General features: G+C 65.0%; 45 protein-coding genes and 1 riboswitch (2 of these 46 running past the window's edge). Of the genes, 18 read left to right on the top strand and 27 right to left on the bottom strand.

Annotated features, from left to right (window positions below; all coding sequences use genetic code 11):
• Together odhB and HW932_RS15645 are read right to left on the bottom strand one after the other, a co-directional pair.
• Nucleotides 1–849: the 5' portion of a 2-oxoglutarate dehydrogenase complex dihydrolipoyllysine-residue succinyltransferase gene (gene odhB / locus HW932_RS15650; RefSeq protein WP_176977425.1), read on the bottom strand. Its footprint begins 417 nt before the window's first position; 849 of the gene's 1,266 nt are visible here — the first part of the coding sequence; the start codon lies at nucleotides 847–849; the stop codon falls past the left edge of the window.
• A complete protein-coding gene (locus HW932_RS15645) occupies nucleotides 846–3,719 on the bottom strand; it encodes a 2-oxoglutarate dehydrogenase E1 component (protein ID WP_176977424.1) in 2,874 nt (957 codons plus the stop codon). The genes odhB and HW932_RS15645 overlap by 4 nt, the downstream gene beginning before the upstream one ends.
• 247 nt (nucleotides 3,720–3,966) lie before the next feature.
• Here HW932_RS15645 and HW932_RS15640 point away from each other — a divergent pair, with 247 nt between their 5' ends.
• The 4 genes from HW932_RS15640 (at nucleotide 3,967) to HW932_RS15625 (ending at nucleotide 7,977) form a co-directional block, all read left to right on the top strand.
• Nucleotides 3,967–4,233 carry a hypothetical protein gene (locus HW932_RS15640; RefSeq protein WP_176977423.1) on the top strand — a complete coding sequence of 89 codons (267 nt, stop codon included), beginning with the start codon at nucleotides 3,967–3,969 and terminating at the stop codon, nucleotides 4,231–4,233.
• A gap of 166 nt (nucleotides 4,234–4,399) precedes the next feature.
• A complete protein-coding gene (gene hemC, locus HW932_RS15635; protein ID WP_176977422.1) occupies nucleotides 4,400–5,326 on the top strand; it encodes a hydroxymethylbilane synthase in 927 nt (308 codons plus the stop codon).
• A 3-nt stretch (nucleotides 5,327–5,329) separates the two neighbouring features.
• The gene (locus HW932_RS15630; protein ID WP_176977421.1) at nucleotides 5,330–6,085 is read left to right on the top strand and encodes a uroporphyrinogen-III synthase; all 756 of its coding nucleotides are present in this window, start codon (nucleotides 5,330–5,332) and stop codon (nucleotides 6,083–6,085) included.
• A gap of 53 nt (nucleotides 6,086–6,138) precedes the next feature.
• Nucleotides 6,139–7,977, top strand: a complete 1,839-nt coding sequence (locus tag HW932_RS15625) for an AAA family ATPase (protein WP_176977420.1) — start codon at nucleotides 6,139–6,141, stop codon at nucleotides 7,975–7,977.
• Here HW932_RS15625 and HW932_RS15620 read toward each other — a convergent pair.
• Nucleotides 7,913–8,536: a hypothetical protein gene (locus HW932_RS15620; protein WP_176977419.1), complete on the bottom strand. Its 624-nt coding sequence runs from the start codon at nucleotides 8,534–8,536 to the stop codon at nucleotides 7,913–7,915. The genes HW932_RS15625 and HW932_RS15620 overlap by 65 nt on opposite strands.
• 180 nt (nucleotides 8,537–8,716) lie before the next feature.
• Nucleotides 8,717–9,004: a 2Fe-2S iron-sulfur cluster-binding protein gene (locus HW932_RS15615; protein WP_176977418.1), complete on the bottom strand. Its 288-nt coding sequence runs from the start codon at nucleotides 9,002–9,004 to the stop codon at nucleotides 8,717–8,719.
• Between the two features lie 15 nt (nucleotides 9,005–9,019).
• Between HW932_RS15615 and HW932_RS15610 the strand changes: the two genes are divergently transcribed.
• Both HW932_RS15610 and HW932_RS15605 read left to right on the top strand, forming a co-directional pair.
• Nucleotides 9,020–9,886 carry an SDR family oxidoreductase gene (locus HW932_RS15610; protein WP_176977417.1) on the top strand — a complete coding sequence of 289 codons (867 nt, stop codon included), beginning with the start codon at nucleotides 9,020–9,022 and terminating at the stop codon, nucleotides 9,884–9,886.
• Nucleotides 9,887–10,107: 221 nt separating this feature from the next.
• On the top strand, nucleotides 10,108–10,386 hold the full coding sequence (locus HW932_RS15605) for an RNA recognition motif domain-containing protein (protein ID WP_176977416.1): 279 nt from the start codon (nucleotides 10,108–10,110) through the stop codon (nucleotides 10,384–10,386).
• A gap of 16 nt (nucleotides 10,387–10,402) precedes the next feature.
• On the opposite strand, the gene ubiD is transcribed toward HW932_RS15605, so the two are convergent.
• From ubiD to HW932_RS15590, 3 genes are all read right to left on the bottom strand, one after another.
• A complete protein-coding gene (gene ubiD, locus HW932_RS15600; protein ID WP_176977415.1) occupies nucleotides 10,403–11,887 on the bottom strand; it encodes a 4-hydroxy-3-polyprenylbenzoate decarboxylase in 1,485 nt (494 codons plus the stop codon).
• A gap of 18 nt (nucleotides 11,888–11,905) precedes the next feature.
• Nucleotides 11,906–13,948, bottom strand: a complete 2,043-nt coding sequence (gene prlC, locus HW932_RS15595; protein WP_176977414.1) for an oligopeptidase A — start codon at nucleotides 13,946–13,948, stop codon at nucleotides 11,906–11,908.
• A 150-nt stretch (nucleotides 13,949–14,098) separates the two neighbouring features.
• A complete protein-coding gene (locus tag HW932_RS15590) occupies nucleotides 14,099–14,668 on the bottom strand; it encodes a CNP1-like family protein (RefSeq protein ID WP_246296860.1) in 570 nt (189 codons plus the stop codon).
• A gap of 204 nt (nucleotides 14,669–14,872) precedes the next feature.
• On the opposite strand from HW932_RS15590, the gene HW932_RS15585 reads away from it, so the two are divergent.
• Nucleotides 14,873–16,636, top strand: coding sequence for an AAA family ATPase (locus HW932_RS15585; protein WP_176977413.1), 1,764 nt, complete (start codon nucleotides 14,873–14,875; stop codon nucleotides 16,634–16,636).
• 17 nt (nucleotides 16,637–16,653) lie between these two features.
• On the opposite strand, the gene HW932_RS15580 is transcribed toward HW932_RS15585, so the two are convergent.
• Nucleotides 16,654–20,049 (bottom strand): transglutaminase family protein, encoded by a 3,396-nt coding sequence (locus tag HW932_RS15580; RefSeq protein ID WP_176977412.1) that lies wholly within the window; start codon nucleotides 20,047–20,049, stop codon nucleotides 16,654–16,656.
• 108 nt (nucleotides 20,050–20,157) lie between these two features.
• Here HW932_RS15580 and HW932_RS15575 point away from each other — a divergent pair, with 108 nt between their 5' ends.
• The gene (locus tag HW932_RS15575) at nucleotides 20,158–21,459 is read left to right on the top strand and encodes a sensor domain-containing diguanylate cyclase (protein WP_176977411.1); all 1,302 of its coding nucleotides are present in this window, start codon (nucleotides 20,158–20,160) and stop codon (nucleotides 21,457–21,459) included.
• 38 nt (nucleotides 21,460–21,497) lie between these two features.
• On the opposite strand, the gene HW932_RS15570 is transcribed toward HW932_RS15575, so the two are convergent.
• The 10 genes from HW932_RS15570 to HW932_RS15525 all read right to left on the bottom strand — a co-directional run bounded on the left by HW932_RS15570 (nucleotide 21,498) and on the right by HW932_RS15525 (nucleotide 35,626).
• Nucleotides 21,498–24,728 (bottom strand): EAL domain-containing protein, encoded by a 3,231-nt coding sequence (locus HW932_RS15570; RefSeq protein ID WP_176977410.1) that lies wholly within the window; start codon nucleotides 24,726–24,728, stop codon nucleotides 21,498–21,500.
• Nucleotides 24,729–24,732: 4 nt separating this feature from the next.
• Nucleotides 24,733–25,164 (bottom strand): response regulator, encoded by a 432-nt coding sequence (locus tag HW932_RS15565; protein WP_176977409.1) that lies wholly within the window; start codon nucleotides 25,162–25,164, stop codon nucleotides 24,733–24,735.
• A complete protein-coding gene (locus HW932_RS15560) occupies nucleotides 25,158–27,167 on the bottom strand; it encodes an ATP-binding protein (protein ID WP_246296859.1) in 2,010 nt (669 codons plus the stop codon). Before HW932_RS15560 ends, HW932_RS15565 begins: the two co-directional genes overlap by 7 nt.
• Nucleotides 27,168–27,268: 101 nt before the next feature.
• The gene (gene fba / locus HW932_RS15555) at nucleotides 27,269–28,333 is read right to left on the bottom strand and encodes a class II fructose-bisphosphate aldolase (RefSeq protein ID WP_176977408.1); all 1,065 of its coding nucleotides are present in this window, start codon (nucleotides 28,331–28,333) and stop codon (nucleotides 27,269–27,271) included.
• 70 nt (nucleotides 28,334–28,403) lie between these two features.
• A complete protein-coding gene (locus HW932_RS15550) occupies nucleotides 28,404–28,841 on the bottom strand; it encodes a bacteriohemerythrin (protein WP_176977407.1) in 438 nt (145 codons plus the stop codon).
• Nucleotides 28,842–28,846: 5 nt separating this feature from the next.
• Nucleotides 28,847–30,289, bottom strand: a complete 1,443-nt coding sequence (pyk, locus tag HW932_RS15545) for a pyruvate kinase (protein ID WP_176977406.1) — start codon at nucleotides 30,287–30,289, stop codon at nucleotides 28,847–28,849.
• A gap of 106 nt (nucleotides 30,290–30,395) precedes the next feature.
• A complete protein-coding gene (locus HW932_RS15540; protein WP_176977405.1) occupies nucleotides 30,396–31,577 on the bottom strand; it encodes a phosphoglycerate kinase in 1,182 nt (393 codons plus the stop codon).
• 122 nt (nucleotides 31,578–31,699) lie between these two features.
• A complete protein-coding gene (gene gap, locus HW932_RS15535; RefSeq protein WP_176977404.1) occupies nucleotides 31,700–32,701 on the bottom strand; it encodes a type I glyceraldehyde-3-phosphate dehydrogenase in 1,002 nt (333 codons plus the stop codon).
• Between the two features lie 87 nt (nucleotides 32,702–32,788).
• Nucleotides 32,789–34,792 carry a transketolase gene (gene tkt, locus HW932_RS15530; RefSeq protein WP_176977403.1) on the bottom strand — a complete coding sequence of 668 codons (2,004 nt, stop codon included), beginning with the start codon at nucleotides 34,790–34,792 and terminating at the stop codon, nucleotides 32,789–32,791.
• A gap of 276 nt (nucleotides 34,793–35,068) precedes the next feature.
• Nucleotides 35,069–35,626, bottom strand: coding sequence for a thioredoxin family protein (locus HW932_RS15525; RefSeq protein ID WP_176977402.1), 558 nt, complete (start codon nucleotides 35,624–35,626; stop codon nucleotides 35,069–35,071).
• A 211-nt stretch (nucleotides 35,627–35,837) separates the two neighbouring features.
• Here HW932_RS15525 and metK point away from each other — a divergent pair, with 211 nt between their 5' ends.
• The 8 genes from metK to HW932_RS15485 all read left to right on the top strand — a co-directional run bounded on the left by metK (nucleotide 35,838) and on the right by HW932_RS15485 (nucleotide 45,023).
• Nucleotides 35,838–37,028 carry a methionine adenosyltransferase gene (gene metK / locus HW932_RS15520; RefSeq protein WP_176977401.1) on the top strand — a complete coding sequence of 397 codons (1,191 nt, stop codon included), beginning with the start codon at nucleotides 35,838–35,840 and terminating at the stop codon, nucleotides 37,026–37,028.
• A gap of 133 nt (nucleotides 37,029–37,161) precedes the next feature.
• The gene (locus HW932_RS15515) at nucleotides 37,162–38,544 is read left to right on the top strand and encodes a YcjF family protein (protein ID WP_246296858.1); all 1,383 of its coding nucleotides are present in this window, start codon (nucleotides 37,162–37,164) and stop codon (nucleotides 38,542–38,544) included.
• A gap of 11 nt (nucleotides 38,545–38,555) precedes the next feature.
• A complete protein-coding gene (locus HW932_RS15510) occupies nucleotides 38,556–40,094 on the top strand; it encodes a GTPase family protein (RefSeq protein ID WP_176977400.1) in 1,539 nt (512 codons plus the stop codon).
• A 174-nt stretch (nucleotides 40,095–40,268) separates the two neighbouring features.
• Nucleotides 40,269–40,361, top strand: a riboswitch (S-adenosyl-L-homocysteine riboswitch).
• A gap of 21 nt (nucleotides 40,362–40,382) precedes the next feature.
• Entirely contained in the window at nucleotides 40,383–41,789 is a 1,407-nt protein-coding gene (ahcY, locus tag HW932_RS15505) for an adenosylhomocysteinase (RefSeq protein ID WP_176977399.1), read from the top strand.
• Nucleotides 41,790–41,868: 79 nt separating this feature from the next.
• Entirely contained in the window at nucleotides 41,869–42,726 is an 858-nt protein-coding gene (metF, locus tag HW932_RS15500; protein WP_176977398.1) for a methylenetetrahydrofolate reductase [NAD(P)H], read from the top strand.
• Nucleotides 42,727–42,936: 210 nt separating this feature from the next.
• Nucleotides 42,937–44,253: an MFS transporter gene (locus HW932_RS15495; protein ID WP_176977397.1), complete on the top strand. Its 1,317-nt coding sequence runs from the start codon at nucleotides 42,937–42,939 to the stop codon at nucleotides 44,251–44,253.
• Nucleotides 44,254–44,346: 93 nt separating this feature from the next.
• Complete coding sequence (locus HW932_RS15490) at nucleotides 44,347–44,595, top strand: FitA-like ribbon-helix-helix domain-containing protein (RefSeq protein ID WP_176977396.1); 249 nt, start codon at nucleotides 44,347–44,349, stop codon at nucleotides 44,593–44,595.
• Entirely contained in the window at nucleotides 44,592–45,023 is a 432-nt protein-coding gene (locus tag HW932_RS15485; RefSeq protein WP_176977395.1) for a type II toxin-antitoxin system VapC family toxin, read from the top strand. Before HW932_RS15490 ends, HW932_RS15485 begins: the two co-directional genes overlap by 4 nt.
• 33 nt (nucleotides 45,024–45,056) lie before the next feature.
• Here the strand turns inward: HW932_RS15485 and HW932_RS15480 are convergent, their stop codons facing one another.
• Nucleotides 45,057–47,093 carry a sodium-translocating pyrophosphatase gene (locus tag HW932_RS15480; RefSeq protein ID WP_176977394.1) on the bottom strand — a complete coding sequence of 679 codons (2,037 nt, stop codon included), beginning with the start codon at nucleotides 47,091–47,093 and terminating at the stop codon, nucleotides 45,057–45,059.
• 302 nt (nucleotides 47,094–47,395) lie between these two features.
• Between HW932_RS15480 and HW932_RS15475 the strand changes: the two genes are divergently transcribed.
• Entirely contained in the window at nucleotides 47,396–49,252 is a 1,857-nt protein-coding gene (locus tag HW932_RS15475; protein ID WP_176977393.1) for a V-type ATP synthase subunit I, read from the top strand.
• A 60-nt stretch (nucleotides 49,253–49,312) separates the two neighbouring features.
• Here the strand turns inward: HW932_RS15475 and HW932_RS15470 are convergent, their stop codons facing one another.
• From HW932_RS15470 to rsxA, 8 genes are all read right to left on the bottom strand, one after another.
• A complete protein-coding gene (locus tag HW932_RS15470) occupies nucleotides 49,313–50,419 on the bottom strand; it encodes an FAD:protein FMN transferase (protein ID WP_246296857.1) in 1,107 nt (368 codons plus the stop codon).
• Nucleotides 50,420–50,505: 86 nt separating this feature from the next.
• Entirely contained in the window at nucleotides 50,506–50,787 is a 282-nt protein-coding gene (locus HW932_RS15465) for an RnfH family protein (protein ID WP_176977392.1), read from the bottom strand.
• Between the two features lie 15 nt (nucleotides 50,788–50,802).
• Nucleotides 50,803–51,519 (bottom strand): electron transport complex subunit E, encoded by a 717-nt coding sequence (locus HW932_RS15460; protein ID WP_176977391.1) that lies wholly within the window; start codon nucleotides 51,517–51,519, stop codon nucleotides 50,803–50,805.
• Nucleotides 51,516–52,178 (bottom strand): electron transport complex subunit RsxG, encoded by a 663-nt coding sequence (rsxG, locus tag HW932_RS15455; protein ID WP_176977390.1) that lies wholly within the window; start codon nucleotides 52,176–52,178, stop codon nucleotides 51,516–51,518. The genes HW932_RS15460 and rsxG overlap by 4 nt, the downstream gene beginning before the upstream one ends.
• On the bottom strand, nucleotides 52,175–53,266 hold the full coding sequence (locus HW932_RS15450; protein ID WP_176977389.1) for an RnfABCDGE type electron transport complex subunit D: 1,092 nt from the start codon (nucleotides 53,264–53,266) through the stop codon (nucleotides 52,175–52,177). The genes rsxG and HW932_RS15450 overlap by 4 nt, the downstream gene beginning before the upstream one ends.
• Nucleotides 53,267–53,268: 2 nt before the next feature.
• Nucleotides 53,269–54,798, bottom strand: coding sequence for an electron transport complex subunit RsxC (rsxC, locus tag HW932_RS15445; protein WP_176977388.1), 1,530 nt, complete (start codon nucleotides 54,796–54,798; stop codon nucleotides 53,269–53,271).
• Nucleotides 54,795–55,331 carry an RnfABCDGE type electron transport complex subunit B gene (locus tag HW932_RS15440; protein WP_176977387.1) on the bottom strand — a complete coding sequence of 179 codons (537 nt, stop codon included), beginning with the start codon at nucleotides 55,329–55,331 and terminating at the stop codon, nucleotides 54,795–54,797. The genes rsxC and HW932_RS15440 overlap by 4 nt, the downstream gene beginning before the upstream one ends.
• Before the next feature lie 13 nt (nucleotides 55,332–55,344).
• Nucleotides 55,345–55,920 carry an electron transport complex subunit RsxA gene (gene rsxA / locus HW932_RS15435; RefSeq protein WP_176977386.1) on the bottom strand — a complete coding sequence of 192 codons (576 nt, stop codon included), beginning with the start codon at nucleotides 55,918–55,920 and terminating at the stop codon, nucleotides 55,345–55,347.
• A 360-nt stretch (nucleotides 55,921–56,280) separates the two neighbouring features.
• Between rsxA and nifL the strand changes: the two genes are divergently transcribed.
• On the top strand, nucleotides 56,281–57,671 hold the 5' portion of the coding sequence (gene nifL, locus HW932_RS15430; protein WP_176977385.1) for a nitrogen fixation negative regulator NifL. 256 nt of this gene lie beyond the right edge of the window; only the first 1,391 of its 1,647 coding nucleotides appear in the window; it begins with the start codon at nucleotides 56,281–56,283; its stop codon lies off the right edge, out of view.

The raw sequence follows: 57,671 nt of genomic DNA, 5'->3' as shown, positions 1-57,671 counted from the left end.
GTAATAGCCGTGATAGAGGACGTCCTCGCCGTCGATCGAGGCGTTGAGCACCGGGAAGCGTTGCAGGGCTTCAACCGCCGCCTTGACGAAGAACGACATCAGCCCCAGCCGCACACCGTGCCGCTGTTCGAAGGTCTCCTTGTAGCGCGCACGCAGGGCGTTGACGGCGCTCAGATTGACCTCGTTGAAGGTGGTCAGCAGCGCGGCGTTCTGTTGCGCCTGGAGCAGACGCTCGGCGATGCGCGCACGCAGCCGGGTCATGGGCACGCGCTGTTCGGGGCGGCCGGCCTCGCCACTGAGTGCCGGCGTTGGGGCGAGCGCGGGTTCGACCGGCGTCTGGGTGGCTGGTGCGGCGGCGAGATCGGGATGACGCTCCGGCGCCTGACCTTCGCGCGCATCCAGATAGGCCAGCACATCGGCCTTCTGGATGCGTCCATCGCGGCTGGGGATCTGGCTCGGCTCCAGGTGCAGTTCCTTGACCAGCTGACGCGCCGAGGGCGTGACATGGGGTGGTGCGTTCGGCTGGGGCGCTGCGGCGGGCGGCGTGGGCGTTGCGGTCGGAGCGGTGCTTGGCGTGCTCGCCGGCTTGGGGGCGGGCGCGACGCTCACCGCCCCCTCGCTGATCAGCGCCAGGACGTCATCGGTATGGACCATGGCGCCCTCTGCGGCCAGGATCTCGCTGAGCACGCCGGAGCGCGGCGCCGGTACTTCCAGCACCACCTTGTCGGTCTCCAGCTCGACCAGATTCTCGCCCTCTCTGACCGCCTCGCCCGGCCGTTTGCTCCAGGTCAACACCCGTGCATCGGCGACGGATTCGGGTAGGGCGGGTACGCGGACTTCGAGACTCATTGCGGCGGGATCCTTTTGTTCATGGTCGGGTTGTACTGGCCGTTCAGGGCCTCGTCGATCAGACGCTCATGCTGTTCGACATGGGCGGCGCGATGACCGACGGCCGGAGCGGCGGAAGCGGGGCGGCCGACATAATAAGGCCGCTTGCCCTCCTGGATGAGGTTGTGGAAACGATGCTTGATCTGGTCCCAGGCGCCCTGGTTCTGCGGCTCTTCCTGACACCAGACGATCTCCTCGACGTGCGCATAGGGTTCGAGCGCGCTCGCGAACGCCTCCTTGGGGAAGGGATAGAGCTGCTCGATACGCAGCAGCGCGACATTGGTCTGACCGCGCGCGCGCCGCGCCTCCAGCAGATCGTAATAGACCTTGCCGCTACAGAAGACGACGCGCTCGACCTCGGCCGGATCGATGGGATCGGTCTCGGGGATGAGCACCTGATACTGGCCGTGGGTCAGCTCGTCGAGCGAGGAGACGGCGAGCCGATGGCGCAGCAGGCTCTTGGGCGTCATCACGATCAGCGGCGTGCGATAGGGCCGCACCATCTGACGGCGCAGCAGATGGAACATCTGGGCCGGCGTGGTCGGCACGCAGACCTGGATGTTGTGCCCGGCACAGAGTTGCAGGAAGCGCTCGGGACGCGCCGACGAGTGCTCGGCGCCCTGGCCCTCCATGCCGTGCGGCAGCAGCATCACCAGACCGCAGTACAGCCCCCACTTGGTGCCGGCCGAACTGATGAACTGGTCGATGACCACCTGCGCGCCGTTGGCGAAGTCGCCGAACTGGGCCTCCCAGAGCGTGAGCGCGTGCGGTTCGGCGGTGGCGAAGCCATATTCGTAACCGAGCACCGCCTCTTCCGACAGGATCGAATCGATGGCGATGAAGGCGCCCTGATGCGGCCCCAGATGCTGGAGCGGAGTGTAGGACTCGCCCGTCACCTGATCGTGGATTTTGGCATGGCGATGGACGAAGGTGCCGCGTCCGACGTCCTGACCCGACAGTCGCACCGGGATGCCGGCATCGAGCAGTGACGCATAGGCCAGATTCTCGGCATAGCCCCAGTTGAGCAGCTGATCGCCCAGGGCCATCTTGCGCCGCTCCTCCCACAGCTTCTCGACGCGCGGATGCAGCTCGAAGCCCTCAGGCAAGCGCAGCATGGCCTCGCTGAGCGTGCGCAACGTCTCCAGCGGCACGCCGGTGTCGATGTCCTGGTTCCAGTGCTTGCCGCGACAGAAGCTCCAGTCGACCCGCGAGATGTTGTCCAGCCCGCAGAGCACCGGACGCGCAATGAGCACGCCCTGTTCGATCGAGTCGCGATAGGACGTGACCATCGCCTGCTCTTCGTCGTGCGTGAGCAGCCCCTGGGCGATCAGCCGCTCGGCATAGACCGCGCGCGGCGTCGGATGCTGGCGGATCTTCTGATACATCATCGGCTGCGTGACCGCCGGCTCATCGGCCTCGTTGTGACCGAGCCGGCGATAGCAGATCAGATCGACGATGACGTCCTTGTGGAACTGGTTGCGGAAGTCGAGCGCCAGCCGGGTGACGAAGATCACCGCCTCGGGATCGTCGCCGTTCACATGGAACACAGGCGCCTGCACCATCTTGGCGACATCCGTGCAATAAGGCGTGGAGCGCGCGTCGAGCGGATGGCTGGTGGTGAAACCGATCTGGTTGTTGATGACGATGTGCACCGTGCCGCCGGTGCCATAGCTGCGCGTCTGCGACAGTTGCAGCGTCTCCATCACCACGCCCTGACCGGCGAAAGCGGCATCGCCGTGGATCAGCACCGGCAGCACCTGATCGCCGGTCCGATCGCCCCGGCGGCGCTGGCGCGCGCGCACCGAGCCTTCGATCACCGGGTTGATGATCTCCAGATGCGAGGGATTGAAACCGAGCACCAGATGCACCAGACCGCCGGGCGTCTCGACGTCGGTGGCAAAGCCCATGTGATACTTGACGTCGCCGACCATCTGGCGCCAGTCCATCTGGACCCGGCCCTCGAACTCGTCAAAGATGTCGGCCGGCGGCTTGCCGAAAATGTTGGTGAGCACGTTGAGCCGGCCGCGATGCGCCATGCCGATCACGATCTCCTGCATCCCCTGGCGTCCGGCGCGCTGGATCAGCTCGTCGAGCATCGGGATGAGCGCATCGCCCCCTTCGAGCGAGAAGCGCTTTTGACCCACATAGCGCTGATGCAGATACTTTTCGATGCCCTCGGCGGCGGTCAGGAGTGTGAGCAGCCAGCGCCGCCCCGCCGCGTCCAGCTCGGGCTTGGCGCGATAGCCTTCCAGACGCTTCTGGATCCAGCGCTTCTCCTGGGTGCTGGTGATGTGCATGTACTCCGAACCGACCGTGCCGCAGTAGGTCTCCTGGACCATGCTGACGATCTCGCGCAGCGGCAGGCGATCCGGGGCATAGAGCGAGCCGGTGTTGAAGACCTGGTCCATGTCCTCCGGCCCCAGATTGTGATAATCCAGGTCCAGGTCGGCGATGCGCGGCGCCTCACGCAATCGGATCGGATCGATGTCGGCGACCTGATGGCCGCGGTAGCGATAGCCGTTGATGAGACTGAGCACGGCCGCCTGCTTCTCGGCGGCGGCCGGGTCCAGACAGTCGGCCGTGCGGCTGGAGGCGTGTGCGCGCGGCTCCTGGGCGAGACGCCGGAAGTTGTCGCGGATCGGGCCATGAGGCGTTTCAGCGGTGGCCGGCTCGTTGGCCGCCTCCTGGCGCAAGCCGTCGAAGCGCGCGCGCCAGGCGACATCGATGCTCTCCGGATCGACCAGATAACGCTCGTAGAGATCCTCGATGAAGGCGGCGTTGCCGCCGTAGAGTGCACTGGAGCCTCGGAACAAATCTAAGAGTGTGCTCATGCGGAGTGTTCGATTGCCTTTGGTGGTCTGTGTTCTTTTTAGTTGGATCGCTTGGCGCGACGCGACTGGACGCAGCCCAGCGTCCGGCTTTATAGCATACCCGACGCCGTGCCCGACACGTCGTCATGCATGGCGTCGCGCTTGCTCTAAATGCAATTGAAACGATAATGATATTAAATGGTTGAGCACATGCCTGTGCATCGAGTCACATCGATGGCGGTCGATGCCGGATGAACCCGAGACACCCATGCCAAACGATCTGGATTCCGCCGAGCGTCTCGTGATCCCCGAGTTCCTGGAGGATCGTCAGAGCGAAGCCCAGGTGCGCCGCGAGGCACGCATCCACCTAGCCAGGCTCGAGGCCGACATCGCCTATTTCCAGGCCCGTCTCGAACTGATCGGCGAGCCTATTAGCAGCAACCGTGCCGCGCAACGCAAGCTGTTCACGCTGTTGCACAAGGCCATCGCCAATCAGATCCTCGACACCCGACGCCGCCATGCCGACCTGCGCTGAGGTCGTTTCCGCGCACCGATCCGAGACCTGCCGCGCCATCCTGTGACACAATCGCCCCCCGAGCCGCGTCCGTGCGGTCGATCAATCTTGTTTTCAATCTTGAACCGCGTCGGCGACGACGTCTGCGCCCGTTTCGGTCGAACGCGGTTTGACTCCAGGATCCAACATGTCCAACAGCATTCGTATCGCCACCCGCAAGTCCCCCCTGGCCATGTGGCAGGCCGAGCACGTCACCGCCCGTCTCAAGGCGCTCCATCCCGGTCTCACCGTCGAGATCATCGGCATGACCACCAAGGGCGACCAGTTGCTCGACTCGCCCCTGTCGAAGGTCGGCGGCAAGGGTCTGTTCGTCAAGGAGCTGGAGCAGGGGATGCTGGCCGGTGAGGCGGACATCGCCGTGCACTCGATGAAGGACGTGCCGGTCGAGTTCCCCGAGGGGCTGCATCTGGCGGTGATCATGGAGCGCGAGAATCCCTATGACGCCTTCGTCTCCAACACCTATGCCAATCTCGCCGAGTTGCCCGAGGGCGCCTGTGTCGGCACCTCCAGTCTGCGTCGTCAGTGCCAGCTCGCCGACCGCCGTCCCGATCTGCGCATCGAGCCGCTGCGCGGCAACGTCAACACCCGTCTGGCCAAGCTCGATGCCGGCGAGTACGACGCCATCATCCTCGCCGCCGCCGGACTGATCCGGCTCGGCTTCGAGTCGCGCATCCGTGACTGCATCGATCCGGTCGACTCGCTGCCGGCCATCGGTCAGGGCGCCATCGGCATCGAGTGCCGGGTCGACGACGCGCGCGTGCATCAGCTCATCGCACCCCTGGCCGACCGCGACACCACCGACCGCGTGCTCGCCGAGCGTGCGATGAATGCGCGGCTCAACGGCGGCTGTCAGGTGCCGATCGGCGGTCATGCCGTACTCGACGGCGATCAGTTGATCCTCAAGGGTCTGGTGGGAACCACTGATGGAACGCGCATCCTGCGCGCCGAGGCGTCCGGTCCGCGTGCCGAGGCCGAGGCCATCGGCGTGCGCGTGGCCGAGGATCTGCTCGGGCAGGGCGCCGATGCCATCCTGAGCGCGCTCCTGGGGCACTGAGCGATGAGCACGCCTGCCGATCTCGCCGGTCGCGGCGTGCTGGTGACCCGTCCCGCCGGTCAGGCCGAGCTGCTGTGCCGCCTGATCGAGTCGGCGGGCGGGCGTGCCATCCGCTTTCCGACCATCGCCATCGAGCCGACCCACGATCCTGAGGCGACCGCGCTTTTGGGCGAGTCCTGGGATCTGATGTATTTCGTCAGTCCCAACGCGGTCGAACAGGCGCTGGCGCTGGTCGCCGATGCTGGCTGGCCGCGTGTGGAGCGGGTGGCGGCGGTCGGACGCGGCACGGCGCGCGCGCTGACGGCGGCCGGACGCGCGCCCGATCTGGTGCCGAACGATCGTTACGAGAGCGAAGCGTTGCTGGAGATGCCGGAACTGGCCGACATGCGCGGTCGGCGGGTACTGATCGTGCGCGGCGAGGGTGGGCGGGCGCTCTTCGCCCAGACCATGACCGAGCGCGGGGCCGAGGTACGTTTCGCCGAGGTCTACCGGCGCGTGCGGCCTTCGGTCGATGTCGCGCCGCTACTGGCACGCTGGTGCGAGGAAGTCGACTTCGTGATGGCGACCAGTGACGAGGTGCTGCTCAATCTGGCCGAACTACTGGGTCAGGAGGGGCGGGCGCCTCTGCTGGCCACGCCGCTGGTGGTCATCGCCGAGCGCACGGCTCAGACCGCGCGTGATCTGGGCTTCCAGACCATCCGGGTCGCCGAGCGCGCCGACGACGAGTCCATCGTTCGCGCACTGATCGCGTTATCCTGACCCTGTAGTGCGCAAAAAAACCTGTCCTTCAAGCTGGGGAGGCTGTGCAATCCATGCAATTTCCCTATGGCCTGAGTGATTTCGGCACCCTGATCGAGCATGGATACTGGTATCAGGATCGCACCGATCGCCTCGCGGCACTGGAAGACAGTGGACGGCAACTGATCTTCCTGCGCCCGCGCCGCTTCGGCAAGAGCCTGCTGCTGTCGATGCTGGAGCACTACTACGATCTCAATCGCGCCGACCGGTTCGAGGCGCTGTTCGGCTCGCTGGCCGTGGGGCGCAATCCCACGCCGCTGCGCAATCAGTATTTCGTCCTCAAATGGGACTTCTCGCTGATCCCCGCCTATGGCGAGATCGCCGACATCGAAGCGGCCCTGCATCGCTATCTCAACGGTTGTCTCACTCGGTTCGTCGCCGACTATCAGGATCACTGGACGCGCGAGATCCAGCTTCATCCCGGTGATGCGCTGGCCTCCTTCCAGTCCGTGCTGGGTGCCGTGCGCGCGACCCCGCACCGGCTCTATCTGCTGATCGACGAGTACGACAACTTCGCCAACGAAGTGATGATGGCGGATCGTCCCGGCAGTCAGGATCGCTACCAGACCCTATTGCAGGGTGAAGGGCTGTTCAAGAGCGTGTTCAAGGCGGTCAAGGCGGGGGCCGGTGGACTGGGCGTGGATCGAGTGTTCATCACCGGCGTCTCGCCGATCGTGCTCAGCGACATGACGAGCGGCTACAACGTCGGCGAAGACATCTATCTGTTGCCCCAGTTCAATGATCTGTGCGGCTTCACTGAGTCCGAGGTCTCGGCCGTGCTGCGGCAACTGGCAGGGGAGGGCGGCGACTGGTCGGCGGATGATGCGCTGGCGACCATGCGCACCTTCTACAACGGCTATCGGTTCAGCGAGGACGCCACGGAGAGCCTCTACAATCCGACCCTGAGCCTGTATTTTCTCAAGGCGCTGGCGCATCAGGGGCGGTATCCGCGTCGGATGCTGGATGAGAATCTGGCGATGGACCGCAACAAGCTGATCTATATCGCGCAGTTGTCCGGCGGCGAGGAACTGCTGGTCGAGGCGCTGAGCGGCGAGGATCAGGTACTGGTGCCGGAACTGGTGCAGCGCTTCGGGGTGGCCGATGTGCTGGCGGCGGTGAAGGATGAGCCGTTCATGGCCTCGCTGCTCTATTTCTTCGGCATCCTGACGCTGGCGGGGTTGACGTCCTTCGATGAGTGTCGATTGCGCATCCCCAATCTGGTGGCGCGCGGACTCTATGTCGAGCGACTACGCGAACGCTGGCTGCCGTTGACCGAGAGTGCGCGTGAGCTGCCCGAGGCGACGCGCGCTCTGGGGCAACGGGGCGATCTGGTTCCGCTGGCCGAGCTGATCGAACAGCGTTACTTCCGGGTGCTCTCCAATCGCGACTATCGCTGGACCAATGAGCTGTTGGTCAAATTCGCCTTTCTGACCCTGCTGTTCGACGATCGGCTCTACATGGCCGTCTCCGAGCTGGAGACCGGGCGCGGATATGTCGACCTGGCGTTGATCGTGCGCCCGGACAAGCGTCGCTTCCAGGTGCTGGATCTGCTGCTGGAGTTCAAATATCTGAGCCTGAAGGAGCTGGGTCTGACCGGCGAGCAGGTGCGTGAACGGTCACGCGAGGCGCTGGCCGAGCTGGCGCCCGTGGCGAGGAAGCTCGACGAGGCCGAGGCTCAGGCGCACGCCTATGGCGCCACCTTGAAAGAGCGCCATGGCCTCACGGAACTGCACGCTTTTGCCGTGGTTGCACTTGGCCTTGAGCGTGTTGTGTGGCGGATGTTGCCGCTCAACGGCTTGGCAAAAAACCATCCCGCTGCATCTGAGCGACGATCTCCTCGATCACCTGACTGATGGTGGTGCGCTCCGAGCTTGGATCGAGCGGCTGTGAGCGACCGGACCAGACCAGCCGCTCCTGCTTGGCGTCGTAGAGATTGGTTTCGAGCCGCAGTGATTCGAGATCGCTGTAATAGCCCGGCGCGCAGACTTCCTCGTAGACCTGGCTGAAATAGCCGACCAGATGGCGGTAGTGATCGGGAACCGAGCCGATCCGCGCCGCCGGCCGGGCGCCGGGCGTTTCATCGGCCACCAGATGGGTGATGAGGACGCCATCGGCCTTGACCTTCGCATAGCCCTCGGTCAGCCGCGTCAGTCGACCGAGATTGCGATCCGAGACCAGCTCATGTCCGGCCGTGGCCGTGACGCCAAGCGTCTGGAGCTGCTTGACGAAGTTGTCCTCATAGGCGCGCCGCACCTTGGGATTGTTGGTCACGCCGAAGACCACCAGCCGTTCATAGTGTCTGGGCGCTTGGTTCGGCGGCGTCCAGACCGAAGAAACCGGGCCGGTGGTGGCGCAGGCCGTCATGAGCACGGCGAGCAGGGCAGCGAGCAGGGCACGCACGAAGGGGTACATCAGTCGATCGGCTCCAATATTGGCGCGGTATCCCACAGGGTGAGCGGAGGCAGCGCGCTGAGGCAGGGTGTCGCGAGGCATGACCGGTTGGTGAATGCGCCAGGATTGCGCGGTCCGTCGCGACACCGCCGCGCGCCGGGACTCAGTATGCCGAAGTCGCCGGTCTTCTGGCTAGCGCGCTCAGAGCGTCCGTGTCGGCGGCGGCGCCAGCTCGATGGTCAAGTCCGAGTGCGCCACCGCCTGACAGGTCAGGCAGGTACCGGCCGGTCGCCCATGCAGCGCCTCGATCTGCCCGCTGGGATAGTGAATGAAGCCGCTCTTGAGCGTGATCGCGCAGGCGCCGCAATGGCCGCCGCGACAGCCGTTGGGCAGCTCGACGTCCTGACGCAGTGCGGCCCGGAGCAGGGTCTCGCCGGGATTGGCCTCGAAGCTCGGGCCATCGGGTAAAATCTCGATCTTGAAACTCATAACGGAAGCGAACTCATGCGGGATATCCTGATTGCAGGCTGTGGATATGTAGGCGAACGCTTGGCGCGCCAATACCTCGATGAAGGCGAATCCGTCATCGGTCTGGTGCGGAGTCGGGACGGGCTGGAGCGTCTGGCCGCCGCCGGCATCCCGGCCATGCGCCATGATCTGGCCGGGACCGATCCCATGCCCTGTTCGCTCGCCGGCGTGCGTCTGTTCCATCTGGCGCCGCCGCCGGCGCACGGAACCGACGATCTCCACACGCGCCGCCTGATCGCCTCCTTCGACCAGGCTGGTCATCCACGACGCCTAGTCTACATCAGTACCACGGGCGTCTATGGCGACTGTGACGGCGCCTGGGTCGACGAGGACTGGCCGACGCGCCCGACCCTCGACCGCTCGCTCCGTCGCCTGGATGCCGAGGAGCAGCTACGCCGCTGGAGTCGCGACCACGGCGGTGAGCTGATCGTGCTGCGGGTCGCCGGCATCTACGGGCCTGGACGCCTGCCGCTGGAGCGTCTGCGGCGCGGTCTGCCTCTGGTGCGCCCCGAGGAGGCGCCCTACAGCAACCGTATCCATGTCGATGATCTGGTCGCGATCTGTGTCGCGGCCATGGAACACGGGCGCGATGGCGACATCTTCAATGTCAGCGACGGTCATCCGAGCACCATGACCGAGTATTTCATGCAGCTCGCCGAAGCCGCCGGTCTAGCGCCGCCGCCGCTCGTATCCATGGCCGAGGCGTCCGCCCATCTGTCCGAGGGCATGATGGGCTATATGAGTGAGTCGCGCCGCCTGTCCAATCGCCGTCTGCGCGAGGAACTGGGTGTCGAGCTGCGCTACCCGACCCTGGCCGAAGGGCTGGCACAGGCACTCGGTTGAGCGATTGGCCTTGCGAAAAATGCGGTTTTTTAGCGTGCCATGGTTGACGCAAGGACGCGCATCCACTAGCTTCCGCCGAAACGGCGATTGGCGGCTAAGTCCAGGGTTCCAATGCTGTCAGCTGAGTCGGCGTGTTTCCATGGCTGTCGCGGCGGCTTGTGTGTCGGCCCGCGGCGGTATCGATCGATCGACACACATGATGAGCGCGAGAGACAGCAGCGATGAGGATCTACGTAGGCAATCTGCCCTATAGCGTGAACGACGACGAGTTGCGGAACATCTTCGGTCAGTTCGGTGAACTGGCTTCCGCCGAGGTGATCAAGGACAAGTTCTCGGGTCAGTCGAAGGGATTCGGCTTCGTCGACATGCCCAACAACTCCGAGGCCGACGCGGCCATCAAGGCCCTGAACGAAACCGAGATGAAGGGCCGCAAACTGACCGTCAACGAAGCCAGACCGCGCGCCGAGCGTCCCCGTGGGGGCGGCGGCGGCCGCTACTGATCGACCTCGAACCGCGTCAGTGTTGGCGCGGTTCGAGCTTTATCCCCAAGTCTCCCCAGATCCGGTCGACCCGTTCGCGGACGCCTTCGTCCATGCGGATCGGCTGTCCCCATTCGCGTGTCGTCTCCCCAGGCCACTTGTTGGTGGCGTCGAAGCCGATCTTCGAGCCTAGCCCGGACACGGGCGAGGCGAAGTCCAGATAGTCGATCGGCGTGTTCTCGATCATCAGCGTATCGCGTGCCGGGTCCATGCGCGTGGTCATGGCCCAGATGACATCGGTCCAGTCGCGCGTGTTCACGTCCTCGTCGACCACGATCACGAACTTGGTGTACATGAACTGGCGCAGGAACGACCACACACCCATCATCACCCGCTTGGCATGTCCAGGATACTGCTTGCGGATGCTGACCACCGCAAGCCGGTAGGAACAGCCCTCGGGCGGCAGATAGAAATCCTGGATCTCGGGGAACTGCTTGCGCAGGATCGGCACGAACACCTCGTTCAGCGCCACGCCCAGCACCGCTGGTTCGTCGGGCGGACGGCCGGTGTAGGTGCTGTGATAGATGGGGTTGCGCCGATGGGTCATCCGCTCGATGGTGAAGACCGGGAAGGAATCGACCTCGTTGTAATAGCCGGTGTGGTCGCCGAACGGTCCCTCTGGGGCCATGTCGTCCGGGTAGATGTGACCTTCGAGCACGATCTCGGCGTTGGCCGGAACCTGGAGATCGGATTCCAGACAGGACGCCAGCTCGGTGCGGCTGCCGCGCAGCAGACCGGCGAAGGCGTATTCCGACAGCGTGTCCGGCACCGGCGTCACAGCGCCGAGGATGGTCGCCGGATCGGCCCCCAGCGCCACGGCGACCGGGAAGGGCTGACCGGGATTGGCGCGTTGCCAGTCGCGATAGTCGAGCGCCCCGCCGCGATGCGACAGCCAGCGCATGATGACGCGGTTGGGTCCGAGCACCTGCATCCGGTAGATGCCCAGGTTCTGGCGCGACTTCTCCGGCCCGCGCGTGATGACCAGCCCCCAGGTGATGAGCTTCGCGGCATCCCCCGGCCAGCAGTGCTGGATCGGCAGCCGGCCGAGATCGATCTCCGCACCGCTCAGCGAGACCTCCTGACAGGCCGGATTGCGCCGCACCTTGGGCGCCATGTCGAGCACCTTCTTGAAGATCGGCAGCGTCTCCCAGGCCTGTTTCATGCCCTTGGGCGGATCGGGCTCCTTGAGGAAGGCGAGTAGCCGCCCGACCTCGCGCAGCGCCTCGACCGATTCCTCACCCATGCCGAGCGCCACCCGCTTGGGCGTGCCGAACAGATTGCCGAGCAGCGGAATCCGCGATCCCTTGGGCCGCTCGAACAGCAGTGCCGGACCGCCCGCGCGCAGAGTGCGGTCACAGATCTCGGTGATTTCAAGATAGGGATCGACCTCGACGCTGACGCGGTGCAGCTCGCCGCGCTGTTCGAGCTGGTCGATGAAGTCGCGCAGATCGCGGTATTGCATCCTGGTTCGAGGCTCCTGTTAAGCCGCTTCAGCGACGATGCCCGAATGACGCAGCAGCGCATCGGTCGTCGGCTCGCGTCCACGGAATTTGACGAACAGCGCCATGGCGTCTTCCGATCCGCCCTTCTCCAGAATGTTCTCCAGGAAGGAACGCCCGGTGTCGGCATCGAAGACGCCGTGCTCCTCGAACAGCGAGAAGGCATCCGCCGAGAGCACTTCGGCCCATTTGTAGCTGTAATACCCAGCCGCATAGCCGCCGGCGAAGATGTGCGAAAACCCATGCGCGAAGCGGTGGAAGGCCGGCGGCCGGATCACGGCGACCTGATCGCGCACGGCTTCGAGGATCTCGTAGATGCGCCCGCCGCGTTCGGGATCGTATTCACGATGCATCCGGAAGTCGAACAGCGCGAACTCCAGTTGACGCACCATCTGCATCGCCGACTGGAAGTTCCTGGCTGCGATCATGCGCGTATAGAGTTCCTCGGGCAGGGGTGCGCCGGTCTCCCAGTGCGCGGCGAACAGATCCAGCGACTCGCGCTCCCAGCACCAGTTCTCCATGAACTGGCTCGGCAGCTCGACCGCATCCCAGGGCACCCCATTGATGCCGGCCACGCCCGGATAGTCGACGCGCGTGAGCATGTGATGCAGCCCGTGCCCGAACTCGTGGAACAGGGTCTCCACCTCGTTGTGTGTCAACAGCGACGGTTGATCCCCGACCGGCGGCGTGAAGTTGCAGACCAGATAGGCGACCGGGATCTGATCACAACGGCTGGTGTGCATCCGGTTGGTGCAGACGTCCATCCAGGCGCCGCCGCGCTTGTTCGGACGCGCGAAGGGATCGAGATAGAACTGCGCGCGCAGCTCGCCGGTGAGCAGATCGCGGATCTCGAAGAAGCGCACGTCCGGGTGATAGGTCTCGAAGGCCGGCGCTTCCTGGATGTGGATGCCGAACAGTCGCTCGACCACGCCGAACAGCCCGAGCAGGACGCGCGTGATCGGGAAGTAGGGGCGCAGTTCCTCCTGGCTGATCTGGTAGCGATGGACGCGCAGCTTCTCGGAGTAATAGGTGATGTCCCAGGGCTCCAACTGCTCGACGCCGTGCTGTTCGCGTGCGAACGCCTCCAGTTCGGCCAGCTCGCGCCGTGCCTGTCCGACCGAGCGCGCGGCCAGATCGTCGAGAAAGCCCAGCACCGCGTCAGGCGAGCGCGCCATCTTGGTCGCCAGCGAGCGCTCGGCATAGTTGGCGAATCCGAGCAGCCCGGCCAGCTCGTGACGCAGGGCCAGGATGCGTTCCATCAGTTCGGTGTTGTCCCATTGTCCGGCGTGCGGTCCCTGATCCGAAGCGCGCGTGCCGAAGGCTTGGTAGAACTCGAAACGCAGCGCGCGGTCGTCGGCATAGGTCATGACCGGCAGGTAATAGGGCATGTCGAGCGTGAACAGCCAGCCGTCCAGTTCCTGACGTTCGGCGTTCTGACGCGCCAGCGCCAGCGCCGATTCGGGCAGGCCGGTGAGCCGCGTCTGGTCCGTGATGTGTTTGCTCCAGGCGTTGGTCGCGTCCAGCACGTTCTCGGAATACTTGCTGGTCAGTTGCGACAGCTCCTGGCTGATCGCCTTGTAGCGCGCTTTCTTCTCGGCTGGCAGATCCACGCCCGAGAGATGGAAGTCGCGCAGGGCGTTCTCCAGCAGCTTGCGTTGCGCCGCGTCCAGATGTTCCTGGGCTGCGACGGCGCGATAGGCCTGGAACAGCGCCTCGTTCTGACCGACCTCGGTGCCGTACTCGCTGAGTTTGGGCAGACAGGCGTTGTAGGCCGCGCGCAGGGCCTCGCTGTTGAGCACGCCGTTGAGGTGTCCGACCGGCGACCAGGTGCGGTTCAGGCGATCGTCGACCTCGTCGAGCGGCTCGACGAAGTTCTCCCAGGTCGGCACCGCGACCTCGCGCGTCAGCCGTTCGATCGCTTCACGACACTCGGCCAGCCGGGCGTCGACGGCCGGCTCGACGTGCTCGGCACGGATCAGATTGAAGGCCGGCAGACCGGCTTGATCGATGAGTGGATTGGACATGGATGGCGTGATCCGTGGTCGGTTGACGAGTGTTCGGTGGACGACCGCCGCGCGCGTGGTCGGCGGACGGTCATCATAAAGCCTTGGGGTTCGACCCACAAAAGATCGCGGCTACAAGCCGCCATTCAAGGCGGCTCAGAGTGATTGAATTCAGTCCGGCAGGAAGCCGCTGTTCTGGCGCGGTGCGATGTGCCCCTGGAGCGAGCGTTTCATGTCCTTGACGGGGCGGGGCTTGAAGGCGCGCGGAATGCAGAAGTGATGACGCTGGAGTTCGACCCGATAGCGCTCGGTGGCCGGACCGATCTCCCGCCAGTCCTCGTTCACGGGCGTGAATCCGCTGCCAGTGCCATAGGCGAAGACCCGGTACTGGCCCTGAGGCGTGCAGCGGATGCCCTCGAAGGACAGATTGCGCGCGCCCGTGTCGGAGCGCGCAACCAGGGTATAGCGCACCACCTCATCGGGACCGACGCTCAGATGCTTACCATCGATGAAATAGCGAAACGAATCCTGGGAGCCGTCGAGTCTGAATTCGATCAGATCCGCGTCGGCCGGCAGCGGGGGCAACCGGGTCAGCGCCTCGGTCCAGGGCGTTCCGGGCTTGACGCTCGACGGGGTGAAGGGTTCCGGCTCGTGGATGAAGGGGCTGTCCTCGGCCAGGACCGAGGTGTCCCAAAGCATGGCGAACAGGACATAGAGTCGTGTGAATCGGGTCTGTCTCATTGGGTGCCGTGGGTCATGCATCGAGAGGAGGCCGACCATGATGCGACAGGATTCGTCTGGGGTCGAGTGGATCCTGTGAACGTCTGTCCTCAAAAGATCAGGCGTTGGTGCGATGCGCAAAATGTTTAAGCTCTAGCTGCCTGGACCGCCTCAGGGCTGTAGTACCATCGACGCTAGATCTCAAGCTTTCAGGAGCAAACCTCGATGAAGTTTCCCTATGCCCTGAGCGATTTCGGCACCCTGATTCGGGAAGGCTACTTCTATCAGGATCGCACCGACCGCATTCCGCGCCTGGAAGCCGTCGGGCGCCAACTGATCTTCATCCGCCCGCGCCGCTTCGGCAAAAGCCTGCTGCTCTCGATGCTGGAGCACTATTACGATGTCAAGCGCGCCGACCAGTTCGACGCCCTGTTCGGGAACCTAGCGATCGGACGCAATCCAACACCCCTGCACAATCAATACTTCATCCTGAAATGGGATTTCTCGCTGGTGAAGTCCCAGGGGGAGATGAAAGACATCGAAATGGCCTTGCATCGCCATGTGAACGCCGCCATCCAGGACTGCGCGGCGCACTATGGCTGGGACGATATCGAGATCGTTCCGGACGATGCGGTGATTTCACTGTCGTCGCTGCTGCGTCGAGTGCGTCGGGAAGATCACTTCCTGTACCTGCTGATCGACGAATACGACAACTTCGCCAACGAAGTGCTGATGAGCGGCCGCCGGCAGGAATTCTACGAGGGCCTGCTGTATGGCGAAGGCCTCCTGAAAACCCTGTTCAAAGGCGTCAAGGCCGCCATGGGGCAGGGTATCGATCGAGTCTTCATCACGGGTGTCTCGCCCGTGGTGCTCAGCGACATGACCAGCGGCTACAACGTCGGCGAGGACATTTATCTCGAAGCCGCCTTCAACGACCTGTGCGGTTTCACCGAGTCTGAAGTTGCCGCCGTGCTGGAGCGCCTGGCCGCCGAGGGGGGCGCCTGGTCGCCGACGGAAGCCCTGGAGCTGATGCGCACCTTTTATAACGGCTATTGTTTCAGCGAAGAAGGCGGTGAGCGGCTCTACAACCCGACCCTGAGTCTGTATTTCCTCAAGGCTCTGCACACCAAGGGCCGCTATCCGCTGCGGATGCTGGATGAAAACCTGGCGATGGATCGCGGCAAGCTGCGCTATATCGCCGACCTGCCGCATGGCGAGGAGGTGCTGGTGCAGGCCCTCGACGGTGAGGGCGGTCTGAGGATTCCGCAACTGACCAAACGCTTCGGGGTCGCCGATGTGCTCGCGTCGGTCAAGGATCGACCGTTCATGGCCTCGCTGCTCTATTACTTCGGCGTCCTCACCCACACTGGGCTGAGCGACTTTCTGGAGCCGATCCTCAATATCCCCAATCTGGTCGCCCGGTCGCTGTATGTGGAGCGCTTGCAGGATCTGTGGCTGGAGACCTACGAGGACAAGACCCGCGTTCCCGAGCTGCGCAAGGAGGTGTTTCGGACCGGCGACCTGACCCCGCTGGTCTCTTTCGTCGAAGCGCGGTATTTCCCGATCCTGTCCAATCGCGATTATCGCTGGACGAACGAACTGATGGTCAAGCTGGCTTTCCTGACCCTGTTGTTCGATGACCGGCTCTACATGCTGGTCTCGGAAACCGAGATGGACCACGGCTATGTCGATCTGAGCCTGATCCGGCGCTTGGACCGGCGGGCGGTCAAGGCGCTCGATCTGCTGTTTGAGTTCAAATATGTGAGCTTGGCCCAGCTCAAGCTTGACGGCGAGCAGGTGCGGGCCGCCTCAGCAGACGAACTGGCCGCACAGTCGGCGGTGCGTCAGGCGTTGCAGACAGCCGCCGAGCAGGCGCGCCGCTATGGCGCGGCGCTGACCGAACGCTACGGCCTGACCGATCTGCGCCTGTATGCCGTGGTTGGGGTCGGGCTGGAGCGGGTCGTCTGGCAGACCGTCGCCGACGTCTGACGCTCCAAACGCGGTTCTCAACAACCCGGTCGATAGCGTAGATCCAGGGTATAGGGATGCTCGCCCGCCGGTTCCTCGGGCGGCGGATCGATCTCGCCTGGGGTGTGGCCCATGACGCGGAAGCGCGCAATACGCCGGCTCTCGGCCTCGTAGCTGTTGACCGGGAGGCTCGACTCACTGCGTCCGCCCGGATGGGCGACGTAATAGGTGCAGCCGCCGAGACTGCGCCGGTTCCAGAGATCGACGATCTCGAATACCAGCGGGTTGTGCGCCGGGATGGTCGGATGCAGACCGGACGGCGGACTCCAGGCCTTGAAGCGGATGCCGGCGACGAATTCGGCACGGCGTCCGGTCGGGCGCAGCGGGACACGCCGGCCGTTGCAGACCAGGACGTGCCGTGCGTCGACCATCCCGTTCACCTTGACCTGCATCCGCTCCACCGAGCTGTCGACGAAGCGCGCCGTGCCCTGAGCCGTGACCTCCTCACCGAGGACGTGCCAGGGTTCGATGGCCGCGCGCAGTTCCATGTCGATGCCGTTGTCGGTGATCAGATCGCCATAGTGCGGAAACCGGAACTCGAAGAACGGCTCGAACCAGTCCAGCTCGATCGGATACCCGGCGCGGCGCAGGTCACAGACGACGTCGGCGAAGTCCTGACGCACGAAATGCGGCAGCAGGAAACGATCGTGCAGCTCGGTGCCCCAGCGGATGGGCTTGCGTCGATAGGGTTCCTTCCAGAAGCGCGCGACCAGGGTGCGCAGCAAGAGCATCTGCGCCAGACTCATCCGATGATGCGGCGGCATCTCGAAGCCCCGGAATTCCAGCAATCCCTGACGCCCCGCCGCGCTGTCGGGCGAATAGAGCTTGTCGATACAAAACTCGGTGCGATGGGTGTTGCCCGTCACATCGGTCAGCAGGTTGCGCAATACGCGGTCGACGATCCAGGGCTGGGGCACCTCGCCGGGCGGCATCTGCTGGAAAGCGATGTCGAGTTCGTAGAGCCGGTCGTCGCGCGCCTCGTCGACCCGTGGGGCCTGACTGGTCGGGCCGATGAACAGCCCCGAGAACAGATAGGACAGGCTCGGATGATGCTGCCAATAGGTGATGAGGCTCTGCACCAGATCCGGCTTGCGCAGGAGCGGACTGTCGGCCGGGGTCGGGCCGCCGAGCGTGACATGGTTGCCGCCGCCGGTGCCGGTGTGACGGCCGTCGAGCATGAACTTCTCGGTGCCGAGCCGCGCCAGCCGTGCTTCTTCGTAGAGGATCTGCGTATCCGAGACCAGTTGGTCCCAGCTCTCGGCCGGATGGATGTTGACCTCGATGACGCCGGGGTCCGGGGTGACGGCGAGCTTTTGCAGACGCGGATCGCGCGGCGGTTCGTAGCCCTCGATGATGATCGGCAGGCGGAGTTCGGCGGCCGTATCCTCGATGCACATGACCAGATCCAGCCAGTGTTCCAGATGCGTCACGGGCGGCATGAAGCAGTAGAGGCGGCCCGAGCGCGGTTCGATGCAGAGCGCGGTGCGGATCAGGTCCGGGTGTGGGGTGTCGCTGGGTGCTGTCTGCGGACGCACGTCCTGATGGGCCTCGTCGCGCGGAGCGAGACGGCCGTAACGCGCCGCCAGATCGCGCGGCTGGACACCCTGTTCACGGATACTCTGCGGCGTCTGCGCCGGTTCGACCAGACGGCTGTAGCGTCGCGCTACTTCATCATAAGGTGAACGCAGAGGCGCGACCGGCTCGAACGGATTGCGCTCCAGCAAGGGTTCCTGATCGCTCTCCGGCACATAGGGCAGGGCGTCGAGCGGCAGCCGCAGTCCCATCGGCGAGTCGCCCGGGATCAGGAACAGCCGCCCGTCGCGGAAGGTCCAGCATCCGCTCTTCCAGCCCCCATCGATCCCGAGTCCCCACCAGCGCAACGGCAGCACGAAGCCGGCCACGCGGTTCAAGCCCTGATCGAACAGCCGGGCGATGCGTTGGCGTTCATTGGGGTCTTTGAGCTTGTTGTCGAGCGGATCGACGTTGACCGGCAGCCGCGCCTCGCGCCACAGGTAATACCAGGCATCCTCGTGGGCCGGCGCGGCATGGTCCGGGTCGACGCCCAGATGCCGGGCAAGGGTGCGGATGAAACGCTCGGCCTCGGCCGGGCCGTGACCATAGTCGCCGTCCTCGTGCCCGAACAGCGCCGGATCGCGCCACATGGGTTCGCCGTCCTTGCGCCAGAAGCAGGACAGCGCCCAGCGCGGCAGTTGCTCGCCCGGATACCACTTGCCCTGACCGAGATGCAGCAGTCCGCCGGGCGCAAAGCGCGCCTGGAGCCGACGCAGCAGATCCTCGGCGAGTATCTTCTTGGTCGGCCCCAGCGCATCGATGTTCCACTCCGCGCCGTCCATGTCGTCGATCGAGACGAAGGTCGGCTCGCCGCCCATGGTCAAGCGCACGTCGTTGATCCGCAGTTCGGCGTCGACCTGATGGCCGAGCGCCTCGATCGCCGTCCATTGTTCCTCGGTATAGGGTTTGGTGACGCGCGGGTCTTCGTGGATGCGTTCGATCTGGTTGTGGAAATAGAACTCGACTTCACACTTGTCGGTCGCGCCCTCGATCGGCGCGGCCCCGCGCGGCGCGGGCGAGCAGGCGAGCGGGATGTGCCCCTCGCCGGCGAACAGCCCGGAGGTCGGGTCGAGTCCGATCCAGCCCGCGCCCGGTACATAGACCTCGGCCCAGGCATGCAGGTCGGTGAAATCCTGCTCCGGCCCCGATGGTCCGTCGAGCGCCTTGACGTCCGCCGTCAACTGCACCAGATAGCCCGAGACGAAACGCGCCGCCAGCCCCAGATGACGCAGGATCTGCACCAGCAGCCAGCCGGTGTCGCGGCAGGAACCGAGCCGTTTTTTGAGCGTCTCCTCACAACTCTGCACGCCCGGTTCCATCCGGATCACATAGCCGATGTCCTGTTGCAGCCTCTGGTTGAGATCGACCAGGAAATAGACCGTCTCGCGCTTGGCGCGGTCGACGCCCGCCAGCCACTCGCGCAACAGCGGGCCGTCGTCGGTGATCTCCAGATAGGGCGCCAGCTCCTTGCGCAGATCCGGCGCATAGGCGAACGGATAGTGATAGGCCGACTCTTCCAGGAAGAAATCGAAGGGGTTGATGGTGATCATCTCGGCGATCACATCGACCTCGATCGACAGCCGCCGCGTCTTCTCGGGGAAGACCAACCGGGCCAGATAGTTGCCGAAGGCGTCCTGCTGCCAGTTGATGAAATGCCCTTCGGGTTCGACCTTGAGCGAATAAGCTCGGATCGGGGTGCGGCAATGGGGAGCTGGACGCAGCCGCACCACATGCGGCGAGAGTCCGACGGAGCGGTCGAAGCGGTATTCGGTCTTGTGGTTCAGGGCGACCAGGATGGACATGGGGCGTGTTTCCCATAAAGCGTGGCTTTTGCGCTTACGATCCCACAAAATGCCCTGCATGTCTCGTCTCGGCGCCTCCGCGAACCTTTCAAGACCCAGAGCCGGCTCATGGACACCAAAGACACCTTCATGCCCTACGAGGCCATCGACGCCGGCGCCCTGCTGGCCTCGCTGCACGCCGGCGTCGTCGTGCATGGTCAGGGGACCGAGATCCTCTATGCCAACCCGCGCGCCCTGGAACTGCTGCGTCTGACCGCCAATCAGGCCCTGGGCAAGGCGGCGCTGGATCCCGAGTGGCGCTTCCTCGACGAACACAAGCGCCTGTTGCCGGTGGATCAGTATCCGGTCAATCGTGTCCTGGCCGGCGGCGAGGCGGTGATCAATCAGATCCTCGGGATCGTCGATAGTCGCTCCGAGGACGTGACCTGGGTGCTGGCCAATGCCTATCCCGAACGCGACCCGGGCGGAACCATCGCCAAGGTCGTGGTCAGCTTCATCGACATCACCAGTGAGAAGCAGGACATCCCCTTCGAGCAGATCGTCGCCTATGCCAGCGATCCGGTGGTCGTGACCGAGGCCGATCCCGTGGTCGGGAAGGGGCCGCGCATCCTCTATGTCAACGATGCCTTCACTGATCTGACCGGCTACACGCCCGAGGAGGTCATCGGACAGTCGCCGCGCATCCTGCAGGGCGAACACACCGACCCCGAGGCCCGTGAGCGCATCCGTCAGGCGCTCATCGATCGCGCCCCGATCCGCGAGCAGATCGTCAATTACACCAAGGGCGGCCAGGAATACTGGGTCGAACTCAAGATCGTGCCCCTGCGCAATGCCAGGGGCGAGGTGACTCATTTCGCCGCCATCGAGCGCGACATCACCGCGCAGAAGGCCGAGGTGTCCGTCCTGCGCGAGCTGGCGACCACCGACCCCTTGACCGGCGTGCTCAACCGGCGCGGTTTCTCGGAGCACGCCCAGGGGCGTCTGGCCAGTGCGCTACGTGATGGGCAGGAGCTCTCGCTGGCCATGATCGACATCGATTTCTTCAAGCGTATCAACGATACCCATGGCCATGAGGTCGGCGATCAGGCGCTCATCCATCTGGCCGGGCTACTGCGCACCTCCTTTCGCGAGAGCGACGTCATCGGGCGGCTGGGCGGCGAGGAGTTCGCCGTCCTGCTTCCGGGCGCGACGCTGGACCAGAGCCGCGTGCTCATGGACAGGTTCAGGACGCGACTCGCGACCACGCCGCTGAGGCTGCACGATGGGCGGTGGCTGGGGTTCACGGCCAGCATCGGGGTCGCCGAGCTGGATCCGGAGAAGGCCAGTCTCGCGACACTCACCAAGGCCGCCGACAGCGCGCTCTATGCGGCCAAGCACAGTGGACGTAATCGGGTGTATCTGGCGCCCTGATGGTGGGCGACCGGCTTTCAGCCTCCGGCGTCCGGCATTCAGGGATCAGTGGCCGGGGCTCCGCGTTCCGGTGTCCAGGGCGTGCCTATCGTCTGCGCGAACGCCTCGGTCGGCAATGGACGTCCGAACAGATACCCCTGACCGGCGGTGCAGCCCTGACGGATCAGGAAGTCGCATTGCTCCGGGGTCTCGACGCCCTCGGCGATGACGTTGAGTCTCAGGTTACGGGCCATGGCGATGATGGTGGCCGCGATCTCCATGTCGCTCGAATCATCGGGGATGTCGCGCACGAAGTCGCGGTCGATCTTGAGTTCGTCGATCGGCAGCCGCTTGAGGTAGGCCAGCGAGGAATAGCCGGTGCCGAAGTCGTCGATCGACAGCCGCACGCCGAGCGCCTTGAGTCCGTGCAGGCGCTCCAGCGCCTGTTCGCGCTGATCCATGATCATGCTCTCGGTCAGCTCCAGCTTGAGCCGCTCGGCCGGCAGGCCGGTCTCGCGCAGTACACGGGTGACGCGCTCGACCAGATCCGGACTGCGCAACTGACGGCCCGAGAGGTTGACGGCGATCGTCAGATCCGCCAGTCCGTTCGTGCGCCAGGACTGACAGTCGGTACAGGCCTGGCGCAGCACCCATTCGCCCAGCGGCACGATCAGGCCGGTCTCCTCGGCCAGCGGGATGAAGCGGTCGGGCGCGACCAGTCCTTCGGTAGCCGAGTGCCAGCGCACCAGCGCCTCGCAACCGATGAGACGCCCGTCGCGCATGTCGACCTGAGCCTGATAGTGCAGCACGAACTCCTCGCCGGCGAGCGCCCGATGCAGACGCGCCTCCAGCCCCAGACGCTCGCGGGCAGTCTGGGTGAGGGTCGGGGTGTAGAAGCGATAGGTGTTGCGGCCCTCTTCCTTGGCCTGATACATGGCGACATCGGCATGCTGGATGAGATCCGTCACCGTGCGCCCGTCGTCCGGGTAGAGACTGATGCCGATGCTGGCGCCGACAAAGAGTTCCTGGCCGTTGGGCAGATGGAAGGGGCGTTGCAGCAAGCTCAGGAGCGATTCGGCGACCCCGGCGGCATCCTCCGGTCGCTGGAGGTTCTCAAGCAGCACCAGGAACTCGTCGCCGCCGAGCCGGGCGAGGGTGTCGTCCTCGCGCACCCGCTCGCTCAGACGCCGCGCGAGCAGTTCCAGCAGCGCATCGCCGCTCGGATGCCCCAGGCTGTCGTTGACGGTCTTGAAGCGATCCAGGTCGACGAAAAGTACCGCCACCCGTCCGTTCTGGCGATCGGCGCGATCCAGGGCATGTTCCAGCCGCGATTGCACCAGACGCCGGTTGGGCAGGTTGGTCAGGGGGTCGTAATGGACCAGGTGTTCGAGTCGCGCCTCGGACTGCTTGAGCTGGCTGATGTCGGTCATGACGCCGACGTAGTGGCTCGGGCGGCCCTGGCTGTCGGCGACCGTATTGATGGTGAGGATCTGCGGATAGAGCTCGCCGCTCTTGCGCCGGTTCCAGATCTCGCCCTGCCAGTGTCCGGCCGTCTTAAGGCTTTGCCACATCGCCTGATAGAAGGCGCGGTCCTGGCGGTCGGAGCGCAGGAGGTTGGGGTTGCGGCCCAGCACCTCGGATTCGCTGTAGCCGCTGATCTCGGTGAAGGCGCGGTTGACGTCGAGGATGCAGCCATCGAGGTCGGTGATGATGACCCCTTCGCGGGTGCTCTCGAACACGGTCGCGGCTTGGCGCAGCCGGGTGTCGGCCCGCACCCGCGTGACCGCCAGGCCCGCGATGCAGGCGCACTCCTCGATGAGTTCGCGCTCGATCGGCGTCGGGGCGCGCGGCTCGACATAGTGCACACACAGACGGCCGAGCATCTGTCCGGCGCCGTCCTTGAAGGGCGCGACCCAGTCAGCCGGGCGTTCGGGCGCCGTCTTGCCGGCGGGCAGGCAGGGCCCATCGCTGCCGATCTGGAGCCGGACCTGCATGTCCGGTTCCATGCGCTCCAGGCGTGCGGCGATCTCACCGAGGATGTCGGCGAGCGAGTGCTTGTCGATCAGGGCGTCGAGCACCGCCAGGCGCGTCTCGCGCCTCTGCTCGCCTGCCTTGGTCGCCGTGATGTCGTGCCAGGCGCCCGTGGCCTCGTGGGTCGCGCCGCCGTCGGTCTCCAGGAGCGTGACCTCGTCCTGGATCCAGCGCACCCGGCCCTGGGCATCGATGAGGCGATAGGCATGCACCATCGCGCCGCCCCGGTCCAGTTCGCTCAGCCAGTCGAGCGCCGCTTCCCGATCCTCCGGATGCAGCCGCGAGTCCCACCAGCCGGGCTGGAGCGCTGACATCGGACCATAGCCGAGCAGACGCGCGATGTTCTCACTGACCCAGGTCAGCGGACGCTCGTCCGGGCCGAGCCGGCGGCTGTAGAGGATCACCGGGCTGGTGGCCAGCGCCAGTCCCAGCCGTTCGGAAGCCGCGCGCAGATTGGCGCGCTCGCGTCCCAGCTCCGCCAGACTCCAGGCCTTCTCCAGCGTGGCCGGGAGCTGGTGCAGATAGCCCGGATGCTTGGAGAGATAGTCGTTGACGCCCAGATGCATGGCGCGCGCGGCCACCTCCTCGCTGCCCTGACCCGAGACCATGACGATCGGGATGTCCAGTCCGCGCTCGGCGCGCAGCACCTTGACGACCTCCAGGGCATCGAGCCCAGGCATCCGATAGTCCAGCAGCAACAGATCGAACGCGGCAGGGGTGTGCGGATCGACCGGCAGGCGCGCCAGGATCTGGCCGGCGTCCTCGACCACCGTCAGTCGGATGTGGGGCGCGTAGCGTGCCAGATGGCGCCGGGTCAGATCGATGTCGGCGGGCGTGTGCTCGGCATAGAGCACGCGCAGCGGTCGGGCCTGACGGGTCTGGGCCAGACGGAAGCGGCGCCAGGCGTCGCGCAGGGTCGTCGGCAGACGCTCGAAGGCGTGTTCGCCCTTGGTCAGATAGTCGTCGGCCCCGGCCTGGAGCGCGGCGATGGCGGCGTCCTGATCGCCCGAGCCGGTGAGCACCACCACGGCCAGCGGCAGACGCCGCTCGCGGATCCAGGCCAGCAGATCCAGCCCGGAGCCGTCGGGCAGACGCAGATCCAGCAGCGCCAGGTCATAGCCTCCAAGGGCGGACAGGCGCTCCAGCGCTTCGGACCGGCTGCCGACCTGATCCAGTTCGATGTCGGGCGCCTGACGTGCCAGCCGCCGCCGGGTGAGATCGACGTCGACCGGATTGTCTTCGACATGCAGGACGCGCATTCAGTCACCTCGGCGGATGATTGAGCAGGCACCAGTAGAGTTCGATCTGCGCCGCCACCTCCATGAACGTATCGAAATTGACTGGCTTGACGATGTAGGAATTGGCGTGCAGCCGATAGGCGGTCTCGATGTCCCGGTCCTCGCTGGAGGAGGTCAGCACCACCACCGGCAGATCCCGACTGATCGGATGCTCACGCAATTGACGCAGTACCTCCAGCCCGCTCACGCGCGGCAGTTTCAGGTCGAGCAGGACCACCAGCGGCAGGGGCTCGCCGGCCTCCCAGCGCGGGATCCAGTCCAGCGCCTCCTGACCGTCGCGCGCCACCTCGATGGGATTGGCCAGCCGGCGGCGGGCGAAGGCGCGCCGGGTCAGATCCAGGTCCATCGGGTTGTCCTCGACCAGCAGGATGGGGCGCAGGGCGGCCTCGTTCAGCATCGCGGCAGCTCCAGATGGAAGGCGGCGCCCGCGCCGGGCGCACTCTCGGCCCAGACCCGTCCGCCCATGCGCTGCATCGCCTTGCGCACCATCGCCAGACCGACGCCGGTGCCGGGATAATCCTCGGCGCGTTGCAGACGCTGGAAGATCTCGAAGATACGGTCGTGAAACTGCATATCGAAGCCGATACCGTGATCGCGGATGGTCAGGATGATGGATTGTTCCATGACCTCTGCGTCGATGTCGATCTCCGACGGCTGATCGGGACGGCTGAATTTGAGCGCATTGTCCAGCAGATTGCGCAGCACGATCGCCAGGCCATCCGGGTCGGCCTGGACGCTGAGTCCCTCGTCCAGCGCCAGTCTGACGACCCCGTGCCTGGCCTTGAGCGCCTCGTCATGCTCGGCCAGTGCCTGCCGCACCTGCTGTGCCAGATCGAGCGTCGCGCCGTACATTCCGCGCCGCTCGATGCGCGAATAGGCCAGCAGATCCTCGATCAGCTCGTTCATCTGGGCCACGCCCTGGCGGACATTGTTGAGAAAGAGCCGGCCTTCCTCGTCCAGTCGATCCTGATGATCCTCCAGCAGCAGCCGGCTGTAGCCGTCGATCCCGCGCAGCGGCGCCTTGAGGTCGTGCGAGACCGAATAGCTGAAGGTCTCCAGCTCCTTGTTGATGGCGGCGAGTTCGGCGGTACGCGCCGCGACCCGCTCTTCCAGCTCGGCGTTGAGCCGCTGGGCCTCGATCTCGGCCAGCTTGCGGCTGGTGATGTCCTGATGCGCACCCTCGATCCGGATTACGCGCCCACCCTCGCAGACGGGGATGCCGATGGTGTGCAGCCATTTGCGCGCGCCCCTGGCCGTGGTCATCTCCAGTTCCAGATCATAGGGGCGCGCTTCTTCCAGCGCCTCCCGCAGTGCCTGTTCGAGGGTGGCGCGCATGTCCCCCTCGAAGGCGCTGAGTCCGGCGTCGAGGTCGATGCCGGTCTCGCCCTGGCCGGGTTCCAGGTCGAAGATGCGCGCCAACTCGCTGGACCAGGACACCTTCAGCGTCGCGGCGTCGACCTCCCAGCCGGCGACCTTCGCCAGCCGGCTGGTGCGGTCGAGGGTTTGGTTCTGGCGGTGCAGGGCCTCGTTGCCGCGCACCAGCAGCGCGACCATCAGTCCAGCCGCCAGCGCGGCCAGCAGACCGATCAGACGGATCGCCCACAGGGTGGCCGTTGGCCGGCCCCAGCCGGACTTCGGGATGGCCGCCACTTGCCAGACACCGCCGGGAACCGCGATGTCTCTCAGGATCGGGTCGTTGTCGAAGATGCGCGGATCGCCGAAGAAGACCTCGCCGGCGGCGCCGGTGCCGTCGCGCCCGCGCAAGGCCAGCCGCAGATTCGATTCGGCATCGAGGATACCCGACTCGCGATAGAGCTCCACGATGTCGATGACGGCCGAGACCAGCCCCCAAGAGCGCGGCTTCTCGCCGGATTGCCGTGACCCGATGAAGACCGGCTCGCGGATGATGATGCCGATGCCGCCCTGTACGAGCGGCACGGGGCCGGCCAGCACGGAATGTCCGGTCTGCATCGCCCGCCGTGCGGTGGGGCCCTGAACGGGATGCGTCCGGTAATCCAGGCCCAGGACGGCTTCGTTACCGGCCAGGGGGTAGACGAGCGAGACGACCAGATCCGGCGCGCCGACGATGTTGCGCAGTGCATGGCGTTCGTTGACCAGTCCGTGCGCGATCCGGGTGAATTCGTCCTGTTCGATCTCCGGACGCGCGGAGATCACGGCGGTCAGTCCATGCACCAACAGCAGATGTGAGTTGATCAGTCCTTCCAGTCGTGTGCGCAGGATCGCGAGACTGTTCAGAATGCCGATCCGCTCCTGCTCCAGCGTGCTCTGACGGGCGAAATGCTCGATGAGCTGCTCCATGGTCAGGATCGGCAGCACGGTCAGCAGCACGAAGATCCAGGATTTTTTGGATAGAGCGGGTTTGAGCGGTCGATCCTTCATGCGCCGGTCCCCTGTCTGATCGGTGGGAGACGCATGAATAGCACAAAAAGGGGCGCTCGCGCGCCCCTGGGTCCGTTTCGACGTCCGCGCGGGACGGTCGTTCAGTTCACTTTGGGATCCAGTTCACCCTTTGCATAGCGCGCGGTCATGCCTTCGAGCGAGATCACCTTGATCTTGCTCGCGTTGCCGGCGGTGCCGAAGGCTTCGTAACGCGCCTTGCAGATGTCCTTCATCGCCTTGGTGGCGGCGGTGAAATACTTGCGCGGGTCGAAGTTCTTGCGGTCGTCGTGCAGGCTCTTGCGGATGGCGCCGGTGGAGGCCATGCGCAGATCCGTGTCGATGTTGACCTTGCGCACGCCGTGCTTGATGCCCTCGACGATCTCCTCGACCGGCACGCCATAGGTCTCGCCCATGTCGCCGCCGAACTGGTTGATGATCGCCAGCCACTCCTGGGGCACCGAGGAGGAGCCGTGCATGACCAGATGCACGGTCGGGATGCGGGTGTGGATCTCCTTGATGCGCTCGATGGCCAGGATGTCGCCTGTGGGCGGACGGGTGAACTTGTAGGCGCCGTGCGAGGTGCCGATGGCGATGGCCAGCGCGTCGACGCCGGTCTTCTTGACGAAGTCGGCGGCCTCGTTGGGGTCGGTCAGGAGCTGGCTGTGATCGAGCGTGCCCTCGGCGCCGATGCCGTCTTCCTCGCCGGCCTGTCCGGTTTCGAGCGATCCCAGACAGCCCAGCTCGCCTTCGACCGAGACGCCGCAGGCATGGGCCATCTCGACGGTGCGGCGGGTGACTTCGACGTTGTATTCATAGGTCGCCGGAGTCTTGCCGTCTTCCTGGAGTGAGCCGTCCATCATGACCGAGCTGAAACCGAGCTGGATCGAGCGCTGGCAGACGGCCGGCGAGGTGCCGTGGTCCTGGTGCATGCAGACCGGGATGTGCGGCCACTCTTCGATGGCGGCCAGGATCAGGTGACGCAGGAAGGGCGCGCCGGCGTACTTGCGCGCACCGGCGGACGCCTGGACGATGACCGGCGAATCGGTCTCGTCGGCCGCTTCCATGATGGCGCGCATCTGCTCCAGGTTGTTGACGTTGAAGGCCGGCACGCCGTAGCCGTGTTCGGCGGCGTGGTCGAGCATCTGACGCATTGAGATCAGGGCCATGGACGAGTCCTCGTGTTGTTGGAGTGAAGGGTGATTGTGAACGACCGACCGGGTGCGGCGGAAGAGACGGCTAACCGAAGAAGCGGCGCAACGTCCGCTGGATCCAGCTCCCCTGCGTCATCTTGACGACGCAGGTCGCATAGTCCCGGTCGTCCTTCTGGATATGGTTTGTGAGCCAGATCTGGAGCTCGGACAGGAGCTTTCCGGTTATATCCTGACCGCTTTCATGCTGCTTCACATACCGATCGATTTGATCGACGAAGGCATCGTGGACCTTCTTGTGCGCCTCCGAGAGCGGATAACCGGACTGCTTCATGACCTCTTCTTCGAAGACGAAATGGGTGCGGGTGTAATCGCGCAGTCCGGCCAGGATGGTCGAAAGCCGTTCCGAATCCTTCGATTGCTTGGCCGCATGGAGTTCGTTGATGTAATCGACGATGCGCTTGTGCTGTGTGTCGATGACATCGATGCCGATGTCGAGCGACTCATCCCATACCCAATACGCCATGGATCTCAGTCCTCGTTCAGTAGCCGGTGCTCGCCGACGCGCATGATCTTCATGATGTTGGTCTGGCCCTCGACGCCCGAGCGGTCGCCCTTGGTGATGATGACCAGATCGCCGTGCTGCACCGTGCCATGGCGCAGCAGCTCCTCGATCACCTCGCGGTTGACCTCGTGCATGTCGGTGCTGGCCACATCGAAGGCCACCGGATAGACGCCCCGGAACAGCCGTACCTTGCGCTGGGTCGGCACCGAGCGCGTCATGCCGTAGATGGGGATGCCCGAGCTGATGCGCGACATCCACTTGACCGTCGAGCCGGTCTCGGTGAGTGCGGCGATCGCCTTCACACCCAGATGATTGGCGGTATACATGGCCGCCATGGCGATGCCTTCGTCGACGCGCCCGAACACCGAGTCGAGCCGATGGCCCGAGCGGGTGGCGCTCTTCTCGGCCTCCAGACAGATGCGATCGAGCGCCTCGACCACCTTGGCCGGGTTCTTGCCGATGGAGCTTTCGGCCGAGAGCATCACGGCGTCGGTGCCGTCGAGCACGGCGTTGGCGACGTCGAAGACCTCGGCGCGGGTCGGGATCGGATTCTCGATCATCGACTGCATCATCTGGGTGGCGGTGATGACGACGCTGTTCAACTCGCGTGCGCGGCTGATGAGACGCTTCTGCACCGCCGGCAGTTCAGCGTCGCCGATCTCCACGCCCAGGTCGCCGCGCGCGACCATGATGGCGTCGGCGGCGTTGATGATGTCGTCGATGCCCTTGAGCGACTCGGCGCGCTCGATCTTGGCGACGATGCCGCCGCGTCCGCCGGCCTCATAGAACAGCTCGCGCGCCAGACGCACGTCGTCGCCGTTGCGCACGAAGGAGACGGCCAGATAGTCGGCGTCGATCTCGGCGGCGAAGCGGATGTCGTCCTTGTCCTTGTCGGTCAGGGCCGGGGCCGAGAGTCCACCGCCCTTCTTGTTGATGCCCTTGTTGTTGGAGAGCGTGCCGCCGGTGACGACCTGACACTCGATGCGACCGTCGACGACCGCGTCGACCCAGAGTTCGATGGCGCCGTCGTCGAGCAGTAACGTATCGCCGTGGCGCACATCATCGGCCAGCTCGACATAGGTGGTGCCCACGCGCGTCTGGTCGCCGGCGTCGATCGGGCAGTGGGTGTCGATGGCGAAGCGGTCGCCCCTGGCCAGTGAGATCTTGCCATCCTGGAATTTACCGATGCGGATCTTGGGGCCTTGCAGATCCATCAGGACCGCGATCTCCTGACCAGCGGCCAACGCGCGCTCGCGAATGCGCGCGGCGCGTTCGCGGTGGCGGTCATGGGTATCGTGTGAGAGATTGAGGCGAACGACGTCCACGCCGGCGGCGAGGATCTCGTCCGTGACCGAGACCGGGTCGGTCGCCGGCCCTAGGGTTGCAACGATCTTGGTGCGTCTTGGCATGGTTGTAGTCGCGTCTTGTGCGTCCAGCATTCAGGGGTTTTAGCGTTCGGTCGTCAGCCGGTTCCAGGCGTGAGCGACCGGACGCCCATGTTGCCGCGACGCCGGATCAGTCCTTCGCCCGTGCTTCGAGCATGGCCACGGCCGGCAGGGTCTTGCCTTCCAGATATTCGAGGAAGGCGCCGCCGGCGGTCGAGATGTAGGAGACCTGATCGTAGATGTCGTATTTCTGGATCGCGGCGATGGTGTCACCGCCGCCGGCCAGACTGAAGCCCGCCGCCTGGGCGATGGCCATGGACACGGTCCTGGTGCCTTCGCCGAACTGATCGAACTCGAACACGCCGACCGGACCGTTCCAGACGATGGTGCCGGCCTTGGCGATGATGTCGGCCAAGGCTTGCGCCGAATCCGGGCCGATGTCGAAGATCATGTCATCGTCGGCGACCTCGCCGGCGGCCTTGGTGACGGCCGGCTCGTTCTCGTCGAACTGCTTGCCGCAGACCACATCGGTGGCGATCGGAATGGACGCGCCGCGCGCGGTCATCTTCTCCATCAGCGCCTTGGCGGTCGGGATCAGGTCTTCCTCGCACAGCGACTTGCCGACCGGGAAGCCGGCCGCCGCCAGGAAGGTGTTGGCGATGCCGCCGCCGACCACGAGCTGATCGACCTTCTCGGAGAGCGATTCGAGCACGGTGAGCTTGGTCGAGACCTTGGAGCCGCCGACGATGGCGACCATGGGGCGTGCCGGGTTGGCCAGCGCCTTCTGGAGCGCGTCCAGTTCCTCGGCCAGCAGCAGACCGGCGCAGGCGACCGGGGCGAACTTGCCGGCGCCGTGGGTCGAGGCCTGGGCGCGGTGCGCGGTGCCGAAGGCGTCCATCACGAAGACGTCGCAGAGCGCAGCGTACTGCTTGGACAGCGCTTCATTGTCCTTGCCTTCGCCCTTGTTGAAGCGCACGTTCTCCAGCAGCACCAGCTCGCCGTCGGCGACCGTCGGCGGGGTGTCCAGATAGTCGCGGATCAGTCGGATATCACGGCCCAGCTTGGCGGCGAGCGCCTCGGCAACCGGCTGGAGCGAGTCGGCCTCGGAGAACACGCCTTCCTCGGGGCGCCCCAGATGCGACATGACCATGACCTTGGCGCCGGCCTTGAGACAGTGCTCGAAGGTCGGCATCGAGGCGGTGATGCGCGCGTCGGACGTGACCTTGCCGTTCTTGACCGGGACGTTCAGATCCGAGCGGATCAGCACCCGCTTGCCGGCCAGATCCAGGTCGGTGAGCTTGATGAAGGACATGAGTCGTGTCTCCTCGTGAGTTTCGAATTGTGATGTCAAAAGCGATCCGCGAAACCTTGGGGGCTTGGCGCATGGCTCTAACGCCTCTGGCTCCCACGCTCCAGCGTGGGAGCCACAGTCGCTTACTTGGCGACGTATTCGACCAGACGCAGCATGTTGCAGGTATAGCCGTACTCGTTGTCGTACCAGGTCACGACCTTGATGAAGGTGCCGTCCAGGGCGATGCCGGCCTCGGCGTCGAAGATCGACGGATAGGGGCAGCCACGGAAATCGGTCGAGACCACCTTCTCGTCGGTGTAGGCCAGGACGCCGGCCAGATCACCCGACTCGGACGCGGCCTTCATGGCGCCGCAGATCTCGTCGTACTTGGCTTCCTTTGACAGCTCGATCGTCAGGTCGACGACCGAGACGTCGGAGGTCGGCACGCGGAAGGCCATGCCGGTGAGCTTGCCGTTCAACTCGGGCAGCACCTTGCCGACGGCCTTGGCCGCGCCGGTGGAGGACGGGATGATGTTCTCCAGAATGCCGCGACCGCCGCGCCAGTCCTTCATCGAAGGGCCGTCGACCGTCTTCTGGGTCGCGGTGGCGGCGTGGACCGTGGTCATCAGACCGCGCTTGATGCCCCAGTTGTCGTGCAGAATCTTAGCGACCGGCGCCAGACAGTTGGTGGTGCAGGAGGCCGCCGAGACGATGGCCTGACCGGCGTATTCCCTGTGGTTGACGCCATAGACGAACATCGGGGTGGCGTCCTTGGACGGCGCGCTCTGCACCACCTTCTTGGCGCCGGCCTGGATGTGCTTCTGGCAGGATTCTTCGTCGAGGAAGAAGCCGGTCGACTCGATGACCAGATCGACACCGACCTCGCCCCACTTCAGATTGGCCGGATCGCGCTCGGCCGTCAGGCGGATGCGCTTGCCGTTGACGATCATGGTGTTGCCGTCGACGGCGATGTCGCCCTTGAAGTTACCGTGGACCGAGTCGTACTTGAGCATGTAGGCCAGATAGTCGGGATCGAGCAGGTCGTTGATGGCCACGACCTCGATGCCGGGGAAATCCTTTGCGATCGCACGGAAGGCCATGCGGCCGATACGGCCAAACCCATTGATGCCAACCTTGATTGTCATGCGTTAAAGCTCCGTTCAGTGCTGGATTGAAAACGAATAGCGATTTTGAACCACACAGGCTCCGTATGTCCTGCGTGGTTCCAGGATTCAAAGGACGCTCTGGACCTTGGCGACCAGATTTTCGACCGTGAAGCCGAACTCCTTGAACAGCGCACCGGCCGGGGCGGACTCGCCGAAGCGGTCGACGCCGAGCACCGCGCCCGAGCTTCCGACGTACTTCCACCAACCGTCGCTCACGGCCGCCTCGACCGCGACGCGCGCCGTGACGGCCTTGGGCAGCACGGATTCCTTGTAGGCCGCGTCCTGCTGGTCGAAGGTGTCGGTCGAAGGCATGGAGACCACGCGGATCGCCTTGTCGCTCATGGCCTCGGCGGCCTTGATGGCCAGCTCGACCTCCGAGCCGGTGGCGATGATGATGGCATCCGGGGCGCCGGCGCAATCACGCAGGATGTAACCGCCGCGTGCGATGTTCGCCAGTTGTTCGTCGGAACGCGGCATGTGAGCCAGATTCTGACGCGAGAAGATCAGACAGCTCGGCGTGCCCTTGCGCTCGATCGCCAGCTTCCAGGACACGGCCGATTCCACCGCGTCACAGGGACGCCAGACGCTCATGTTCGGGATCAGGCGCAGCGTCGGGATCTGCTCGACCGGCTGATGGGTCGGGCCGTCCTCGCCCAGACCGATGGAGTCGTGGGTGTAGACGAAGATCGAGGGCACCTTCATCAGCGCCGCCATGCGCAGCGCGTTGCGCGCGTACTCGGAGAACATGAGGAAGGTCGCGCCATAGGAGATGAACCCGCCGTGCAGCGCGATGCCGTTCATGATCGCCGACATGCCGAACTCGCGCACGCCGTAGAAGAGGTAATTGCCGCCGCTGGTTTTGCTGACACCCTTGCAGCCCTTCCACAGGGTCAGGTTGGAGCCGGCCAGGTCGGCCGAACCGCCCATCAGCTCGGGCAGCAGCGGGCCGAAGCCGTTGAGCGCGTTCTGCGAGGCCTTGCGCGAGGCGATGGTCTCGCCCTTCTCGACCACGGACTTGACGAAGGCGTCGGCCTTCTCCGACCAGTCGGCGGGCAGTTCGCCGGCCATGCGGCGCTTGAACTCAGCGGCCTCGGCGGGGAAGGCTTTGGCGTAGGCGTCGAACTTGGCGTTCCAGTCGGCCTCGGCCGCTGCACCGCGCTCCTTGGCGTCCCAGCCCTGACGGATGCCGTCCGGGATGACGAAGGGCGCATGGTTCCAGCCCAGATTCTCGCGGGTCAGGGCGATCTCGTCGTCGCCCAGCGCGGCGCCGTGGCACTCCTCCTTGCCCTGCTTGTTCGGCGAGCCGAAGCCGATGATGGTCTGGCAGCAGATGAGCGTCGGCTTGTCGGAGACGGCGCGCGCCTGTTCGATGGCGGCCTGGATCGCCTCGGCGTCGTGGCCGTCGACCTTGGGGATCACATGCCAGCCATAGGCCTCGAAGCGCTTGGGCGTGTCGTCGAGGAACCAGCCGGGCGTGTCGCCGTAGCCGCGCACCTCGCCGTCGATCGAGATGTTGTTGTCGTCATAGATCGCGATCAGCTTGCCCAGGCCCAGAGCGCCGGCCAGCGAGCAGGCTTCGTGCGAGATGCCTTCCATCAGACAGCCGTCGCCGAGGAAGACATAGGTGTAGTGGTCGACGATGTCGTGACCCGGCTTGTTGAACTGCGCGGCCAGCGCCTTCTCGGCGATCGCCATGCCGACGGCGTTGGTGATGCCCTGACCGAGCGGACCTGTGGTGGTCTCGACGCCGGGCGCATAGCCGTACTCGGGATGGCCGGGAGTCCTGGAATGGAGCTGACGGAACTGTTTGAGATCCTCGATGCCCAGGTCATAGCCGGTCAGGTGGAGCAGGGCGTAGATCAGCATCGAGCCATGGCCGTTGGACAGCACGAAGCGGTCGCGGTCGGCCCACTTCGGGTTGTTCGGGTTGTGGCGCATGAAGTCGTTCCACAACACCTCGGCGATGTCGGCCATGCCCATGGGCGCGCCCGGATGGCCCGAGTTGGCCTTCTGGACTGCGTCCATGGCGAGCGCGCGGACGGCATTGGCAAGTTCTCTGCGTGAGGACATGAGCCCCTCCTGAAAATTGAGTTGGCGATGATCGGAAAGCGTGCGCCTGTACCCCGCCGGCAGCGTCGCGTCGGTGACGACGGCCGGACGATCCGCTCGGCGGCGCGGCATCGGTGATGGGTTCGTGGGCGGGTAGCCACGAGGAGCCAGGGGACGTTCAGCGATTTGTGATTTTCTAATATTAAAAATTGACGCACGAAATGGCCAGCATTTTTATCGGGTACGCACGAACGCGCGTGCGCAACCGTCCAGACCGAGCGACCGGATGCAGGCGTCTCAGTGTGCTTTCCACTTGATCGAACAGCCCATGCTCGGGATCTGTTCGGCGGGACCGGCGCCGGTCTCGGCGACCTGTTTCATGGCCTCGAACAGGTCGCGGCGCACGTCCGGCGGGGCGGCTTCCTTGCGGCTGGCGTCGAGCCGGCCGCGATACTGGAGGCCCAGCTCGCTGTCGTAGCCAAAGAAGTCCGGGGTGCAGACGGCGCCATAGGCGCGCGCAACCGCCTGGCTTTCGTCGTAGAGATAGGGGAAGGGGAAATCGAACTCGGCGGCCACCTGCTTCATGTGGTCGAAGGAGTCCTCGGGGTAGTCGTTGACGTCGTTGGAGCTGATGGCCACGCAGCCGATGCCGAGTGCGGCCAGCTCACGCGCATCGCGCACCAGACGATCGCGGATCGCTTTCACGTAGGGGCAGTGGTTACAGATGAACATCACCAGCAGACCGCGCGGACCCTTGCACTGGTCGCGGGTCCAGATCCGGCCATCGACCCCGGGGAGCGCGAAGTCCGGAGCCGGGGCGCCAAAGTCACAGAGGGGAGTTTCGGTCGATACCATGGAAGTCCTCCGGGCCTGTCGGTTCGAGTTGTAGTGATCGGGCGATGGTACCGGAAGTCCGCCCGATTCAAAATCTTGCACCGCACAATGGGGCCGTGGACGTCTGTTTCCAGGCCCTGTATCTGGTTTCAAGAGCCAAATCGACGCGCTATCATGCCCGGCTTCATCAACGCGCCATCCGGCGCCCCGAACCGCAGGTCTCGTGATCGATATGAGCAAGGACTACATCTTTACCTCCGAATCCGTTTCCGAAGGCCATCCGGACAAGATGGCCGATCAGATTTCCGACGCCGTCCTCGACGAGATCTATCGCCGCGACCCCAACCATGCCAAGGCGCGCGTGGCCTGCGAGACCCTGGTCAAGACCGGCTTCGTGATGCTGGCCGGTGAGATCACGGTCACGGACGCGGATCTCAAGATCGACTACGAGAAGGTCGTGCGCCGCGTGGTCAAGGAGATCGGCTACGACAACTCCGAGTGCGGCTTCGACGGCAACAACTGCGGCGTGCTGATCGCGCTCGGCGAGCAGTCCAAGGACATCAACCAGGGTGTCGACCGCGAGAGCGAGGAGGCCCAGGGCGCGGGCGACCAGGGTCTGATGTTCGGTTATGCCACCAACGAGACCGACATGCTGATGCCGGCGCCGATCGACTATGCCCATCGGCTGGTCAAGCGTCAGGCCGAGGTGCGCAAGAACGGCACCCTGCCGTGGCTGCGTCCGGACGCCAAGTCGCAGGTCACCATGCGCTACAGCAACGGCAAGCCGGTCGGTGTCGAGGCGGTGGTGCTCTCGACCCAGCACAGCGAGGACGTCAGCGAGAGCGTGCTGCACGAGGCGGTGATGGAAGAAATCATCAAGCCCGTGTTCGGCGCGACCGGCTGGCTCGACGCCAGCACCAAGTACCACATCAACCCGACCGGCAAGTTCGTCATCGGCGGTCCGGTGGGCGACTGCGGTCTGACCGGGCGCAAGATCATCGTCGACACCTATGGCGGCATGGCGCGTCACGGCGGCGGCGCCTTCTCGGGCAAAGACCCGTCCAAGGTCGACCGCTCGGCCGCCTATGCCGGTCGCTATGTGGCCAAGAACATCGTCGCCGCCGGGCTGGCCGACAAGTGCGAGATCCAGGTGTCCTATGCCATTGGCGTGGCCGAGCCGACCTCGGTCTCGATCGACACCTTCGGCACCAACAAGATCAGCGAGGATCGCATCATCGAGCTGGTCCGCGCCCATTTCGATCTGCGTCCCTACGGCATCATCCGTATGCTCGACCTGACCAACCGCGAGCTGATCAAGTATCAGGACACGGCGGCCTATGGTCACTTCGGACGCAACGAGCCTGGATTCACCTGGGAACGCACCGACAAGGCCGACGAGCTGCGCGCAGCGGCTGGGATTTGAGCTTGACCTGAGTTGATGGGCGGCGGGATGGGCGAGGGAGCGCCTGTCTCGCTAGACATGGAGATCACCCCGGACAGCGTGCGACGACTCCTGGATCAGGGCGAAAACGCCTCGGTCGAGTTCAAGCTGGAGGATGTCCGCCCTCGCCGTCATCAAGCGCAATCTGTTTCGCCCCAGCCGCATCGAATCGACACGCACAGTCGACAGCCGTTTCCAGTACCCAGATCGGGTCTTTCGCGAACTCATCGTCAACGCCGTCGTCCATCGCAACTACGACATTCACGGCTCACGGATTCGCCTCCTCATGTTCGAGGACCGGGTCGAGAGTTCATCAGCCCCGGTCGGCTGCCGAACTCGCAAATGTCACAGGGAGCACGCCATGCAAGATGATCTGGAACAGGCTCGCGCCTGGGTCGATGCCGATGCGCCGGTCCTCTGGCTCTTGGGCAAGACCCAGTCCGGCAAGACCAGCATCGTGGCCGAGATGACCGGCCAGGGCTATGACGAGGTCGGTCGCGGCTACAAGCCCATGACCCAGGAAAGTCGTCTCTATGACTTTCCGCCCGAGAAGCCGGCGATGCGCTTTCTCGACACTCGCGGCCTCGCGGACTGTGCCGACAGCGACCTCGGCTCCGAAGTGGCTCAGGCGCTTGAACAGGCGCACCTGCTGTTGGTGGTGCTCCGGGTCGATGACCTGGATGTCAAAGACATCATCGACATCGTCGACCGGACGCGCAGCCGTCGGCGTGAGTTGCCGGTGATCGTCGCTCAGACCGGACTGCATCGTTGCTATGGCGAGCATGATCGCCATGTCCACCCATACCCCTTCGACGGCAGCCTGGACGATGCCGACCGCACCGGCGTTCCCTATCCGCTCAGCCGCGTCATGCTGGCCCAGCGCCTGCTGTTCGATCGGATTCCGGGCGCGCCGCCGCTGTTCGTGCCGCTGGACTTCACGCGCCCGGAGCAGGGCATCGCACCGGCCGACTATGGCGCCGAGCGCCTATGGGATGTGCTGGAGCAGATCCTGCCGAAGGTCTCGGAGCATTTGCGCGGATGCACGGCACGCTCGACCGCCATTCGCGCCAAGGTGATCCTGCCCTGGGCCATGGTGGCGGCGACGGTGAACGCCGTACCCGTCCCAGTGGCCGGCGGACTGGGGTCGGCCAGCCTGCAAGCGGCGATGGTCGTGCAGATTGCACAGCGTCTGGGTTTTCCGACCAGCTGGGATCTGTGGCGCGAGTTCGTCGGCGCACTCGGCGCCGGCTTCGCACTGGGCTTCGGCGGCAGTTGGGCGGCGCAGCAGATCCTCAAGGTCGGACTCGGCTGGGGCACGGCGATCGTCGCCTCCTGGACCTTTGCCATCACCTGGGCGATCGGCGAGGCGTCGCTCTACTACTTCAGCGAGAAGGCCGCCGGACGAGACCTGGATCGCGAGCGACTGCGCGCGCGTTACCATCAGGCTCTGCGTGAGGCGCGCGATCGTTACAAGACCCTCAAGCGCAATCGGGAATAGGGGCGGCCGACATGACGCAGACGTCCGCCTGGCGTGAATTGCGGCGACACCACCGGCGCGAACTCTGGTGGCTGGGACTGCTCGGCGCCCTGATCCTGATTCCATGGCTGGCCGGACTGGCCGCCGGCGTTTGGTTCATCGCGCATCAGGGTTGGACCTGGTATTGGTGGGTCGGCTCGGTGCTGCTGATCACGCTCGGCTTCTGGCTGGCGCTGTCGAAGCTGCATCGGCCACAGCCGCCGCGCGTCACGCTGCCTTTCGCCTCTCCAGGGGCCTCGGAGGCCGAGCGCGTCGCCCGGCAGGCCGTGCGCCGGCGTGCTGAAGCCGTCGAGGCTGGGGATCTGGACAGCTTCGAGGCCATCGCTCCCCTGATACAGGGGGCTTTTCATGACGTGGCTCAAGCCTATTCACCGGACGATCAGGCGGCGTTGTGGCGCTTCACGCTGCCGGAACTGCTGTTGATGGTGGAGGATTTTGCACAGCGTCTGCGCACGAGGGTGCTGCTGGAGCTGCCGATGGTTCGGCACATCGAGCTGTCCTGGGTCGTCACGCTCCTGGATCTGGCCGGCCCGGTCGGCCGCTGGTGGAGCGTCCTGCGTCTGTTGCGCTGGGTCGATCCGAGCCAGGCGCTGTTGGCGGAGTTGCGCGGCGGTTTGACGGGCAAGGTGTTCAGCGGTGTCGGCGAGACGGCGAAGGCACAGGTCGGCGTGATCCTGATCGAGCAGGCCGGCGAGACGGCGATCAAGCTGTACTCCGGCACGTATCGGCGTCGGGTCGATGAGTTACGGCCGACCGCGCCGCAACCTCTTACGGAGACGCCGGACGCCCCGCTGACGATCCTGCTGGCCGGACGCCGGAATGCCGGCAAGTCCGCTTTGCTCAATGCCCTGCTCGGCAAGGCCAGAGAGCCGGTCGGTTTGCTGACGCCTGCCACGGCCGACTGTCGCGCCTATGAATTTCAGTCGGCACAGGCCGGTAAGCTGATCCTGGTCGACTGTCCCGGCAGTGACGGCCGGTCGAAAGAACCCTGGCTGGCCCAGGCTGCGCAGAGCGATCTGGTGCTGTGGGTCGCGGCGGCGAATCGCGCCGATCGTGCCGCCGATCAACGGGCGCTGGCCGCACTCGATGCCCTGACTGAACGCAACCGGACGGCACGCCGCATCCCGCGCGCGCTGGTGCTGACCCATGCTGATACGCTCGACCCGCCGCAGGAGTGGACGCCTCCGTATGATCCGGATCAGGGGCCGGGTCTGAAGGAACGCGAGATGCGCGAGGCGCGTCAGGCGGCCTGTGAGCAACTCGACGTGCCCCTGCATCAGTGTGCGCTGGTGGCCATCCGTCCCGGTGAGCCGCTCTGGAATCGCGAGGCCCTGGAGCAGGCCATCATTCAGGTTTTGCCCGAGGCACAGCAGAAACGGCTCGAACGCGGGTTGGGCAAGGACGGTTGGTTCAGGACGTCGAAAGACATCGTGCTCACAGCGCCGAATCTCATCGACACTTTCAAATCATTCGCTGGCCGGATGCTGAGCCGGACATGGCGATCGCCATGACCGCGTATCGTCTACGGTTCGCGAACGAAGAAGACGATGTACTCCGGTCCGAAGGTAGGATCTATAATGCCGGTTTGACCCGCATGACCGCCCGATGCAGAAGCGCTTCGCCGGATAGGGCGATGACGGGCGAGGAATTCCGCGTCATGGCCCCACGTTAACCCAGACACGCCTTCCACCGAGGAGCGTTGCAACCCGAATCCACGACGCTGGATTCCGGCCAGGCTCGGTGGCGGGATTTCACTGTTCCAACGGCGCTCACTCACGTTCTATCGAGGTTTGATTCACATGAGTGAGTTCACCGACTACAAGGTTGCCGATATCAATCTGGCCGGTTTCGGCCGCAAGGAGATCGCCATCGCCGAGACCGAAATGCCCGGTCTGATGGCCATCCGCCGCAAGTACGCCGCCGACAAGCCGCTGGCCGGCGCGCGCATCACCGGCAGTCTGCATATGACCATCCAGACCGCCGTGCTGATCGAGACCCTGGTCGATCTCGGCGCCGAGGTGCGCTGGTGCTCGTGCAACATCTTCTCCACCCAGGACCATGCCGCCGCTGCCATTGCGGCGCGCGGCATCCCGGTCTATGCCTGGAAGGGCGAGACTCTGGAGGAATACTGGTGGTGCACCGAGCAGGTCATCAACTGGCCCGACGGCAAGGGGCCGAACATGATCCTCGACGACGGCGGCGATGCGACCCTGCTGGTCCACAAGGGTGTGGAGTTCGAGAAGGCCGGCGCCGTGCCTGCGCCCAAGGCCGACGACAACGAGGAATGGACCGCGATCCTCGGCGTGCTGGGCCGCACCTTCGAGCGCGACCGCGAGCACTGGCACAAGATGGCCGCCGGCATCAAGGGCGTGACCGAGGAGACCACCACCGGCGTGCATCGTCTCTACGAGATGGCCAAGAACGGTTCGCTGCTGTTCCCCGGCATCAACGTCAACGATTCCGTCACCAAGTCCAAGTTCGACAACCTCTACGGCTGCCGCGAGTCGCTGGTCGACGGCATCAAGCGTGCCACCGACGTCATGATCGCCGGCAAGATCGCCATGGTCTGCGGCTATGGCGACGTGGGCAAGGGCTGCTGCCAGTCGCTGCGCGGTCTGGGCGCGACCGTGTGGGTGTCCGAGATCGACCCGATCTGCGCGCTCCAGGCGGCGATGGAAGGCTATCGCGTCGTGACCATGGAAGACGCGGCACCGGTCGCCGACATCTTCGTCACTGCCACCGGCAATCTCAACGTCATCACCCATGACCACATGGCGGCCATGAAGGATCAGGCCATCGTCTGCAACATCGGTCACTTCGACAACGAGATCGATGTCGCCGGCATCACCAAGTATGAGTGGGAAGAGATCAAGCCGCAGGTCGATCACGTCATCTTCCCCGACGGCAAGCGCATCATCCTGCTGGCTCAGGGCCGTCTGGTGAACCTGGGCTGCGCGACCGGGCATCCGAGCTTCGTCATGTCCAACAGCTTCACCAATCAGGTGCTGGCGCAGATCGAGCTGTTCACCAAGACCGAGCAGTATCCGGTCGGCGTCTATGTGCTGCCCAAGCATCTCGACGAGGACGTGGCGCGGCTGCATCTGGAAAAGATCGGCGCCAGACTGACGGTGCTGTCCAAGACCCAGGCCGACTACATCGGCGTAGCGGTTGAGGGTCCGTACAAGCCGGATCATTATCGCTACTGATGACGGATCGTCTGTCGTCCTGAATCGCCGGTCGCGTGCTTCGGTGCGCGACCGGCGTTGTCATGTTGGAGCCTGCGTTATGACGACTTTCACGACCCCGAAGCGGGTCTACAGTGTCGAGCTGTTCCCCCCCAAGACCGCCGAGGGGATGGACAAGCTCAAGCAAGAAATCCCGAAGATCAATGCCCTGGGTCCGGCCTATTTCTCCGTGACCTATGGGGCCGGCGGCTCGACCCGCGAGGGGACGTTCGAGACCGTCGCCTGGCTGCGTTCGCAGGGCATCGATACCGCACCGCATCTGGCCTGCATCGGCTCGACGCGCGATCAGGTGCTTGAGATCCTGGCGCATTATCACGAACAGGGCATCAATCGTCTGGTGGCGCTGCGCGGCGATCTGCCGTCCGGCATGGGCGCGGGCAACAGCGGCGATTTCCGCTATGCCAACGAGCTGGTGAGCTTCGTGCGCGCCGAGTTCGGTGATGCCTTCACGATCGAGGTCGCGGCCTATCCCGAGTATCACCCGCAATCGGGCAGCCCGGCGCGCGATCTGGAGAACTTCAAGCGCAAGGTGGAGGCGGGCGCCGATGCCGCCATCACCCAGTATTTCTACAACGCCGATGCCTATTTCGGCTTCGTGGAGAGCTGTGAGCGCGCCGGGATCGCCATCCCCATCGTTCCCGGCATCATGCCGATCACCAACTACACCCAGCTCGCACGCTTCTCGGATGCCTGCGGAGCCGAGATCCCGCGCTGGATCCGGCGGCGGCTCGAAGGCTATGGCGACGATGTCGAGAGCATCCGCGCCTTCGGGCACGAGGTGGTGCTCGGCCTCTGTCGTCGGCTGATCGAGGGCGGCGCCCCTGGATTGCACTTCTACACCATGAATCAATCGGGGCCAGTGACACGCCTGTGGCGTGAGCTGGGCCTGTCGGATTGAGAATTTTCAAATCATTCATGGTTCCGGGTTGCTAATCTCAGCCACGGAAATCATCCACTCCTCCTTGTTCAAGGCCGCCCACTGATTTGGGGCGGCTTTTTCTTTTCTGCATGACGGGTCGCTCCGGTCGAGACGTGCCGCGCGGCGGATGGAATAATGCGCTATTGCATCCATCAACCACCCCCGGCCACCCGGCCTGAGACCCACGCCATGTCCGACCTCGATCGACTCTACCGACTCGGCCCGATCCACCTTGCGCCCAGCGTCACGCGCATGCAGGCCGCGACCCTGCTGTTCGGCGCCTTCTTCTCCATCGGTCTGATGACCTTCATCGCCGTCGGGCAGACCTATATCCTCAACGCCCATCTCGGCATCCCGACCGACGTGCAGGGCACCATCAGCGGCGATCTGGTGTTCTGGACCGAGATCATCACCCTGGCGCTGTTCATCCCGGCCGGCATCCTGGTCGACCGTGTCGGCCGGCGTCTGATCTTCGCCATCGGTTTTCTGCTGCTGGCCGTGACCTATGTGCTCTATCCGATGGCCGGCTCGATCGATGATCTCTATCTCTATCGCATCATCTATGCGCTGGGCGTGGTCACGGTCGCCACCGCGCTCTCGACCGTGATGGCCGACTATCCGGCCGAACGCTCGCGCGGCAAGCTGGTGGCCACCGTGGGGGTGCTCAGCGGGCTGGGGATCGTCGTCATCAACCAGTTCTTCGGCGGGTTGCCGAAGACGCTGACCGCCGATGGCCTGGACGGTATCCAGGCGGGCTATGTCACCCATTACATCGTGGCCGGCATCGCCGTCGTGGTCGCCGTCCTCGTCTGGCTGGGACTCCAGAAGGGCACGCCGATACATCACGAGGAGCGCCTGTCGGTGCGCGATCTGTTCGTCAGCGGTTTTGCACAGGCGCGCAATCCGCGCATCCTGCTCGCCTATCTGGCCGCCTTCATCGCACGCGGCGATCAGTCAGTCAACGCCGTCTTCCTGATCCTGTGGGGCACGACGGCGGGGCTGGCAGTCGGTATGGACTCGGCCGAAGCGGTCAAGAATGGCACCCTCATCTTCGTGCTGGCGCAGGTCGCGGCCCTGGTGTGGGCGCCGATCATGGGGCCGTTCATGGACCGGATGGACCGGGTGACGGGGCTGGCGCTGTCGATGGCGCTGGCGGCGGTTGGCAATCTGGCAGTGATCTGGATGGCCGATCCGACGCCCGGCTCAGCCTGGCTGTTCTGCGTGCTGCTCGGCATCGGTCAGATCAGCGTCTATCTGGCCTCGCAGTCGCTCGTGGGGCAGGAGGCGCCTCTGAACAAGCGCGGCTCAGTGATGGGCGCGTTCAACGTCGCCGGCGCGATCGGCATCCTGATCATCACCGCGATCGGCGGGCGGCTGTTCGATGGGGTCGCGCCCTATGCGCCCTTCGTGCTGGTGGGAGCCGTCAATGTGCTGCTGCTGGCGCTCTGCGTGGTCGTGCGGCTGAGTGGACCGGCCAAGCCGGCCGCGGCGCTGGAGAAGGTCTGAATCCTGGCGTTCGAATAGGCGCGTAGCACGCCCCAAGGATTGGCGTGCTATCATGCTATCTATTGCGAAACACCGCTCATGGGTGAAGCTGTCATGGCACAAGTCATCGTCAGAGAGTTGGAGGACGTCGTCAAACAGGGACTCAAGCGCCGCGCCGCACGTCACGGAAACAGCATGGAAGAAGAGATCCGCGAAATCCTCCGCAATGCGGTTCGTCAAGAACAGGCCCCGCCCAGTCGGTTGGGTTCACGGATCGCTGCTCGCTTCAGAAACCAGGGACTCGACACGGATCTGCCCGAACTCCAGGGTTCCGAGGCGCGGGCGGCGACGTTCGGCGAATGATCGTCCTCGACACCAACGTACTGTCCGCCTTGATGCAATCGCAGCCGGAGGCCGGCGTCGTGGACTGGCTCGATCAGCAGCCGGCCGAGTCCGTCTGGACGACCGCGATCAATGTGTTCGAGATTCGCTACGGTCTGCATCGACTGGCGCACGGCAAACGACGGCGCGCCTTGGAGGAGGCTTTCACGGCCTTGCTCGACGAAGATCTGGAAGGGCGTGTGTTGGTATTCGACACAGCGGCGGCCAATCAGGCCGCACGGTTGGCCGGTGAACGGTGTCGAACAGGGCGTCCCGTGGATATGCGGGACACTCAGATCGCCGGAATCTGCGAAGCCCGCAATGCCACCCTCGCGACGCGCAACGCGCGCCACTTCGAGGATCTCCGAACTCCAGTCGTCAATCCCTGGAACGAACAAGGCGCGGTCTGAGCCGCGCCTTGCTTCAAACGGGCCGGATCGCGATCAGAGCAGCGGCACCAGGAGCAGTGCCACGATGTTGATGATCTTGATCAGCGGGTTGATGGCCGGACCGGCGGTGTCCTTGTAGGGATCGCCGACGGTGTCACCCGTAACCGCCGCCTTGTGGGTCTCGGAACCCTTGCCGCCGAAGTTGCCTTCCTCGACATACTTCTTGGCGTTGTCCCAGGCGCCGCCGCCGGTGCACATCGAGATCGCCACGAACAGCCCCGTGACGATGGTGCCGATCAGCATACCGCCGAGCGCGCGGATACCGGCGCCGTCGCCCATGAGGATGTTCATGCCGATGGCCACCGCGACCGGAACCAGGATCGGCAGCAGCGAGGGGACGACCATCTCTTTGATGGCGGCCTTGGTCAGCAGATCGACAGCGCGCGAGTAGTCCGGCTTGGCCGTGCCTTCCATGATGCCCTTGATCTCGCGGAACTGACGGCGCACCTCGATGACCACCGAACCGGCGGCGCGACCGACGGCCTCCATCGCCATGGCGCCGAACAGATAGGGCACCAGACCGCCGATGAACAGACCGATGATGACCGCCGGATCGGACAGGCTGAAGACCTGCATCTTGCCGGCGACTTCCAGGTTGTGGGTGTAGTCGGCGAACAGAACCAGCGCCGCCAGACCCGCCGAGCCGATGGCGTAACCCTTGGTCACGGCCTTGGTGGTGTTGCCGACGGCGTCCAGCGCGTCGGTGGTCTTGCGCACGTCCTCGGGCAGCCCCGACATCTCGGCGATGCCGCCGGCGTTGTCGGTGATCGGGCCATAGGCGTCGAGGGCGACGATCATGCCGGCCATCGACAGCATGGCGGTGGCGGCGATGGCGATGCCGTAGAGGTCGGCGGCCAGATAGGCCGCCCAGATCGCGATACAGACGGCGAGCACCGGCAGCGCCGTGGATTTCATCGAGATTGCCAGACCGGCGATGACGTTGGTGGCATGTCCGGTCTGCGAGGCTTCGGCCACATACTGAACCGGATGGTACTCAGTGGCCGTGTAGTACTCGGTGATGAACATCAGCGCCGCCGTCAGGCCCAGACCGATGAGCGCGCAGAACAGCAGCGAGAAGAAGTGCTCGCCCATCATCAATCCGGTGACGATGGCGAAGAAGACGAACGCCAGACCGCCAGCGACCGCGGTGCCGCGATAGAGGGCATTCATGATCTTGCCGCCGTCGTTGACCTTGACGAAGAAGGCGCCGACGATGGAGGCGATGATGGAGACCGCGCCCAGGGCGAGCGGGTAGAGGACATAGTCCATGTTCACGCCGCCGTCGGCGCCCTTGAACATGAGTCCGCCCAGAACCATGGTGGCGATGATGGTGACGGCATAGGTCTCGAACAGGTCGGCGGCCATGCCGGCGCAATCGCCGACGTTGTCGCCCACGTTGTCGGCGATGACCGCCGGGTTGCGCGGATCGTCCTCGGGGATGCCGGCCTCGACCTTGCCGACCAGATCGGCGCCGACGTCAGCGCCCTTGGTGAAGATACCGCCGCCCAGTCGGGCGAATATGGAGATCAGCGAGCCGCCGAAGGCCAGACCGATGAGGGCATGGAGCGCCGTTTCATCGGCGCCCAGATACAGGAAGTAACCGGCCACGCCCAGCAGACCCAGGCCGACCACCAGCATGCCGGTCACGGCGCCGCCGCGGAAGGCAACGGCCAGCGCCGATTCGAGACTGACGGTCGCGGCCTGCGCGGTGCGGACATTGGCGCGCACCGACACGTTCATGCCGATATAGCCCGCCAGACCCGAGAGGATGGCGCCGACGGCGAAACCGCCCGCCGTGGCCATGCCGAGGAACAGCCAGAGAACGACGAAGAGTCCTGCGCCCACCATGCCGATGGTGGTGTACTGCCGATTGAGATAGGCTCGGGCGCCGGCCTGGATGGCGGCGGCGATCTCCTGCATCCGTTCGGAGCCGGCCGACTGGGCGGTGATCCAGGCCACGACCGCGAGGCCGAAGACGATGGCCAGGCCCCCAGAGCCGATGGCGAGCCAAAGAACGAAATCTGTCGACATACGTATCCCCCCGTTTTACGGGTTAGCGTTGGAATGAGCCGAGCAGTGGCGACAATCGCAACGTCTGAAATACGGCTGCGGACGAACCGATCTGCCGCCAAAAACGGCACGGAACTTTAACACAGAGGCCGCTCGAATGGGTGAGCCGCATTCGACGCCGTGGCAGAATGCGTTCGGCCGGTATCGCCATCGGCACCCTTGATCGAGCCGGCCCTGCTGATCCGACGCTGAGGTCGTTGCACCCGATCGGCCGGATTGTCGAACATCCGGCACTGAGCGGCTACGTAAGGAGGGTCGAGTCGATGTTGCGCTTTCGTCCAGTCCAGGCCCGATGGTTCGAGACCTATCTGCCCCATGAACAGACGGTGCGCGGGATCGAAATCATCGCCCAGAGTGGTGTGGTCGAGCTCGAAACGGACCCACGCCTCTCCGAACCGATGGATACCCATCGGTTGCACTACTTCGTTCAACGCGCCCGCACGCTCATCGACAGCCATCGCGACGATCTGCCGGGCGGGCGGCATCGACCGACCGCGCTGCTCGGCAATCCGGTCCATCTCGCCAATCAGGCGCTGCACCGCATGCGCCTCTGGAGTGCCCGCGTCGACTTCCTCAAAGAGCAACTGGCCGAGCAGCAGGCGGAACGCAAGGAACTGCGCCTGCTCGGCGAAGCCCTGTGGGCCATGCGTCGGGACGGTATCGAACTCCGGGAGCTGTTCTCGGAGACGCGCTTTTTGTGCAAATGTCTCTTCGTCTGTCCCAAGGCGTCCTGCCCGGAGGGTGATGAGGTCGCCGGCCAGACCGCCCTGATCGTGCGCGGCCCGCGCCATGACTTCCTGTTCATGCTGGGGCTGCGGGATCAGCGCGCCGTCATCAGTCATCTGGTCGTGGAGCAGGGCTGCGAACAGGTTGGCGTCCCCTCCTGGCTGAGCGGCGATCCGGCGCAGCGGGTGCGTCAGATCCGCGACCATGCCTCCGAGCTGGAGCGCGAGATCACGCGACTGGAGGCCGAGCTGCGCGCACTGCGCCACGACCCCGAGATCGCCGAGGCGCGCGCCAACCTGGAAACCCTGGCCTGGTACCTGGATACGGCTTCGCGCTATCTGGACGGTCTGGAGCTGTGTCATGTGACCGGCTGGACCACGGCTGAGGATCCCGAAAGGCTTCAGCGCGAACTCTGGGAGTCAGGCATCGAAGCCGTGGTGCGTTATCCGGACCCGCCGCCCATGACCGCGCCTCCAGTCACCACATTGCAGAGCGGTTGGGCGCAGCCTTTTCGACCGCTCCTGCTGCTCTGGGGCACGCCCGGCCGTCAGGAGATCGATCCCAGCGGCCTGCTGGCGCTGATCGTTCCCTTGCTCTTCGGTTACATGTTCCCCGACGTCGGTCATGGGCTGCTGCTGACCGGCTTCGCCGTGCTCTTCTGGCGGCGCTGGCCCGACATCCGCTTCCTGCTGCCGTGCGGGCTGGCCGCCATGGTCTTCGGACTGCTGTTTGGCGAGGTGTTCGGTTTTTCGGAGTGGCTGCCCGCGCTCTGGGTCAGGCCGTTCGACGATCCGCTGCTCATTCTGATCGTCCCGATGGTCTTCGGCGTCGGACTCCTGTTGCTCGGGCTGATCTTCTCCGGAGTCGAGGCCAAGTGGTCGGGAACGCTCGGTCACTGGCTGGCCGTCGATGCGGCGGTGCTGGTGCTCTATCTGTCCCTGCTGGCGGCCCTGTTCGACACACGGGCGCTGACGGTCGCCGGTCTGGCGCTCGTGCATTATGTCGTCGGGAGTCTGTGGCAGGGGCGCGGTAAGGGGCTCTGGGTTCTGGCCGGTGCCGGCGGGCGGTTGCTGTTCAGCCTCTTCGAGCTGATGTTGAACACGATCTCGTTTGCGCGTGTCGGCGCTTTCGCCCTGGCGCACGCCGCCTTCTCGCACACCATCATCACCCTGGCCGATGGCGTGGAGCAGCCTGTCGGATGGCTGCTGATCATCGTGCTCGGCAACTTTTTCGAGATCGTCATCGAGGGGCTGGTGGTCTTCGTACAGACCACGCGCCTGGTTCTGTTCGAGTTCTTCGGACATTTCCTGCAGGCCAAGGGCCGGCTGTTCCGGCCGGTGCCGAGGCCCGTCACCTCGGCCGAGACCGTGCGCCCGCCGCCTGGACACGGATGAAGCCGGCAATCGTCGGGAGCGCCTCTATCCTTGGCGCTGTGCAGGCGAGCGGGATGGCTTTCAGCGTTCGGTGTTGGTCAGCGCGGCTGAAGAAGCTTGCGCCGCCATGTCCAGATACGTTTGTAGTGCAGGTGAGGCGATGCCCCGGAAGTCCTCGCCCTCGCGCACGATGAAATAGGCCGCGATCCCCTGCACTTCGGCGAGTGCCGGGCCGCGTTCCTCGCCCAGTACCATGAGCGCGGTGGCCAGTCCATCGACGATCATGCCGACATCGCCGATCACTGTGACCGATCCGAGCTGGCGGTCGACCGGGGCGCCGGTCATGGGGTCGATCTCGTGCGAGTAGCGCTTGCCGTCCTTCTCGAAGAAGTTGCGATAGTCGCCCGAGGTCGAGAGTGCATGGCCCGAGACCGGAATCACCCGATGCACGGCGCGTCGATCGGGCAGCGGCTGTTCGATGGCGATGCCCCAGGGCTGGCCCTTGGCATTGAGTCCCTTGGCGCGGATGGCCCCGGCGATGGCGACCATGCAATCCGTGACGCCGCGCGACTCCAGCCAGTCGACGATCCGGTCGGCACCATAACCCTCGCCGAGGGAGGAGAGATCGATGTAGAGATCGCCCCGCGCCTTGCGCACGGCAGGCGGCGAGTCGCGCAGTTCGAGCTTTTGATAACCGACCCGCTCGCGCGCGGCCTGGATCTCGGCCTCGGAAGGCAGCCGGTCGGGGCGGCGCTCGGGACCGAAGCCCCAGAGGTTGACCAGCGGGCCGATGGTCACGTCATAGGCTCCATTGGTCAGTTCAGCGATACGCTGACCTTCGGCGATGACGGTGAGCAGATTCTGAGAGACCGGAATCCAGTCGGTGCTCGGATTGGCGTTCAGGCGCGACAGCTCCGAGGTCGGATCATAGGTCGAGATCTCCGCGATGACGGCGTCGAGTACCTGGATCAGTTCCGGTTCGAGGGTCTCGGCGCTCAATCCTTCGGGCGGCCGGGCGATCTTGACCGAGTAATAGGTGCCCATGGTCGGGCCGGACAGCTCGATCATGGGGTCGGTGCGTTCGGTACAGCCGCTCAGGGCGAGCAGCGAGACGATGAGTAACGCCGCCTGAGCGGCGAACCCGAGACCCGTGTCGGTACTCCGCCGGATCGGATGATGAAAGCGCATGGGGTGGTCCTCGATGACCGAAGTACGGTTGAGGGCATTTTAGGCGGAAATCACCCGGAGTACGCTCTCTCGGCAACAGTGGTGCATCAATCCTCGTCGCCGGCGTCCTGACGGTCGCGTCGCTCGACGGTTTCGGGATCGACGGTGATGGGCCGGTAGATCTCGACCCGGTCGCCATCGTTGAGCTTGGTGTCGAGTCGGCTGAGTTTGCCGAAGACGCCGACCTTGTTGACGCTCAGGTCGATCTCGGGGAAGCGTTCGAGCAGGCCGGAGCGCTCGATGGCCTCGCGCAGCGTGCTGCCTTCGGGCACGTCGAGCTTGAGCCAGGTCTGTTTGAATTTGTCCGCATAGGCGACGCCGACGAGCATGGTTCTAATCCTCCGTCATGATCCGGCCAGGGCGCCCGCGCCGGCCGTCGACTCACGCCGCTGCCGTGCCTCGGCGAGCCGTGTGTCGATCAGCCGTTTGCCGGCCAGGATGAAACCGAGCGCGATGAAGCCGCCGGGCGGCAGGATGGCGAGCAGGAAGCCGCGATAGTCCGGGATCAGCGTCATCTCCAGAAAGGCCATGCCCTCGCCGAGCAGCAGGCTGGCATTGGCGAACAGGGTGCCCGAGCCGATGATCTCGCGCACGGCGCCGAGCAGGACAAGGGCCAGGGTGAAGCCGAGTCCCATCATGAGTCCGTCGAAGGCCGAGGCGCCGGCTCCGTTGCGCGAGGCGAAGGATTCGGCCCGTCCGAGGATGGCGCAGTTGGTAACGATCAGCGGGATGAACAGGCCCAACATCTTGTGCAGGTCGTGCAGCCAGGCATTCATCCCGAGATCGACCAGCGTCACCAGCACGGCGATGACCAGGACGAAGATGGGAATGCGCACCTCAGGCGTCACCCAGCCGCGAATGAGTGCGATCAGAAAGCCCGAGGCGATCAGGACGGCCGTGGTCGCTAGTCCCATGCCCAGACCATTTGTGGCCGTGCCCGTGACGGCGAGCAGCGGACAGAGTGCCAGCGACTGGGCCAGCACGACATTGTTGCTCCAGAGGCCATCGCGACTGATGCGACCCCAGGCGGTCTTGTTGGCGGTATTGGGTTCGAGGCTCATTCCGGACTCCTGACTGGATCGGAGGCGACCGAGACGGCGGCGGGCGCGGTCAGGGCGACCTGATGACGCTGGAAGAATTCCAGTCCGCGCTTCAGGGCTCCGACCACGGCGCGCGGCGTGATGGTGGCCCCGCTGAACTGATCGAAGTCGCCGCCGTCCTTCTTGACTGCGCAGCGCTCGGGCGGCGGATCGCCCAGCGACAGTCCGTCGAAGGCGAGAATCCAGTCGTCCTTGGCGAGTTCGATCTTGTCGCCGAGTCCGGGAGTCTCTGTGTGCGACAGGACGCGCGCGCCCAGCACCCGGCCCTGAGGATCGACGCCCAGGATCAGTTCGATGGTGCCCGAGTAGCCGGGACCGCTCACCCGATAGGCTACGCCTGTGACCTCCAGTCCGCGCCGGGCGCGATAGACCAGTACGGGCGCGCCGTCGGCGTCGGGCAAGGTCAGCGGATCAGCCAGCAGGTTGTTGTCATGCAGCGCCGGCGGCAATACCTGACTGAGCGACGCCTTGAGATCCTCGGCCTTGCGCAGGGCGATGGTGTCGCGCGTGGTCAGATCGCCGATCACCAGCAGCGCGGCGGCCAACAGGGTGAAGCCGCCCAGCAGCGTGGCCTGATAGGCGATGCTCTGGCGTTGGTTCAGCACGGCAAGCAGGCTCATCGGGGCGTCTCCGCGTCGTTGGCGTATTCCAGTGGCCGTCCGCGCCGGTCGCGCCCGTAGATGCGCGGCTTGACATAGTGGTCGATCAGCGGCGCGCAGGCGTTCATCAAGAGCACCGCGAAGGCCACGCCCTCCGGATAACCGGCCCAGGTGCGGATGACATAGATCAGCAGTCCGCAACCGGCGCCGAAGAGGAGCTGACCGCGCGCCGAGACGGGCGATGTCACTGGATCGGTCGCGATGAAGAAGGCGCCGAGCAGGGTCGCGCCCGAGACCAGGTGATAGAGCGGACCGGCATAGTGCTCGGGGTCGATCAGGTGCATGAGCGTGGCCAGGACGGCGATGGTGCCGAGCAGCGCCACCGGGATGTGCCAGGTGATGACGCGCTTGTAGAGCAGGAACAGTCCGCCGAGCAGGAGCAGCAGCGCCGAGGTCTCGCCCAGACTGCCGGCGACCGTGCCGACCGCGCCCGAGAGCGGCGTATAGAGATCGGGCAGGATGGTCGCCAGCGTCTCGCCCTGGCCCAGCTCGGTGCGGACCTGACCGAGTACCGTGGCCCCGCTGAAGGCGTCGAAGCCCTGACCGCCGAAGGTGATGGCGAGACTCTCGACCAGCCCCGGCGCTTCGGCGGAGAACAGCGGCGTGGGCGCGACGAAACTCGTCATCTCCAGCGGAAAGGCGATCAGCAGGGCCACGCGCGCGACCATCGCCGGGTTGAACAGATTCTGGCCGACACCGCCGAACACCTGCTTGGCGACCACGATCGCCAGCAGCGCGCCGACCACGCCGATCCACCAGGGCGCCCAGGGCGGCAGGGTCATGGCCAGCAGCCAGCCGGTCAGGAGCGCCGTGCCGTCGCTCAGGTCGGGCCGGATCGGCTTGCCGGCGAGCCACAGACTCAGGATCTCGGCCAGCAGCGCCCCGGCGAGAGTGGCGAGAAACAGCCAGATCGCCGGCCAGCCGAACTGCCAGAGTCCGAACAGCGTGGCCGGCGCCAGGGCCAGCATCACCAGCCCCATGGTGCGCGGGATGCTGACCAGGTCGTGAGCAAAAGGGCCGCACTGTGCGGCAGGGGTTTCGAGGCGCATGGTCAGGACTCCGTCTCGGCGACGACAGGTTCGGCGGCAGTGGCCGGTGCGGCAGTCGCCTGTTGCGCGGCCGCTTCGGCCTCGGCTTTCTTGCGTGCCGCCATCTCGCGTTTGCGCTGCTCCATCTGCTCACGCTTGGCGCGCTTGATCGCCTCCATGCGCGCGTTACGCTGTTCGATCAGACGCTTGGTCTCGGTCTGCTTCTGCTTGGCGCGACCGCGCGAGGCCATCTCGCCCTTGGCATGGTTGAGATACTGGACCAAGGGGATATGTCCCGGACAGACATAGGCGCAGGAGCCGCAGCCGATGCAGTCCATCAGACCGCGCTTGACCGCCCCCTCCAGATCGCCGGCGCGGATGTGCGCGACCATCTCCAGCGGCACCAGACCGCAGGGGCAGGCCTGGACGCAACTTGCGCAGCGGATGCAGGGACGGACGTCGCCTTGAGCCGTCTCAGCCGCTGTGAGCGCCAGCACGCCATTGCTGCCCTTGACCATGGGGACACGGGTGCTCGGCAACGGCTGGCCCATCATGGGGCCGCCGCTGATCAACCGTGCCGGTTCCTCCTTGAAGCCGCCGCAATGGGCGATCAGATCCTGGACGCGGGTACCGAGCGGCACGCGCACATTGGCCGGGCGATCGATGGCCGAACCGCTGACCGTGACCACGCGCGCGACCAGCGGATAGCCGAAGCGCAAGGCTTCATGCACGGCGAAGGCGGTCGCTGGATTGTGCACCACCACGCCGATATCGGCGGTCAGACCGCGTGCCGGGGTCTCGCGTCCGGTCAGGGTCTGAACCAGATGTTTTTCCGACCCCATCGGATAGCGGGTCGGCAGGCGCGCGATCCGGATGTCGGGATCGATCGAGGCCGCCACCGCCATCGCGGCCTGAGCCTCGGGTTTGTTGTCCTCGATGCCGATGACGATCCGGCTCACGCCGAGCGCCTGGGCCATGATCCGAATCCCGTCGATCACGGCGTCGGACTGTTCGCGCATCAGACGATCGTCACAGGTCAGATAGGGTTCGCATTCAGCCCCATTGATGACGAGCGTATGGATCGCATAGCGCTTGCGCAGATCGAGCTTGACGGCTGAAGGAAAGGTCGCGCCGCCCAGACCGACGATGCCGGCGGCGGCCACGCGGGCGGCGATCTCCTCGGGCGCGAGCGCGAAGGGATCGGCGACGCCCTGGATATGATCCGCCCAGCGGTCCTCGCCGTCGGGCTGGAGCGTGATGGTCGGCACCGAGAGTCCCGAGGCATGATGGGCCGGATACTGACCCACGCCCATGATGCGTCCCGAGGTTGGTGCATGGACCGGCGCCGAGATCACGCCCTGACCGTGCGCCAGCAGATCGCCCTTGGCCACATGCTGACCGCGCCGTACCGCCGGACCGGCCGGTGCGCCGATGTGCTGTTGCAGCGGGATGTGCAGGAGATCCGGCAGCGGCAGCGTCTCGATCGGCTGCTCCGAGGCCAGACGTTTGCGGTCATCCGGATGGACGCCGCCGCGAATCTTGAACAGTTTCATGACTGAAGCGCGTCCTGTGGTTTGGGCCAGTACCAGTTCTGGAGGCTCGGAGCCAGGGGGCGCATCTCGATGCCTTCGGTCGGGCAGATGTCGGCGCAGAGTTCACAACCGATGCAGGCGTCGGCGAAGACGGCATGGATCATGTTGTTAGCCCCCATGATGGCGTCGGTCGGACAGCGCTTGAAGCACTTGGTACAGCCGATGCACAGCCCCTCGTTGACGTGCGCGATCAGCGGCGGCTTATCGGCTACACCCGAGAGATCGACGCTGACGCCGAGCAGTCCGGCGAGCTCTTCGGCCAGCGCGCGCCCCCCCGGCGGACAGAGGGTCACAGGCGCGGCGCCCGAAGCGATGGCTTCAGCGGCCGGCCCGCAACCCGGATAACCGCACTGGCCGCATTGCGAACCGGGCAGCAGGGCAGCGACCTGTTCGGTGAGGGGATTGCCCTCGACCTTCAGATAGCGCGCGGCGAGTCCGAGCAGACCGCCGAGGGCGAGACCGAGCGCGGTGAGACTGACGATGGCGGCAACCATAGGGTTTCGACTCCTAAGCCAGACCGGCAAAGCCCATGAAGGCGAGCGACAGCAGCCCGGCAGCGACGAAGGCGATGGGCGCGCCAGAGAAGGCCGCCGGCACCTGAGCCAGTGCCAGCCGCTCGCGCATCCCGGCGAAGATGACCATGACCAGGGTGAAGCCGAGCGCCGACCCCAGACCATAGAGCGCGCTTTGCAGAAAGCTGTGATCTTCCTGCACGTTCAGCAGCGCCACGCCCAGCACCGCGCAGTTGGTCGTGATCAGCGGCAGATAGAGCCCCAGCACCTGATAGAGCGTCGGTGAGATCTTGCGCATCGCCAGCTCGGTGAACTGCACCACGGCCGCGATGACCAGGATGAAGGTCAGGATGCGCAGAAAGCCGAGTCCGAGCGGCTGGAGCAACGCATGTTCCAGCACCCAGCCGGCCACGGCCGCCAGGGTCAGGACGAAGGTGGTCGCCAGCCCCATCCCGAGCGCCGAGTCGAGCTTGCCCGACACCCCCATGAAGGGGCACAGCCCGAGAAACTTGACCAGCACCACGTTGTTCACCAACGCGGTGGCCAGGATCAGCAGCAGATACTCGCCCATTGCATCAAAAGCCCCTGCATGTCATTGATGCGTCGTTCTCTGCAAAGCCAGTGCCAGCTCGAATCCTGCAAGACTGGGCGGACGTTTGCACGCTCTCGCGCATCGATATAACAAGCTGATCTGGATGGCTTTATCGATCAGTCAGGCCGGCTGGACGATCGATTGACGACGGGGTGAACAGCGGCTTCGGTCGTGGAAGCAGACTGTTGCTGTAGCGACGGACGTGTTTGTTGCGTACCCTTGAATTGTTGGAAAACGCACAAGATCCAGATTGCATGGCTCTAGCATTAGCGATTTCGGCATCTTTATTGCTTAGAATAAGGCCGAATCACCACATCCGCCGTCTACCAGGAGCGACCCGTGCCGGCCCGATCCGCCCCGGAACCCATCCAATCGACCGAGATTCTCAACACGCTCGGCGAGTTCATCGCCTCGCCGCCCGACGGCACCCCGCCCGAGGTGGTGGAGGCGCTGGCTCGCATGGGCGGCAACGGCGCCGATCCGCTACCGCCATTGCTGTTTTTCGAGGCCGTCGAGCAGTCGCCGATCGCCATCTCGATCACGGATGCGCGGGCGACCATCCTCTACGTCAACCGCGCCTTCGAAGCCCTGACCGGCTATGCACGCGACGAGTTACTGGGCCGCAACCAATCGCTCCTCTCCAACAACGCCACGCCGGCGAGCATCTACGAGCACCTCTGGCGCACCATTCTCGCGCGTCAGACCTGGAGCGGCACCCTGGTCAATCGCACCAAAGCGGGCGGGGACTATCTGGCCGAGCTGACCATCGCACCCGTCATCGATCACGACGGTGATCTCAAGTATTTCCTTGGCATGCACCGCGATGTGACAAAGGAGCACGAGCTGGAAGGCGCCGTGCACCAACAGAAGGCGCGCCTGGAGACCGTGCTCGATGCCGCACCGGCGATCGTGGCCCTGCTCGACAGCGCCGGACGGGTGATCCTGGACAATCAGGAATACAAGCGGCTGTTCGCGGAACTCCAGGGGCGCGAGCCGGCCGAGGTGTTGCGTGCCGCCCTCGGCGAACAGCTCGGACTCGATCCCTTCGTCGCCTGTCTGGAGCACGGACGCGCCTTCAAGAACATCGAGGTCAGCCTCGACATCCGTGGCCAGTCCAGTACGCGCTGGTTCGCCTGCTCGCTCAACCGGGTCGACGAATCCGATGCCAGCGCCCGCAGCTATTTCGGCGATTCGGCGCCGGGCGAGCGTCGCCTGCTACTGCTGGTCAACGACATCACCAGCCGCCGCCGTGAGATCGAGCGCGCCCATCTGGAGAATCTGCGCGCACGTCTGGCCGAGCAGCAGCGCATGCACGGGATGCGCGAGGCGTTGGCGGCCGCCGTCTATCAGATCCAGGTGCCGCTCAACGTCATCCAGGCGGCTAGCGGCATGTTGCGCGACGGTGTCGGCAACCCGGAGATCCTGGCCGCCATGCTCGATCAGATCAATGAATCCGGGATCAAGGCGCTCGCCACCCTCACCGCCGCCCTGCCCGAAGAGCCGCGCGAGGCTGGAGTTCGGGTGAACGTCAACAAACTCCTGCGTCAGGTGCTCGAACTGGAGACCCAGCGCCTGCTGGCCGGCGGCATCGTCGTCGACTGGCGACCGGCGACCCTGCTGCCCGAGCTGAACGGGCACAAGAACCAGTTGCGCGCCATGTTCAAGCATCTGATCGACAATGCTATCCAGGCCCTGCGCGAATCCGGCCGGCCCAATCGTGAGCTGATCCT

Source organism: Allochromatium humboldtianum (assembly GCF_013385175.1).
Taxonomy (GTDB): domain Bacteria; phylum Pseudomonadota; class Gammaproteobacteria; order Chromatiales; family Chromatiaceae; genus Thermochromatium; species Thermochromatium humboldtianum.
The sequence above is the reverse complement of the archived record's forward strand: the minus strand, read 5'-3'. Positions and strand labels throughout refer to the sequence as shown.

Bases quoted from the DNA above. Each gene is read 5' to 3' on its own strand.
- metK (WP_176977401.1), top strand. From the start codon at position 35,838: ATGAGCAAGGACTACATCTTTACCTCCGAATCCGTTTCCGAAGGCCAT.
- tkt (WP_176977403.1), bottom strand. From the start codon at position 34,792: ATGTCCTCACGCAGAGAACTTGCCAATGCCGTCCGCGCGCTCGCCATG.
- HW932_RS15460 (WP_176977391.1), bottom strand. From the start codon at position 51,519: ATGAGCCTCGAACCCAATACCGCCAACAAGACCGCCTGGGGTCGCATC.
- HW932_RS15525 (WP_176977402.1), bottom strand. From the start codon at position 35,626: ATGGTATCGACCGAAACTCCCCTCTGTGACTTTGGCGCCCCGGCTCCG.
- HW932_RS15440 (WP_176977387.1), bottom strand. From the start codon at position 55,331: ATGGTTGCCGCCATCGTCAGTCTCACCGCGCTCGGTCTCGCCCTCGGC.
- HW932_RS15585 (WP_176977413.1), top strand. From the start codon at position 14,873: ATGAAGTTTCCCTATGCCCTGAGCGATTTCGGCACCCTGATTCGGGAA.
- HW932_RS15620 (WP_176977419.1), bottom strand. From the start codon at position 8,536: ATGTACCCCTTCGTGCGTGCCCTGCTCGCTGCCCTGCTCGCCGTGCTC.
- HW932_RS15580 (WP_176977412.1), bottom strand. From the start codon at position 20,049: ATGTCCATCCTGGTCGCCCTGAACCACAAGACCGAATACCGCTTCGAC.
- HW932_RS15465 (WP_176977392.1), bottom strand. From the start codon at position 50,787: ATGCTCGTCGGCGTCGCCTATGCGGACAAATTCAAACAGACCTGGCTC.
- ubiD (WP_176977415.1), bottom strand. From the start codon at position 11,887: ATGCAATACCGCGATCTGCGCGACTTCATCGACCAGCTCGAACAGCGC.
- HW932_RS15625 (WP_176977420.1), top strand. From the start codon at position 6,139: ATGCAATTTCCCTATGGCCTGAGTGATTTCGGCACCCTGATCGAGCAT.
- HW932_RS15640 (WP_176977423.1), top strand. From the start codon at position 3,967: ATGCCAAACGATCTGGATTCCGCCGAGCGTCTCGTGATCCCCGAGTTC.
- HW932_RS15475 (WP_176977393.1), top strand. From the start codon at position 47,396: ATGTTGCGCTTTCGTCCAGTCCAGGCCCGATGGTTCGAGACCTATCTG.
- HW932_RS15610 (WP_176977417.1), top strand. From the start codon at position 9,020: ATGCGGGATATCCTGATTGCAGGCTGTGGATATGTAGGCGAACGCTTG.
- rsxA (WP_176977386.1), bottom strand. From the start codon at position 55,920: ATGGGCGAGTATCTGCTGCTGATCCTGGCCACCGCGTTGGTGAACAAC.
- HW932_RS15645 (WP_176977424.1), bottom strand. From the start codon at position 3,719: ATGAGCACACTCTTAGATTTGTTCCGAGGCTCCAGTGCACTCTACGGC.
- HW932_RS15470 (WP_246296857.1), bottom strand. From the start codon at position 50,419: ATGCGCTTTCATCATCCGATCCGGCGGAGTACCGACACGGGTCTCGGG.
- HW932_RS15515 (WP_246296858.1), top strand. From the start codon at position 37,162: ATGTCCGCCCTCGCCGTCATCAAGCGCAATCTGTTTCGCCCCAGCCGC.
- HW932_RS15480 (WP_176977394.1), bottom strand. From the start codon at position 47,093: ATGTCGACAGATTTCGTTCTTTGGCTCGCCATCGGCTCTGGGGGCCTG.
- prlC (WP_176977414.1), bottom strand. From the start codon at position 13,948: ATGTCCAATCCACTCATCGATCAAGCCGGTCTGCCGGCCTTCAATCTG.
- gap (WP_176977404.1), bottom strand. From the start codon at position 32,701: ATGACAATCAAGGTTGGCATCAATGGGTTTGGCCGTATCGGCCGCATG.
- HW932_RS15540 (WP_176977405.1), bottom strand. From the start codon at position 31,577: ATGTCCTTCATCAAGCTCACCGACCTGGATCTGGCCGGCAAGCGGGTG.
- HW932_RS15630 (WP_176977421.1), top strand. From the start codon at position 5,330: ATGAGCACGCCTGCCGATCTCGCCGGTCGCGGCGTGCTGGTGACCCGT.
- HW932_RS15450 (WP_176977389.1), bottom strand. From the start codon at position 53,266: ATGCGCCTCGAAACCCCTGCCGCACAGTGCGGCCCTTTTGCTCACGAC.
- rsxC (WP_176977388.1), bottom strand. From the start codon at position 54,798: ATGAAACTGTTCAAGATTCGCGGCGGCGTCCATCCGGATGACCGCAAA.
- HW932_RS15605 (WP_176977416.1), top strand. From the start codon at position 10,108: ATGAGGATCTACGTAGGCAATCTGCCCTATAGCGTGAACGACGACGAG.
- HW932_RS15510 (WP_176977400.1), top strand. From the start codon at position 38,556: ATGACGCAGACGTCCGCCTGGCGTGAATTGCGGCGACACCACCGGCGC.
- hemC (WP_176977422.1), top strand. From the start codon at position 4,400: ATGTCCAACAGCATTCGTATCGCCACCCGCAAGTCCCCCCTGGCCATG.
- metF (WP_176977398.1), top strand. From the start codon at position 41,869: ATGACGACTTTCACGACCCCGAAGCGGGTCTACAGTGTCGAGCTGTTC.
- HW932_RS15560 (WP_246296859.1), bottom strand. From the start codon at position 27,167: ATGAAGGATCGACCGCTCAAACCCGCTCTATCCAAAAAATCCTGGATC.
- HW932_RS15575 (WP_176977411.1), top strand. From the start codon at position 20,158: ATGGACACCAAAGACACCTTCATGCCCTACGAGGCCATCGACGCCGGC.
- fba (WP_176977408.1), bottom strand. From the start codon at position 28,333: ATGGCCCTGATCTCAATGCGTCAGATGCTCGACCACGCCGCCGAACAC.
- HW932_RS15495 (WP_176977397.1), top strand. From the start codon at position 42,937: ATGTCCGACCTCGATCGACTCTACCGACTCGGCCCGATCCACCTTGCG.
- HW932_RS15615 (WP_176977418.1), bottom strand. From the start codon at position 9,004: ATGAGTTTCAAGATCGAGATTTTACCCGATGGCCCGAGCTTCGAGGCC.
- rsxG (WP_176977390.1), bottom strand. From the start codon at position 52,178: ATGAGCCTGCTTGCCGTGCTGAACCAACGCCAGAGCATCGCCTATCAG.
- HW932_RS15570 (WP_176977410.1), bottom strand. From the start codon at position 24,728: ATGCGCGTCCTGCATGTCGAAGACAATCCGGTCGACGTCGATCTCACC.
- HW932_RS15485 (WP_176977395.1), top strand. From the start codon at position 44,592: ATGATCGTCCTCGACACCAACGTACTGTCCGCCTTGATGCAATCGCAG.
- HW932_RS15590 (WP_246296860.1), bottom strand. From the start codon at position 14,668: ATGAGACAGACCCGATTCACACGACTCTATGTCCTGTTCGCCATGCTT.
- HW932_RS15490 (WP_176977396.1), top strand. From the start codon at position 44,347: ATGGCACAAGTCATCGTCAGAGAGTTGGAGGACGTCGTCAAACAGGGA.
- pyk (WP_176977406.1), bottom strand. From the start codon at position 30,289: ATGCCAAGACGCACCAAGATCGTTGCAACCCTAGGGCCGGCGACCGAC.
- HW932_RS15550 (WP_176977407.1), bottom strand. From the start codon at position 28,841: ATGGCGTATTGGGTATGGGATGAGTCGCTCGACATCGGCATCGATGTC.
- HW932_RS15565 (WP_176977409.1), bottom strand. From the start codon at position 25,164: ATGCTGAACGAGGCCGCCCTGCGCCCCATCCTGCTGGTCGAGGACAAC.
- ahcY (WP_176977399.1), top strand. From the start codon at position 40,383: ATGAGTGAGTTCACCGACTACAAGGTTGCCGATATCAATCTGGCCGGT.